Source organism: Acidovorax sp. CF316 (assembly GCF_000276605.1).
Lineage (GTDB): Bacteria > Pseudomonadota > Gammaproteobacteria > Burkholderiales > Burkholderiaceae_C > Acidovorax.
Map to the genome: position 1 here is coordinate 1 of NZ_AKJX01000019.1, position 55,538 is coordinate 55,538.

Consider the following 55,538-nt stretch of genomic DNA (forward strand, 5'->3'; position numbering starts at 1 on the left):
GCGGGGGGGAGGGGCATGGTGTGCGGGGCCTTGGTCTGTGGTGGGATCAGAAAGCAAAAAGCCGCCTGGAGGCCAAGGCGGCTTTGTCGGGGAGGGCGGTCGTTGCGGAATCCGGAAGCATTGGCCCCATTATGCCCATTCCCGGTGGCACATCGGCGCCCGGTGGGCGGGGCTGCTGCGGGCCGGCCCGCAGCCCGGCTTCAGGCGGCTTTTTTCAGGGCCTTGATGCCCTTGACGGCCTTGAGCACTTCGTCCACGTGGCCGGGGACCTTCAGGCCGCGCCATTCCTGCACCAGGAGGCCGTCGGGGCCGATCAGGAAGGTGCTGCGCTCGATGCCCTTGACCTTCTTGCCGTACATGATCTTGTTCTTGACCACGCCGAACATGTGGCACATCTTCTCTTCGGTGTCGGCGATCAGCTCGAACGGCAGTTCCAGCTTTTCCTTGAAGTCGTCGTGCGACTTCATGTTGTCGCGCGACACGCCGAACACGGCTGCGCCGGCCTTCACGAAATCCTTGTACTTGTCACGGAACTGCATGGCCTCCGTCGTGCAGCCCGGGGTGTTGTCCTTGGGATAGAAGTACAGAACCAGAATTTGGCCAAGGTGGGAGGTGTTGGAGACCTTCAGTCCACCAGTCGCGTTGGCTTCAAATTCAGGGAGGGGTTTGTTGACAACGATCGCCATATCACTTCAATCTCTCAGGATGTAGTCGTTGATAAGCCAGGGGAGTGGGGGTGTTATTGCTTTTGGAAGGCCCCTGACCGCAACCGGAGATTTTACCCTGAAACGGACTCTTTCGCGAATCGCATTCTGTAACCAAAGTACACAGGCTGGAACCTGTTCGGTACCTGGCGATGTCCTGTGCACCCGTTTTCAGGGCGCTGCCTCCAGCAGCAGGGCCACCACCACGTTGCGGCCTTCGCCTGCCAGGATGTTGTAGGTGCGGCAGGCGGCGGCTGTGTCCATGGTCTCCAGGCCCAGGCGGCGCGCCATCAGCGGCTGCAGCCATGCCGGTGGCGGAAACCGGTTGCGCTGGCCGCTGCCGAAGATGACCAGCTCGGTATCGAGTTTCGCGAGCTCGGCAAAATGCTCGGCCGTGAGGTCTTCGTAGCGCGCGCAGGGCCAGGCCTGGCGCAGCCCGTTCGAGCCGACGATCACGCTGTGGGTGATCTTTTCGCCATCCACCCCGATCCAGCCTGGGCCATAGCCCGTGACGGTTTGTACGTTGGCTTTGTCCGGCTGGAATTTCATGGTGTGCGTCGGGTGCGCGGCGCGGGCCCGGGGGTCCGCCTCGCTGGTGATCTGTGGTCAAATTATAGGTTTCGCCCATTGGCCGGCCCCGTTGGCTGACCCTGGTGCGAACCGCACTTTTTCTCCACCGCACCCTCCAGCGCATGAAAACCGTCCAGAAATCCGCCAAGCTTGCCAACGTCTGCTACGACATCCGGGGCCCGATCATGGACGCGGCCAAGAAGATGGAGGAGGACGGCCACAAGATCATCAAGCTCAACATCGGCAACCTGGCGGTGTTCGGCTTCGATGCGCCCGAAGAGATCCAGCAGGACATGATCCGCAACCTGCCCAACTCGGCCGGCTATTCGGACAGCAAGGGCATCTTCGCGGCCCGCAAGGCCGTGATGCACGAGACGCAAAAGCAGGGCATCAAGGGCGTGGTCCTCGATGACATCTACCTGGGCAACGGCGCCAGCGAGCTGATCGTGATGGCCACCAACGCCCTGCTGGACGACGGTGACGAACTGCTGCTGCCCTCGCCCGATTACCCGCTGTGGACGGCGGCGGCCAGCCTCTCGGGCGGCACGCCCGTGCACTACCTGTGTGAAGAGGCCAACGGCTGGATGCCCGACCTGGCTGACATCCGCGCCAAGATCACGCCGCGCACCAAGGGCATCGTGGTCATCAACCCGAACAACCCCACGGGCGCGCTGTACTCGGACGAGTTGCTCCGCGGCATCGTCGCCATCGCGCGCGAGCATGGCCTGGTGATCTTCGCCGACGAGGTCTACGACAAGGTGCTGTACGACGGTGCCACGCACACCGCCATCGGCTCGCTCAGCGAGGACGTGCTCACCCTGACCTTCAACTCGCTGTCCAAGAGCTACCGCTCCTGCGGCTACCGGGCGGGCTGGCTTGTGGTCTCGGGCGACAAGAAGCCGGCGCGCGACTACATCGAGGGCCTGAACATGCTCTCCAACATGCGCCTGTGCGCCAACGTGCCGGGGCAGTGGGCCATCCAGACCGCGCTGGGCGGCCACCAGAGCATCAACGAGCTGGTGTGCGAGGGCGGCCGCCTGCGCAAGCAGCGCGATCTGGCCTACGAATTGATCACCGCCATCCCGGGCGTCACCTGCGTGAAGCCGCGCGCCGCGCTGTACATGTTCCCGCGCCTGGACCCGGCCATCTACCCGATCAAGGACGACCAGCAGTTCTTCCTGGAGCTGCTGCAGGAGACCAAGGTCATGCTGGTGCAGGGCACCGGCTTCAACTGGGCGGCGCCCGACCATTTCCGCATCGTGTTCCTGCCCCACGAGGACGACCTGCGCGACGCCATCGGCCGAGTGGCCCGCTTCCTGGAGCAGTACCGCAAGCGCCAGCAGACCGCGGCTGCCTGAAGCGGCCCGGCCCGCTGACCGACAGGAGACCTGCCCCATGCGCAACCGCCTTGCTGCCCGAGCCCTGGCACTGCTCGCCGGCCTGACTGCGTTGGTGCTGGTGCCGCTGCAGGCCGCGGACAAGGATCTCGTGGGCTTCAGGCACAAGGACTGGGGCCTGCAGTGCGATAACACCCGGGCCTGCCGGGCCGTGGGCTACCAGGCCGACGCCGGTGATTCCGAACCCGTCTCCATCCGCCTGACCCGCGAGGCCGGGCCCGGCACGCCAGTGCTGGTGGACCTGCAGGTCTCGACCGAGCAGGCCACGCCGGCAGCGCTGAACCTCCAGGTGGGCAAGCTTTCGCTGCCCGGCCTCACGGGCGACATCCCGCGCATTCCTGCTGGCCAGGTGGCGGCACTGCTGCAGGCGCTGCAGAAGAACGAGGAGGCCATCGTCACCGCGGGCAAGGACCGGTGGGTGCTATCGCTCTCCGGTGCCTCCGCCGTGCTGCTCAAGATGGACGAGGCCCAGGGCCGCGTTGGCACGCCGGGCGCCCTGGTCAAGCGCGGCACCCAGGCCGAGTCCTCGGTGCTGGCCGCTGTGCCGGCGCCGGTGGTCCATGCCGTGCGCGCATTGCCCGAACGCAAGGGCGATGCCGCGCTGGCCAAGCCGCTGCTTGCCGCCATCGACGCCAAGGAGGTGGGCGAGCGCTGCAATGGCGATCACCCCAAGCCCGCCGACGTGCAGGTACATCGCCTTACCGACCGCAAGGTACTGCTGTCCATCCCCTGTGCCATGGGCGCCTACAATTTCGGTGGACTGAACTGGCTGGCCAACGACCGCCCGCCCTACCAGCCGCAGCAACTCGACGCCGAAGGCGAATTCGATGCGGCAGATGGCTCGATCCGCTCCTCCATGAAGGGACGCGGCATCGGTGACTGCTGGTCCCTCGTGGAATGGCATTTCGACGGCAAAGGCTTCGTGCTGACCGGCGAATCCGGCGACAGCATGTGCCGCGGCTTCGCCGGCGGCGCCTGGCAACTGCCTGTCCGAATCTCCAAGGTGGTCCTGCCCACCAACCCTGTTTCCAAGAAACCCTGATTTTTATGACCATGAAACCCATCCAAGTAGGCCTGCTGGGCATCGGCACCGTCGGCAGCGGCGTGTTCAACGTACTGCAGCGCAACCAGGAAGAAATCCGCCGCCGCGCGGGCCGCGGCATCGAGATCACCATGGTGGCCGACCTGGACGTGGAGCGCGCACGGGCTGCCGTGGGTGCAGGCATCCAGGTGGTCAACGACGCGCGCGCCATCATCGCCAACCCCGACATCGACATCGTCATCGAGCTCATCGGCGGCTACGGCATCGCGCGTGCGCTGGTGCTCGAGGCCATTGCCGCCGGCAAGCACGTGGTCACCGCCAACAAGGCGCTGCTGGCCGTGCACGGCACCGAGATCTTCGCGGCCGCATCGGCCAAGGGCGTGATGGTGGCCTTCGAGGCCGCCGTGGCCGGTGGCATCCCCATCATCAAGGCACTGCGCGAAGGCCTCACGGCCAACCGCATCCAGTGGATCGCCGGCATCATCAACGGCACCACCAACTTCATCCTGTCCGAGATGCGCAGCAAGGGCCTGGATTTCGACGTGGTGCTCAAGGAAGCGCAGCGCCTGGGCTATGCCGAAGCCGATCCCACCTTCGACATCGAAGGCGTGGACGCCGCCCACAAGGTCACGCTGATGAGCGCGATTGCCTTCGGCATCCCGGTGCAGTTCGACAAGGCCTATGTCGAGGGCATCACCAAGCTCGGCGCGGCCGACATCAAGTACGCCGAGCAGCTGGGCTACCGCATCAAGCTCCTGGGTATCACCAAGCGTGCGGACAAGGGCATCGAGCTGCGCGTGCACCCGAGCCTGGTGCCTTCCAAGCGCCTGATCGCCAACGTCGAGGGCGCCATGAACGCCGTCGTGGTGCAGGGCGACGCCGTGGGCACCACGCTGTACTACGGCAAGGGCGCGGGCAGCGAGCCCACCGCCAGCGCCGTGATCGCCGACCTGGTGGACATCGCCCGCCTGCACACGGCCGACCCCGAGCACCGCGTGCCGCACCTGGCCTTCCAGGCCAACACCTTGACCGATGCCATGGGCACGCTGCCGCTGCTGCCCATGAGCGAAGTGGTCACCAGCTACTACCTGCGCCTGCGCGTGGCCGACCAGGCCGGCGTGCTGGCCAAGGTCACGGGCCTGCTGGCCGAGGCCGGCATCAGCATCGACGCCATGCTGCAGCGCGAAGCCGACGAAGTCGGCGGAGAGGGTTCCACGCAAACGGACCTCATCATCCTCACGCACGAGACGCGCGAAGGCACCATGGACGCCGTGCTGGCCCAGATGCAGGCCCTGCCCACCGTGCTGGCCCCGATCACGCGCATCCGCAAGGAAGAGCTCAACTGACGCAGCCGGCACACGCGCCCTGAACGCAGACGGAACCCCCATGAAATACCTCAGCACCCGCGGCCATGCAGACCGCAAGCAGTTCTGCGACATCCTGCTCGAAGGCCTGGCGCCCGATGGCGGCCTGTACCTGCCCGAGCACTATCCGCAGGTCGACGACGCCATGCTCACGCGCCTGCGCAAGGCCTACCACGAGCAAGGCTACGCCGAGCTGGCCTTCCAGATCCTGTCGCTGTACATCGACGACATCCCGGCCGCCGACCTGAAGGCCCTGTGCGAGAAGACGTACACGGCCGAGGTCTTCGGCACCGGCGAGATCGTGCCCCTGCGCCACCTGGAAAACAGCCTGTGGCTCGAAGGCCTGTCCAACGGCCCCACGCTGGCCTTCAAGGACATGGCCATGCAGCTCCTGGGCAACCTGTTCGAGTACGAACTGGGCCGCCGCGGCGAGGAGCTCAACATCCTCGGCGCCACGAGTGGCGACACCGGCAGCGCGGCCGAATACGCCATGCGCGGCAAGAAGGGCGTGCGCGTCTTCATGACCAGCCCGCACGGCCGCATGAGCGCCTTCCAGCAGGCGCAGATGTTCAGCCTGCAGGACGAGAACATCCACAACATCGCCATCGAAGGCGTGTTCGACGACTGCCAGGACATCGTCAAGGCCGTGAGCAACGACCTGCCCTTCAAGCGCAAGTACAAGATCGGCACCGTCAACTCCATCAACTGGGCGCGCCTGCTGGCGCAGGTGGTCTACTACTTCGCCGGCTACGTGCAGGCCACCGAGACCAACGACCAGCAGGTCAGCTTCACGGTACCGAGCGGCAACTTCGGCAACATCTGCGCGGGCCATGTGGCGCGCTCCATGGGCCTGCCGATCGCGAAACTGGTGCTGGCCACCAACGAGAACGACGTGCTCGACGAGTTCTTCCGCACGGGCGTGTACCGCGTGCGCAGCAGTGCGGACACGCACGAAACATCGAGCCCCTCGATGGACATCAGCAAGGCCAGCAATTTCGAGCGATTCGTGTTCGACCTGCTGGGCCGCGATGGCGCGCGCACCAAGGCCCTGTTCGGCGATGCGCTGAACAAGGAGGGGAAGTTCGACCTGAGCGCTGACCCGCACTTTGCCGAGGCCGCCACCCGCTACGGCTTCGAGAGCGGCAAGAGCACCCATGCCGACCGCTTGGCTACCATCCGCGACAACTTCCAGCGCCATGGCGTGACCATCGATACCCACACCGCCGATGGCGTGAAGGTGGCGCTGGAGCACCACAGCAACCCGGCGGTGCCGATGATCGTGCTGGAGACGGCCCTGCCGATCAAGTTCGCCGAAACCATCGTCGAGGCCCTGGGCCAGGCACCGGACCGGCCTGCGAAGTTCGCCGGCATCGAAGACCTGCCCAAGCGCGTGCAGGTCATGCCGGCCGATGTGCGCCAGGTGCAGGCCTACATCGAGCGCCACTGCCAGTGAGGCACCCCCTTCCCGCCGCGCCCTGGGTGCGCCGGGCAATGGGTGCCTGTCGTTCGGGACGCCCTGGGGGGTCCCTGTCGCTCTGTGACGGAGCTTGGTGGACCATGGATGCCATGGCCTTGCGCAGGAGCATGGGATGAAGGTGGTAGGTTTTGCAGGATTTTCCGGCAGCGGCAAGACCACGCTGGTCGAGCAGCTCATTCCCGAGATGCGGTTGCGCGGTCTGCGGGTCTCGGTGGTCAAGCACGCGCACCACAGCTTCGACATCGACCATGTGGGCAAGGACACCTGGCGCCACCGCGAGGCCGGTGCCTTCGAGGTGGTGGCGGCCTCCGACCGCCGCCTGGCGCTGGTGCGCGAGTTCGAGCGCCCGGCCGAGCTCACCGTGCACCACCTGCTGGCCGAGCTGTACCAGGGCGTGGACTGGGTGCTGGTAGAAGGTTTCAAGGACAGCGACCTGCTCAAGGTCGAGGTCTGGCGTGCGCCCCAGGCCGGCCAGGCACCCAAGCCGGTGCGCTACGCCGAGGACGATTTCGTGGCCGCAGTGGCCACTGACGCGCCGGAGCAACTGCCCGTGCCCACCGGCCTGCCCCTGCTCGACCTGAACGACCCGGCCCAGGTCGTGGACTGGCTGCTGCACTATGCCGAGCGCTTCGAATACGACTGGGACCTGCACCAATGAGACCCCTCACCGCTTTCAAGCCCCTCAAGTCCCTGGCCGACGCACTGGCCGAGCTGCTGGAACGCGCAACGCCGCTGGCAGGCACCGATACGGTCACCACCTTCGATGCGGACGGCCGGGTGCTGGCCCAGGACGCCATCTCGTCCCTGCAGGTGCCTCCCAACGACAACAGCTCCATGGACGGCTACGCCGTGCGCCGCGCCGACGTGGCCGCTGCAGGCACGGTGCTGCCCGTGTCGCAGCGCATTGCCGCCGGCAGCGCGGGCGCCCCCCTGCAGCCGGGCACGGCCGCGCGCATCTTCACCGGGGCACCGATCCCCGAAGGCGCCGATGCGGTGCTGATGCAGGAAGACTGCGAAGCCCTGGACGATGGCAGCAGCGTGCGCATCAACGCCGTGCCAGCCGCCGGCCAGTGGATACGCCGGGCCGGTGAAGACATCACGCGCGGCGCCGTGGTGCTGTCCGCCGGCACCCGCCTGGCGCCCGCCGAACTGGGCCTGGCGGCGAGCATCGGCCTGCACCAGCTGCAGGTGGCGCGCCGCCCGCGCGTGGCGCTGTTCTCCACCGGCGACGAACTGGTCATGCCGGGAGATGTGCCGCCCGAGCAGATGCGCCCGGGCGCCATCTACAACAGCAACCGCTTCTTCCTGCGCGCCATGCTGCTGCGCCTGGGCTGCGAGGTGACCGACCTGGGCATCGTGCCCGACCGGCGCGATGCGACCGTGCAGGCCCTGCAGCAGGCGAGCGAGGCCCATGACCTGATCCTCACCAGCGGCGGTGTGTCCGTGGGGGAAGAGGACCACATCAAACCCGCCGTGGAGTCGCTCGGAACGCTGGACCTCTGGCAGATTGCCATGAAGCCGGGCAAGCCCTTCGCCTACGGGCGGGTCGGCAACGCCCACTTCATGGGACTGCCCGGCAACCCGGTGTCGAGCTTTCTGACCTTTGCCCTGCTGGTGCGGCCCTTTCTGTTGCGCCTGCAGGGCGTGCAGGCCGTGGCCCCGCGCGCGCTGCCCGCCACGGCGCATTTCGCCTGGCCCCGGGCCGACAAGCGCCGGGAGTTTCTGCGCGTGCGGCACAACGCAGCGGGCGGGCTGGACCTGTTTTCCAACCAGAGCTCGGGCGTGCTCACGTCTGCTGCCTGGGGCGACGGCGTGGTGGACAACCCTGCCGGCCAGACGATCGCACCGGGCGATACGGTGCAGTTCATTGCCTTTGCGGAGCTGCTGGGATGAAAGTCACTGTGCGCTATTTCGCCTCCATCCGCGAGGCCATCGGCGAAGGCAGCGAGGCGGTGGACACCGCTGCTGGCACCCTGGGCGGGCTGCGCGACGAATTGATTGCGCGCGGCGGCGCCCATGCCGCCAGCCTGGCCCGCGGGCGGGCCGTGCGCATGGCGCTCGGCCAGGTGATGAGCGGTGAGGCCGCCGCCCTGCACGAAGGCGCCGAAGTGGCGTTCTTCCCGCCGGTCACGGGCGGTTGATCCCTTCCTTGGCTACAGCGCCAGCAGGCGCTGCACCAGGGCTGGCGAGGCCACCATCATGGGTGCGCGCAGTTCATTGCGCATCTCTCCGGCGTGCGCCAGCATGGCCTTGAGCGGGGCGGGGTTGGGTTCGGCAAAGCAGGCCTCGATCCATGGTTGCAGGGCCTGCCATGCGCGGCGGGCCTGGGGCAGATCGCCCCCGCGCAGCAAGCCCACCAGTTCCACAAACTGCGCCGTCTGCCAGTGCGCGCAGGCAGAGATGGCGCCGGAGCCGCCCAGCGCCAGCGTGTTGAAGATTTGCGCGTCTTCACCGGTCATCACCTGGAGGCGGCCATCCGCGATCAGGGCCTGCGTCTTGGCAGAGCTGCCACCGCAGTCCTTGATGGCCTGGATGCGGGGGTGTGCCGCCAGTGCCAGCAGCGTCTCGGTGGTGAGCGTGGCGCCCGTGCGGTAGGGAATGTCGTAGAGGACCACAGGAACCGCGCTGGCGTCGGCGATGGCGCGGAACCAGTGCAGAAGGCCGTCTTGTGACGGGCGGATGTAGTGCGGTGCGGACACCAGCAGACCCGCCAGCGGGTAGCGCGCCAGGGCCTGCACCTGGTCGAGCACCTGGCCCTGGTGGTAGCCCGAGACACCCATCACCACGGGCAGGCCGCGAGCGGCTTCGAGCACGGTTTCCAGCACCTGCAACTGCTCCGCCTTGTCCAGGGCTGCGGCCTCGCCGGTGGAGCCGCAGGCGACGAAGCCGGAGACGCCTTCGGCGCGCAACCGGGCTGTCAGGGTGGCCAGGGCCGGGTGGTCCACCGCGCCGTCCTTGAGCGGCGTGACCAGGGCGATCCAAAGGCCGCTGAAGACAGGGTGGGCGGGGTGATTGGCTGCAGCAGGTACGGCAGCCGTGGCAATCGTCAGGGGGGACATGCGAAAACATCCTTTCAGGTTCGACCAAGGAAGAACCGCCAGGCTGCGCGCGCGGAATACCGGGAGAGAAAGGAGAGAGGGGAAGAGGGAGCTGTCTTTCTGCCAGGGGTTCCGTCGCTCATCCGGACGGAACCACAGCTCCGGTCAGATGAGCTCTGGTTTTTTGGCTTTGACCACGCAGTGCACGGCCACCGCATGTGCGGTGTTCAGTGCCAGGGTGCAGTGGGTGGTCATGGCGCGCAGTATAGCGGCAAGAGCCGGAGCCCGTGCAAGGGCCTGCGCGTCAGCCTGCTTGCGGGGCGGGCTCGGCAGGAGGCAGCAGCTCGGGGCATTGCCAGACCAGCAACTCGGCCAGGCGCGTCACGATCCAGGTCGCCTCGGGCACGGACACGCCCGATTCGCCCGTGCACAGCCCGGCATGGATGCGCCGCAGGATCTCGGTCTCGGAAGGCGCCTGCACGTGGTACAGCGTCTGCGCATGCTCCACCAGGTGCCCGGCCAGGTCTTCGCACAACTCGTAGCGCGTGCGCACCACGCTGGCCGGCTCGCGCAGGCGCTGGCGGGCGTCGCTGTACACGGCCATGAAAGAAGGGGGAACGTGGATCTGGTTGTCGTCGTCGTGCATGGCAGGGAGGCGGGAGAGAAGGGTCAGTTCGCCGTGGCGGCGGCAGTGCCGACACGCCGCGTGCTGCGAAAGCGCTTGCCGTACTCGATCATGGGCTGCTCCACGGTGTAGTACAGCACTGTGGCCAGCAGCAGGGCGGCCACCACGACCGCGAGGTGGGCACCCGCGCCCGACCATTGCAGGTTGACATAGACCACGAGCATCACCTTGGCATGGACGAGGTACAGCGAGTACGAAATCTTGCCGATGTAGCGCACCAGCACGTCCTTGATGGGCGGCAGCTTGAGCAGCAGGATGAACACGCAGGCCAGGCCCACGGCAGCCAGCGGCTGCGGCGCGAGGCCCACGACCACCTGCCACTGCGACCACAGCACGATCAGCAGCAGCGCCACGGGCCACAGGATGCTGCTGGGGATGCGCTTGAGCACCGCCTCGTACCGATAGATCACCGTGCCCATCACGAAGAAGTACAGGTAGCCCACGATGTTGGACTTGATCAGCGCATGCTGCAGCACGGGCGAGAACTCCAGGCCGAGGCGGCGTGCCTGGCCCAGGTACAGGAAGTCGAGCGCACCGGTGTTGGCCGTCTTGATCCAGACGACGGACAGCAGGGTGGACAGGGCCAGCACGCCCAGCCAGAAATGCCGCCAGCGCAGCCGGTGCGCCACCAGGGCCAGCACCGGCACGATGGCGTACCAGAACAGCTCCACCGTGAGCGTCCAGCCCACGTGCACGCGGTCGAAGTACAGGCTGCTGCGCACGGACAGCTGCTGCAGGTTCAGCAGGTTGAGCAGGAAATGCGGGTAGTCGCTGACCACCAGCTGCCGAAAGCCGGGGACCAGTGCCATCTCGACCAGCACGATGCCCACCAGGGCCACCCAGTACACCGGGAAGATGCGAAAGAACCGGGCCTTGGCATAGTCGCCCAGGGAGTTGCGCTCGGCGCTCTGGATGATGAGGTAGCCCGAGATCAGGAAGAACAGCTGCACGCCGATGCCGCCGCCATCGGGGCCGAACAGCGGCACCGGGATGCCGGAGTAGGCCGCAAAGTGGTGCAACGCCACCGAGAGGATGGCGCAGGCGCGCAGGACATCGATGTTGTTGTCGTGTTCTACCGATTGCAGGCGCTGCGTGATGTCTGAAAATTTCATGGAAAGGAGGTCGTTCCGCCCGTCCGGGACGGGTTGGCGACCCGGGGGAACGCCGTTGGAATCAAGGGTGGACGACAGGCCTGGCGGCTCAGTCGGGGGTGAACAGCCGCTCGAACTTCGCCCGGTCGGCGGCCAGCTCGAAGGTCACCACCTGGCCCATCTTCATGTCCGACAGCCGGCAGGCAGCGAACAGCGTGGTCTTGCCCGACAGGTCCATGCTGTCCAGGTCCACCAGGGCATAGGGGTAGGGCACGAACACCTCGTGCGTGAAGATATCCTTCGTGCGGTTGCGCGGCGAGGGGTAGAGCTTGTATTTTTCGGTGGTGATGGTTTGTGTGGCCATGGGGGGTACAGTTCTGCCGGATGCTACAGACAATCGACCTCTTTTTTCAGAAAAAACAGATCCATGGCAAAACCCAAGAGTGAATGGCCCACGAAGGTACTGGCGTTGATCCAGTCCGGCAACCACCCGGCGGCCATTGCGCAGGTGAAAGTGGCCCCGACGGTGACCGACGTCACGCGTTTGCAGGCCCTGGTGGCCAAGCTGCCGCGCACGCCCGCACTCGTACAACTGGAAAAAGTGCTGGAAGAGGAGCGCGCCCTGCTGGCCGCCCCCCGCCTGCACCGCTCGCCATGACGTCGCCCCAGGCATGCAGCGTCTCCATCCAGACGGAAGACTTCGATCTGTCCGCCGAGGTGGCTGCGCTGCGCCACGGAGACCGCCGCGTGGGCGCGGTGTGCGCCTTCGTGGGCACGGTGCGCGACCGCAACGATGGCGATGACGTGGCCTCCCTGGAACTGGAACATTACCCGGGCATGACCGAGAAGTCCATTGCCGCGATGGTCGATGCGGCCTTCGGGCGCTTCGAGCTCTTCGGCGTGCGCGTGATCCACCGGGTGGGGCTGCTGCAGCCGCTCGACCAGATCGTGCTGGTCGCGGTCACCAGCGCCCACCGGGGCCAGAGTTTCGAGGCCTGCGAGTTCCTGATGGACTACCTCAAGACCCAGGCGCCGTTCTGGAAGAAGGAGGTCACGCCGGCGGGCGCGCGCTGGGTCGATGCGCGCGTGAGCGACGACGCGGCCCTGGCCCGCTGGTGCATTGCTGCGGACAACGTGGATATGTAAATGTTGGTAATTTCGTGCGCTGTGCTGCGCTGCGCTGCAGAAGCGGGTGCGCAAGAGGGGGGAAAAGTGCCGCCGCAGGCCTGCCCATCCCCCGGGATGCTTGAAATGGCCCCCGAAAGTCCCCATGTGTGACGCAATTCGGAGGACATTTCATCCATGCGTCTCGACAAATTCACCACCAAGTTCCAGGAAGCCCTGAGCGACGCCCAGACGCTGGCGCTGGGCAACGACAACGCCTATATCGAGCCCGTGCACATGCTCGTGGCCATGTTGCGCCAGGAGGACGGGCCGCGTGCGCTGCTGCAGCGCGCAGGCGTCAATGTGCAGGGCCTGCTGGCCGCTGCGGAGAGCGCTGTCAAGCGCCTGCCGGCCGTGCATGGCCAGGAGCAGGTGCAGGGCGGGCCCGAGCTCGGCCGCGTGCTGCAGGCCACCGAGAAGGAGGCCATCAAGCGCGGCGACCAGTTCATCGCCAGTGAGCTGTTCCTGCTGGCCTTGATCGACAGCAAGGGCGAGGCCGCCACCCTGGCCAAGGACAACGGCCTCACGCGCAAGAGTCTGGAGGCCGCCATCGAGGCCGTGCGCGGCGGCCAGAAGATGGACAGCCCCGAGGCCGAAGGCCAGCGCGGGGCCCTGGCCAAGTACTGCCTGGACCTGACCGAGCGTGCGCGCATCGGCAAGCTCGACCCGGTGATCGGCCGCGACGACGAGATCCGCCGCGCCATCCAGGTGCTGCAGCGCCGCACCAAGAACAACCCCGTGCTCATCGGCGAGCCCGGCGTGGGCAAGACCGCCATCGTGGAAGGCCTGGCCCAGCGCATCGTGGCCGGCGAGGTTCCCGAGTCGCTCAAGGGCAAGCGCGTGCTCAGCCTGGACATGGCGGCCCTGCTGGCCGGTGCCAAGTACCGCGGCGAGTTCGAGGAGCGGCTGAAGGCCGTGCTCAACGAGCTGGCCAAGGACGAGGGCCAGACCATCGTCTTCATCGACGAGCTGCACACCATGGTCGGTGCCGGCAAGGGCGAGGGCGCCATGGACGCGGGCAACATGCTCAAGCCGGCCCTGGCGCGCGGCGAGCTGCACTGCGTGGGCGCCACCACGCTCGACGAATACCGCAAGTACATCGAGAAGGATGCCGCGCTCGAGCGCCGCTTCCAGAAGATCCTCGTGGGCGAGCCCACGGTGGAGGCGACCATCGCCATCCTGCGCGGCCTGCAGGAGAAGTACGAGGTGCACCACGGCGTGGACATCACCGACCCGGCCATCGTGGCCGCGGCGGAGCTCTCGCACCGCTACATCACCGACCGCTTCCTGCCCGACAAGGCCATCGACCTGATCGACGAGGCCGCGTCCAAGATCAAGATCGAGATGGACTCCAAACCGGAGGTGATGGACAAGCTCGACCGCCGGCTGATCCAGCTGCAGATCGAGCGCGAGGCCGTGCGCCGCGAGAAGGACGAATCCTCGGTCAAGCGCTTCGGCCTGATCGAGGAGGAGATCGTGCGCCTGCAGAAGGAGATCGCTGACTACGACGAGATCTGGCAGTCCGAGAAGGCCCAGGCCCAGGGCAGCGCGCATGTGCGCGAAGCCATCGACAAGCTCAAGTTCCAGATCGAGGAGTTCACCCGCAAGGGCGACTTCAACAAGGTGGCCGAGCTGCAGTACGGCAAGCTGCCGGACCTCGAGCGCCAGCTCAAGGAAGCACAGGCCAAGGAAGATGGCAAGGATGGCGTGGCCAGTGCGCCGCGCCTGCTGCGCACGCAGGTCGGCGCCGAGGAGATCGCCGAGGTGGTGAGCCGCGCCACGGGCATCCCCGTGGCCAAGATGATGCAGGGCGAGAAGGACAAGCTCTTGCAGATGGAAGGCAAGTTGCACGAGCGCGTGGTCGGCCAGGAGGAGGCCATTACCGCCGTGGCCAATGCCATCCGCCGCTCGCGCTCGGGCCTGTCCGACCCCAACCGCCCCACGGGCTCCTTCCTGTTCCTGGGCCCCACGGGCGTGGGCAAGACCGAGCTGTGCAAGGCGCTGGCGGGCTTCCTGTTCGACAGCGAAGACCACCTGATCCGCATCGACATGAGCGAGTTCATGGAAAAGCACTCCGTGGCCCGCCTGATCGGTGCGCCGCCCGGCTACGTGGGCTACGAGGAGGGCGGCTACCTGACGGAGGCCGTGCGCCGCAAGCCCTACAGCGTGCTGCTGCTCGACGAGGTGGAGAAAGCCCACCCCGACGTGTTCAACGTGCTGCTGCAGGTGCTCGACGATGGCCGCCTGACCGATGGCCAGGGCCGTACCGTGGACTTCAAGAACACGGTGATCGTGATGACCAGCAACATCGGCTCGCACCTGATCCAGGCCATGGTCGGGCAGGACGCGGATGACATCAAGGAAGCGGTCTGGGGGGAACTCAAGAACCATTTCCGACCCGAATTCCTCAACCGGATCGACGAGACGGTGGTGTTCCACGCGCTGGATGCGAAGAACATCGAGGCGATTGCACGCATCCAGCTGCAACTGCTCGAAGCGCGCCTGGCCAAGATGGACCTGCAGCTGCAGATCTCGGGCCCGGCGCTCGAAGAGCTGGCCAAAGTGGGTTTCGATCCGGTGTTCGGTGCCCGTCCACTCAAGAGGGCCATCCAGCAGCGGATAGAAAATCCGCTGTCCAAGCTGCTGCTGGAGGGCCGGTTCCCGCCCAAGAGCGTGATCCCGGTGACGGTGGATCCGGTGCTCGATCCCGGTGTTTTCCAGTTCGGCGGGGCTTCCGAGCCCGCTTGAGGGGAAAAGGGTGGCCCTTTGGCGGCCACCCGTTGAAAGGAAAGGTGTCGTTTGAACAATCTTGTTTCGGGTTTGCTGCGCTTGGCCGTGCGTGCCCTGGTGCTGGCCATGGGGCTGGTGGTGTTCCTGAGCCTGCTGGCCGCTGCGTTGGTACTGGGCCTGGTGTGGGCCGCGCGCGCGACCTGGGCACGGCTCACGGGCCGGCCCATGACCCCCTGGGTGATGCGGGTCGATCCGCGCACGGGATTCAGCGCTGCCATGCGCTCCCGGGCGCAATGGGGGGCTGCGCGCCAGCCCGATGCCGCCGCAGAACCGGCAGCGCCGTCGCGCCGTGGCGGGGTGCTGCCCAGCGCCGTGGAGGTGACCGACGTGGAGCCGCGCGAGCTGCGTTGAGGATGGGTCCCGGGGCGCCCGCAAGCGGTGGTCGGCAGCGCTCGGCATGCCCCTCTGGACGCGCCGGCATGGCCTGGAGGCAGGCGCAGGGGCCTCTATCATGCGCTCCATGACACCAGCCGACATCCACGCCCTTTTTGAAACCCAGCGGCAGGCCAGCCGCATCCAGGTCGAGGTGCCTCTGCTCGTGCGCCGCGAGCGCCTGCTGCGCATGCGCAAGCTGCTCGACGAAAACGGTGCCGTGCTGGCGGCGGCCGTGCAGGCCGATTTCGGCATGCGCTCGCCCCGCCTCACCGAGGTGGCGGATTTCTTCGTGCTGCGCACCCTGCTGTCGCACACCTTGAAGCACCTGGCGCGCTGGATGAAGCCGCGGAAGGTGCGCACGCCCATCTACCTTCAGCCTGCCTCCGCGCACATACAGCGCCAGCCGCTCGGGGTGGTGGGGGTGATCGCTCCGTGGAACTACCCCGTGCAATTGGCGCTTGCGCCGGCCATCACGGCGCTGGCTGCGGGCAACCGCGTGATGCTCAAGCCCAGCGAGCTCACACCCCACACGTCGGCCCAGCTGGCGCTGCTGGTGGCGCAGTTCTTTGCGCCCGAGGAGTTCTGTGTGGTGCAGGGCGATGCCAACCTGGCGGCGCTGTTTGCCTCGCTGCCGTTCGACCACCTGGTGTTCACCGGCTCGACGCCCGTGGGCCGCAAGGTGGCGCTGGCGGCCGCGCAGAACCTCACGCCCACCACGCTGGAGCTCGGTGGCAAGTCGCCGTGCATCATCGACGGCCATTGCGACATGCAGGATGCGGCGCTCAAGATCGCCCATGGCAAGTTGCTCAATGCCGGGCAGACCTGCATCGCACCCGACTATGTGCTGGTGCCGCGCGGACGCGAGACCGAGTTTGCCAATGCCTACCGGGCTGCCGTGGCGCGCCTGTTCCCCACCATCGAGGGCAACCCCGACTACGCTTCGATCATCACGCCGCGCCACCACGCGCGCTTGCGCACCATGCTGCAGCAGGCCCAGACGCAGGGGGCCGAGGTGCAGCCCATCGATCCCGCGGCGGGCAAGCCCGTGGTGAATACGGTCGGCACGCTGGGCGATGGCGTGAGCCGCCAGATGCTGCCCACGCTGGTGTTCGGCGTCACCTCGGACATGCAGATCATGCAGGAGGAGATCTTCGGGCCCGTCCTGCCGGTCATCTCCTACGAGCGCCTGGACGATGCCGTGGCGCACATCAATGCGGGCCCGCGGCCGCTGGCGCTGTACTGGTTCGGCCAGAGCGAGGCGGTGCGCGACGATGTGCTGCGCCGCACCGTGAGCGGTGGCGTGACCGTGAACGACACGCTGATGCACATCGCGCACGACAACCTGCCTTTTGGCGGCGTGGGGGACAGTGGCTGGGGGGCCTACCACGGGGAGCCGGGCTTCCTGCGCTTTTGCCACCAGAAGTCGGTGCTGGTGCAGTCGCGCTGGGCGATGGGCTCGCTGTTCTACCCGCCCTACGGCGCGCGCTTCGACCAGGTCATGGGGCTTCTTCGCCGCTGGCTGTAGCCAGGGCATCGGGCGGCGGGGACGCGGGCACGGCGCCGCTGATCAATTGCACGATGGCATCGCGCAGTTGCCCCGTGGACACCGGCTTGTGCAGCAGCAGGGCCGAAGTGGTCTGCGCATCGCGCAGGCGCTGCGGCGAGGTGTCGCCGGTCATGATGATGGCCGGCACCGCTACACCCAGGTAGGCGCGCAGGGCCTGCAGCACCTGCTTGCCGGTTTCTTCATGGCGCAGGCGGAAGTCGGTGATGATCAGGTCGGGCGTGCTGTCCTCGATGTGGTCGAGGGCATCGGCGCTGGATTCGGCCGTGGTGCAGTGGCAGCCCCAGCTTTGCAGCAGGGCCTGCATGCCCAGGCGCACCGATTCGTCGTCGTCGATGGCCAGCACATGCAGGCCCGTGAGATCGAAGTGGTTGAAGGAGGGCGGGGCCTCGTCCTCCAGGGCGCCCTGCCAGGCATCGAGCCAGAGCCGGAACACCGAGCCCCGCCCGGGGCGCGAGCTCAGCTCCACCGAGGTGCGCATTTCGCGCGCCAGGCGTTTCACGATGGCCAGGCCCAGGCCCAGGCCCTTGCGGCGGTCGCGCTCGGGGTTACCCAGCTGGTGGAATTCCTGGAAGATGTTGTCCCACTGGCTTTGCGGTATGCCGGCCCCGGTGTCCCACACCTCCAGCGCAATGCGCCGCCCCCGGCGGCGGCAGGCGATGAGCACGCCGCCGCGTGCGGTGTAGCGCAGCGCGTTGGAGATGAAGTTGTGCATGACCAGCATCACCAGCGAGCGGTCGGCATAGGCGGCGGTGGAGGTCTCGTGCGTGCGGTACACCAGCCCCGCGTTGTCGGCCTGCACGCCGAATTCCTGCTCCAGCGCGGTCAGCAGGGGCTGTACGGCAAAGGCGGTGGGCCGCATCTTGACGACACCGGCTTCCAGCCGCGAGTAGTCGAGCAGGGTGGTGAGCATTTCCACGGCCGCACTGGAAGCCGCCTGCGCATGGCCCAGCACGGTCAGCTGGTGCGGGCTCATGGGGCTGCGCTGCAGGGTTTCCAGGAACAGGCCCATGGCATGCAGCGGCTGGCGCAGGTCGTGGCTGGCGGCCGCGAGAAAGCGTGATTTATCCCGGTCGGCGCGCTCGGCTTCCTCCTGCGCGGCCAGCGCGCGCTGCGATTCGGCGCGCAGCTCGGCCACCAGCCGCTCGTTTTCGAGCTTGAGGGCGATGCTGCGGCGGGTGGCGGTGTCGCCGGTGCTGGCCTGCAGGCCGGTGAGTGCGTAGTACACCAGCACCAGGAACAGGGCGGGCCACATGGCCGGGCCGCCACTCATGGCCACGGCGGCGAAGATGCCTCCGACGGCGCAACTGAGGTAGGTGATGTAGGCGCGGTACAACGGAGCCCCCAGGCCCAGCGCGCCCGAGGAGACGGTGCTGACGATGCCGATGGCGTAGATCACGCTCTCGGAAGAGCCCCAGTAGAGCACCACGAAGCCCAGGCTGCCCCAGCTCAGGCCCATGGCGGCCATGCAGGCCATGAGTTTGCGTGCCGAGTGCAGTACCGGGTCGCGCTGCGGCGCCATGCCGCGCAGCGTGGCATACACCCCGATGACCACGAGTGCATGCGAGACCAGCCAGATGCTGACCACCTGGGTGTCGGCCACGCGCGCCATCACCCACAGGGTGCCCAGCGCCGTGGCCAGGGACGCCAGCAAGGTCATGGGAAAGTTCTGGCGCAGCAGCGTGACCTGCTCGCGCAGCACCTCGTCGCGCTCCCAGCGTCGGCGTGCCCAGGGCCAGCGGGGAATCAGCGGCAGGGCTTCAGACAACGTCATGGAGCGGCGGCATGGACAGGCCCAGGCGCTGCGCTGCCAGCAGTGCCGCGCTGCGGCTGTTGACGCCCAGTTGCGCAAAGATGGCAGCCACATGCACGCGCACGGTGTTCTCGCTCAGGCCCAGGTTGCGCGCGATGACCTTGTTGGGCTTGCCGGTGCACAGCAGCGACAGCACTTCGAGCTGGCGCGCGGTGAGGCTAGGCGCGGCGGGCGCGCGCAGGGTGGCGGCATTGCCGCTGTTCGCAGGAAAGCAGGGCTCGCCGGAGAGGGAGAGGCTTATCGCCTCCAGAATGTCCTCGCCGCTGGCCGATTTGGGTAGGAAGCCGTCGGCCCCGCGTGAGCGCGCTTCGTAGACCGCATCGGGGGCAATGCTGGCAGATACGAGCACGATGCGTGCGGTTGGGTGCGATTGGCGCAAAAGGCGCAGGCCGTCGAGCCCACTCATGCCCGGCAGCTGGATGTCCAGCAGCACCAGGTCCACCTGGGCCGGGGGCAGGGCGCAGGCTTCGGCGATGGAGCCGGCTTCGGCGATGGAGCCGACGGAGGGATGGTCTTGCACGATCAGGCGCAGCCCGGTACGGAACAAGGTGTGGTCGTCAATGAGCAACAGGCTGGCAGGCATGCCGTGAGTATTGCGCACAACACCGCACGAGGGAACCGGTGCGAACTAGTCCATTTGTGCGATGGACGCAAGGGCCAGCGGTTTTTAGACTTTCCTCCATGCAGTGACCCTGGTACCGTACGGGACCGGCGTACTGTGGCGGTTGGCAAAGACCAACCTTTTTCCAACCACCAGGGGAATACAACATGGCTGCCAGCGCTCTTTCGAACCCAATGCCTTCATCGCCCGAGCACAAGCCCTCTGCGGGTGTGGGGGTGGGCGGCAATTGCATCGCCCAGATCGTGCACGACAACTGCCCGGACCTGCTGGCATCGGCGGGCGTGATCATCGAGCACCTGGATGCACAGGCGGGCAACTGGCAGTTTTCCATCGACAACGGCCTGACCTGGCGCAGCGCCCGCACCGACCTCATCAACCGCCCGGGCTGCATGGGCCTGGCGCTGGACCGCGATGCCCGTCTGCGCGTGCTGCCTTTCAGTGGCCACCGGGTGAGTGGCGTGCGCATCGTGTTCCACACCGTACAACGCAGCCATGGCCAGGGCAGCGGCAGCTACCGCGCCTATGCCCCCGATGAGCGCGACGGGGGCTCGCGCAGCGTGACCCTGGTGGTGGGGCTGAATGCGGTCAACGGCATGCCACCCGAGGTGAAGGTGCCCCGCCCACGCAACAAGCGCGCACTGGCCCAGTCGGCCCGCGAGCGCGCAGGCGACGGCCTTGGAGGCTCGCTGGCCCTGGCCTGACAAGGCTTTCCGGCCGCTTCGGGGGTTGGCCTGCCAGGGGCGTGCAGGCCCGGGTACCCTACCGGCGAAGGGTGAAAAACCGTTTGCGGCGACAATGCCGGTCCTTTCGTTTTTTCACACCCAGTTTTCGTTCGGTTTTTTCATGTCCAGTATCCAGGTTCGTCCCGCTACGCTTCGCGATGCCAAAGCCATCGCCCAGATCCACACCGTCTCTGCCCAAGAGGCCTACAAAGGGCTGGTGCCAGACGAGCAATTGAAGTCCATGTCCTCCGTCGACAAGCGCCAGGCCTACTGGCGCGAAGCCATCGAGTATTGCGAGCCCCAGGTGCAGGTGGCCATCGATGGCGAAAAGATCGTCGGCTTTGTCGGCTACGACCGCTCGCGCGATGAGAAGTCCCGCCCCACCACAGGCGAAATCTGGGCCATCTACGCCGCCCCCACCCACTGGAACCAGGGCGTCGGCCTGGCCCTGTGGGATGCCGCGCGCGATGGCCTCCAGGAAGAAGGTTGCACCAACGTGACGGCCTGGGTGCCGCTGCGCAATGAGCGTGCCATCCGTTTCCACGAAATGGCCGGCTTCAAGCAAGAGCTCTCCACCGCCAAGACCAATGTGATCGGTGGCGTCAAGATCGAAGAAGTGCGCCTGAAGCGCCCCATCAACTAAGGCGTCGATGATCGAGTGGAACCACCTGGGCCAGGCCCACAGTGCCCAGTGGCGCTCCGAGAGCAGCGCCCCGGCCCCCCGCCGGGTGGTGACCGCCGACGACACCCTGTCTGCCGATACGGCCTACCGCCTCGCCTGCGAGGGCACGGGCCTGCTCTGGCAGGGTGACTTCCAGAACGCGCGCATGCTGCTGCAGGCGCTGATGCGCCGGGTGGACCGCAAGCCGCGCAAGGCAGCCGCCAAGGCCGCCGAGAAAGCGGCGACCGCCACCCCGGCACAGGCCTTTCACCTGCACCGCCAGGCACAGGCCCAGCGCGCGCGGGTGCTGTCGTCGCTGCTGATCCCTCTCTCGCCCGACTACGGCATCGACCTGCGCCGGGCACCGGACTGGCGCCAGGCCTGCACCGAGGCCTGGGGCCCGGCCAGTGGCGAAAGCTCGGTGGCCACGCTGCGCGAGCTGCTGGGCCTGGTGGGCGCCTTCGAATGGCGCAAGAAGGGCGTGGAAGTGCCCGCGCTGGGCGAAGGCGCGCACAACCGCATCCACCCCCACTACGGCGTGTTCTCGCCCGTGCGGGGCGAGTATGTGGACCTGGTGGCCAATACCTCGCTGCCTTCCTCTGCGCTGGCCTTCGACATCGGCGTGGGCACGGGCGTTCTGTCGGCCGTGCTGGTGCGCCGCGGCGTGCAGCGCGTGGTGGCCACCGACCAGGATCCGCGTGCCATGGCCTGTGCGCGCGACAACCTCAAGCGCCTGGGCGTGCTCGATCGGGTGGAGTTGCTGCAGGCGGACCTGTTCCCGCCGGGCAGGGCGCCCCTGGTCGTGTGCAACCCGCCCTGGGTGCCGGCACGCCCGAGCTCGCCCATCGAGCATGCCGTGTACGACGAGGGCAGCCGCATGCTGCGCAGTTTTCTGGCGGGCCTGGCGGCCCACCTGGAGCCGGGCGGCGAAGGCTGGCTGATCCTGTCGGACCTGGCCGAGCACCTGGAGCTGCGACCGCGCGAGCAATTGCTGGCCTGGATCGCCGAGGGTGGCCTGCGCATCCTGGGCCGCCATGACGTGCAACCCCGGCACGCCAAGGCGGTCGATGCGGGTGACGCCTTGCACGCCGCCCGTTCCGCCGAAGTGACCTCGCTCTGGCGGCTGGCGGCCATCGGCTGAACCCTGGCCCCGCGTGGCGGGGCCCAAGAACATGTCACGCCTCGGAGGTGCTGCCTTCGGGCTCCCGGGGCAGCAGCTGGTCCATGCGGTCGCGGATGGTCTGCGCGCGCTCGGCCCCGGCCATCTGTGCCACTTCCTCCAGCAGGGCCTCGCCCACGTCGAGCATGCTGGCGCGGTCGCGCGCACCGCGCAATGCCTCGTGGAATTGCTTGGCCAGGGCCGGATCCCGGCGCGCGAACATGCGCTCGCAGATGTCGAACAGGTACATGCGCGTGCCGGCGAGCGAACGCAGGGCATCGCTGGGGTCCTGGGGCTTGGCTGCAGCCATCGGCACCTGGGGCGCTGCCTTGGGCGCATCGGGCATGGCGGCCGGAGTTGCCGCAGCGCTGGGTGCGTCCGGCAGGGTGGCCGGGCCGGTGAGGTAGCCCTGGCGCATGAGGTTGTCCACGATCTGCGCGCCGATGCCGTTGTACATGGCCTGCAGGTCCGACAGGGATTTGCCGTCGGCCAGCAGCAGCAAGGACCGCTCCCGCAGGCTCAGCGTGCGGACGCCGGGCGAGAGTTCCAGGCGGGCTTTGTCGGTTTTTTGGAGCAGCATGATGGAGGCGCGGGCGGGTACGGAACGGGGTGCCTGCAATTGCAGCACCCTGGCATGACGCTGTGATGACCCGCCTGCCGCACAATGGCGGGTTGCCTGCCGCCCTGCGGGTGGTTTTTCTTGTGACTTTGCTTCTGCGATGACCCTGCTGCTGGCCCCGATGGAGGGGCTTCTCGATTTTGTGCTGCGTGACGTGCTCACTCGCGTGGGCGGCGTGGACCGCTGTGTGTCCGAATTCATCCGCATCACGGGCACGCTGCTGCCGGACAAGGTGTTCCTGCGCTACCTGCCCGAGCTGCGCAATGGCAGCCGCACGCTGGCCGGCGTGCCGGTGCGGGCCCAGTTGCTCGGCTCCGACCCGGTAAGCATGGCCGAGAATGCAGCGCGCCTGGCGGCGCTGGGGCCGGAGGGGATCGACCTGAACTTCGGCTGCCCGGCCAAGGTGGTGAACCGCCACGGCGGCGGGGCAGCCCTGCTGCAGGAGCCCGAGCGCATCGCCACGGTGGTGGCCGCGGTGCGGCGCGCGGTGCCGGCGCACCTGCCCGTATCGGCCAAGATGCGCCTGGGCTTCAACGATGCGGGCCTGATGCGCGAGTGCGCGCAGGCCATGGAGGCGGGTGGCGCCTGTGAGCTGGTGGTGCATGCCCGCACCAAGGTCGATGGCTACCGCCCCCCGGCCTACTGGGAGCAGATACCGGCCATCCGTGCTGCGGTGGCCCTGCCCGTGGTGGCCAATGGCGAGATCTGGACCGTGGCCGACGCATTGCGCTGCCGCGAGGTATCGGGCTGCGACGCCTTGATGCTCGGGCGGGGCATGGTGGCCGACCCGGGGCTGGCGCGCGCCATCCGTGCCACGGACAGAGGGCTGCCAGGCTCGGACACCGTGCAATGGGACGATCTGCTGCCGCACATCGCCGCGTTCTGGCAACTGGTCTGCGACGACCTGGAGCCGCGCCAGCGCGCGGGCCGGCTCAAGCAGTGGCTGAACCTGATGCGCCGGCGCTTCCCCGAGGGCGAGGCGGCGTACCAGCATGTGCGCACGATGACGGACCAGCGTGCCATCACGGCCTGGGTGGCCGCCTTGCAGGAGCGTGTGGCTGCCTGACGGCGCGTGTCCTTGCTTGCCCGGCGCCTACAGCAGGTGGTCCGGGGCGAGCGGGCCGAGCAAGCGCAGCAGCAGGCGCAGCGGCCCGCTGGCATCGGGTTCGGTGCGGCTGTCCTGCAGGCCGCTGCCCTGTGGCGCATGCCACAGCAGTTCGTTGCCGGGCTGCTGCAGCTCCACGCGCCAGGCCAGCTCCCCCAGGGCCGGCTCCAGCCGCGTGGTGATGCGCCGGGACAACTCGGTGCTGCGGATCAGCAGCGCGATCTCGGTGTTCTGCCTTTGCGAGCGCATGTCGAGGTTCATGGAGCCGATGGCGACCAGGCGGCCGTCCATCACCAGCACCTTGGAATGCAGCATGGCGCGCGAGCTGCCCACCGAACCGGTGGGCGAGGAGGCGCTGCCGCCCGAGGAGCCCCCCGGGCTGCCGAATGCGCTGCCCAGGCCGGAGAGCTCGCTGCGCATCTCGTACAGCTCCACGCCCATGGCCAGCAACTCGGGCCGGTGCCGGGCATAGCCGGCATGGGCAATCGGGGCGTCGTTGGAGGCCAGCGAGTTGGTGAGCACCCGCACACGCACGCCCCGTGCGCGGGCCTGGGCAAAGGCCTGCTTCATGTCCGGTCCGGGCACGAAATAGGGCGAAACGATGAGCAATTCGCGCCGGGCCTGGCCCATCAGGTGCAACAGGCCATCGACCACGGTATCGCCCTCGCCAGCATCCTCCAGGTCCGTGGACGGGAGTGCCGCAGCGCTGCCGCCAGCCACGAGGGCATTGCTCCCTGCGGGAGGGGCGATGCGCGCAGCCTGCCGGGCATTCGATGCGGTGGCCGGTGCCGTGGCGGGCGGCGAGGTGCTGGCCAGGCCTTCTGCAGGGATCTTGGCGGGCTGGTCGACCAGCACCACGGCCGGCGCCCAGACAAAGGCGGTGCTGCCCAGGTCCATGGGCTGGTAGTCCCAGATGCGGTTGCGCGGGGCTCCCGCGCCGGAGGGGTCGTCCTGGACCAGGGCTGGCGCACTGGCGGCTGGCTGTGAGGTGGGCAGGGCCACTTGGCGCTCCCGCTCGGCGGCATCGGCGGCTTCGTACTGGCTGCGCATGGTGTCCAGTTCCTCGCGCGTGACCAGGGACTGCACGGGGTAGGCGCGCTGATTGTTCCAGTAGTGGTCGAAGCTGCGCGAGAGGTCCTGCACGATGGGCCCGACGGCCAGCACGTCGAGGTCGACGAAGTTGCCGGCATCGGCCGTGCCGAAGTAGGCGTCGCCCAGGTTGCGCCCGCCGGTGACGCCCATGGCGTTGTCGGCAATGAAGAGCTTGTTGTGCATGCGCTGCTGGGCCCGCGAGAAATCGGTGACCGCACCGAACATGCGGCCCAGCGTGGAGCTGCGCGCCCCGGAGAGCGGGTTGAACATGCGCATCTCGATGTTCGGCACGAAGGCCAGGCGCATGACCTGTGCATCGCGCCCGGCACTGTGGAAGTCGTCGAGCAGGACCCGGACCCTCACGCCGCGCCCGGCGGCCGACACCACGCTCTGGAGCAGGCGTTCGGTGCTGGCATCGGCATGGATGGCGTAGTACTGCAGGTCCAGTGTCTTGGTTGCCGCGTCCACCAGCGCCAGGCGGCTGCTGTAAGCCGCCTGGGGCCCGCCCAGCAGCAGGAACCCCGAAAGGTGGCGCCCCCCTGCGGCCTGCCGGCGGGTCTCCACCAATTGCCCTAGGGGCGTGTCGGCGGGGGAGGCGAGGGCGGTGGATTCGGGGCGGACCACGTCCTGGGGCAAGCCCGCACAACCGGTGACCACCGCCACGGCGAGCGTGGCGACCAGGGCCATCCAGCCGCAGCGGGCGGCGGTGGCAAGGTCTTTGAACGTGGCGATGGGGGCGGGCATGGGGAGGAGGCCTTCTGGATACTACTGAAGGTATAGCCCGCGCCCCGCGCCCCCGTTGTCGGACGGCGCGCCGAAACGTAACGCCGTGTGAACGGCGCCACGCTTGGCAACTGCTTACCAACTGACTTCGCGGTCCGGCGTGGCGCTGATCTTGTGGATGGAAAGGTCGGCGCCGTCGAATTCCTCTTCCTGCGAGAGCCTGAGGCCCACGGTGGCCTTGAGGGCACCGTACACCACCAGCCCACCCAGAAGGGCCCAGACCACGCCCAGGGTGGTGCCGATCAACTGCGCGCTGAAGGCCACCCCGCCGAGGCCGCCCAGGGCCTTGCTGCCGAAGATGCCGGCCGCGAGGCCCCCCCAGGTGCCGCACAGGCCGTGCAGGGGCCAGACGCCGAGCACGTCGTCGATCTTCCACTTGTTCTGCGTCAGGGTGAACAGCAGCACGAAGATGGTGCCGGCGATGGCCCCTGTGACCAGCGCGCCCAGCGGATGCATGAGGTCGGAGCCCGCGCACACGGCCACCAGGCCCGCCAGCGGGCCGTTGTGCACGAAGCCCGGGTCGTTCTTGCCCAGCACCAGGGCGGCGAGCGTGCCGCCCACCATGGCCATCAGCGAGTTGACCGCGACCAGCCCAGAGAGCTTGTCCACGGTCTGCGCGCTCATCACGTTGAAGCCGAACCAGCCCACCACCAGGATCCAGGCACCGAGGGCCAGGAAGGGGATGTTCGATGGCGGGTGGGCGGAGATGGCGCCATCCTTGCGGTAGCGGTTGGCGCGCGAGCCGAGCAGCACCACGGCAGGCAGGGCGATCCATCCGCCCACGGCATGCACCACGACCGAGCCGGCGAAGTCATGGAACTCTTCGCCCGTGAGCGACTTGATCCAGGCCTGCACGCCGAAGTGCTGGTTCCAGGCGATGCCCTCGAAGAACGGGTAGACGAAGCCCACGATGATGGCCGTGGCCATGAGCTGCGGCCAGAACTTGGCGCGCTCGGCAATCCCGCCCGAGACGATGGCCGGAATGGCCGCCGCGAAGGTCAGGAGGAAGAAGAACTTGACCAGCGAATAACCGCTTTGCTGGACCAGGGTCTCGGCCCCCACGAAGAAATGGGTGCCATAGGCCACGCTGTACCCCACCGCAAAGTACACCACGGTGGACACGGAGAAGTCCACGAGGATCTTGACCAGGGCATTCACCTGGTTCTTCTTGCGGACCGTGCCCAGCTCCAGAAAGGCGAACCCGGCATGCATGGCCAGCACCATGATTGCCCCGAGCAGAATGAACAAGGCGTCCGTGCCCTGTTTGAGTGCTTCCATACCATCTCCACGCGATTGTTTGATCTGTTTTGGTGCATTTCACTGCGTCTTGCAATGAATGCACCAATTTCAAGCAAAAAATGCGCCAGCATGTGGCATGGTTCACCGCGGTGGTGCTGTGCTGTTTTGGTGCGGGTGAGGGAGGGTCAGAAGCGGTCGCGCCCCTGTACCCGGGCCACAAGGCGCAGATCGGGTCCGAGCCGGTCCACGGAGACGTACTCGAGCGCGGTGCCATCCGCCAGCGCCTGCAGGGGTGCAGCCTGGGCGATGCCCAGGCCCGGACCGAGCAGCCGGGGGGCTAGGTAGAGCAGCAACTCGTCCACCAGCCCTTCGCGCAAGAAGGAGCCGTTGAGCTTGTGGCCCGCCTCCACGTGCAATTCGTTGATGGCACGCCGGCCCAGGTCCTGGAGCATGGCGCCCAGGTCCACCTTGCCCTGGGGGTTGGGAAGGCAGATCACCGTAGCGCCGTGGTTCTCCAGGGCTGCTTTTTTCGCCGTATCGTCGCTTGCGGTGTAGATGAGGCAGGTGCGGCCCGGGATGGAGAACAGGCGCGCCTGCAGCGGGGTCTGCAACTGGCTGTCCACGATCACCAGGTGCGGCTGGCGCGGCGTGGCGACATCGCGCACATCGAGGCGCGGGTCGTCATCGAGCACGGTGCCGATGCCCGTGAGCACGGCGCAGGCGCGGGCGCGCCAGGCATGGCCATCGGCCCGGGCTGCGGGTGAGGTGATCCACTGGCTCTGCCCGTTGGCCAGCGCGGTGGTGCCGTCCAGGGAGGCGGCGGTCTTCAGGCGCACCCAGGGCGTGCCGCGCACCATGCGGCTGAAGAAGCCGATGTTGAGTTCGCGCGATTCCGTCGCGCCAGGGCCTGCGACCACCTCCACGCCGGCAGCGCGCAGGCGCGCAAAACCCTGGCCCGAGACCAGGGGGTTGGGGTCGGCCAGGGAGGCCACCACCTTGCCGATGCCGGCACCGATCAGTGCATCGCAGCAGGGCCCTGTGCGGCCCTGGTGCGAGCAGGGCTCCAGCGTGACGTAGGCGGTAGCTCCCTGCACGCCGTTGCCCCGTGCGGCCGCATCGCGCAGCGCCATGACCTCGGCATGCGGGCCGCCGGCCTGCTGGGTGAACCCCTGGCCGAGGACCTGGCCGTCGGGCGTGGTGATCACGCAGCCCACGCGCGGATTGGGGTTGGAAAGACAAAGCGCCTGAGTGGCTAGCTCAAGCGCTTTGGTGGTGTGTTGCTGTTCCGAAGAGGTCGCCATGGTGGCGTGCATGCTAGCGCATGCGGGGCCTGACGGATTGTGGCGGGGTCACGTCACTTGTTCCAGCACTCGGGGATGGTTGCCCCCGCTGAAAGGGGCGAGGCTCCGCGCACACCTGCCTGGGTAAGCGTCAATTCACCACACTTGTCGGTTGCCTGGGGTGTTCCTGTCTTGCGCGTGGCCGTCAGGGTGAAGGTGCTGGCTGTGCCCGCAACGGCAATGCCATAACGCTTGCTGGTGTCTCCCGTCCAGCTCAGTTGCGTTGGAAGGGTGAACGCTGCCACAGAAGTGGGGTACACACCGTTGGCCGTGGCTGCACGTTCCATGTACTGCGCCGCCTGCAACAACCCGGCCCGTGCATCGGCCCGATGCCCGCGCCGGATGTATTCGTTGTAGCTGGGCAGAGCGATGGCCGTGAGGACGCCGACAATGGCCACCACGGTCATCAGCTCGATCAATGTGAAACCCCTGTTGCTCTTGTGGCGCATGTGTGCGTACTCCTTGGTATCGGGCTTCATTATTGCAGTTGGCGCCAGCTCGGACGCATGGGTTGCTCGGGCATGCGGGCCCAGTCCGTGCCGGAGGCTATCTCCTTGCCTGTTGAATCCTTGCCTTTGATCTCGCCCTTGATCGAAATCGTCCTCTTTCCTGTCGTGGAGCTTGTCGCTCCCGGGGAGATCGTCATTCTGGACGTTTCTCCGTCGGCGGCCTTGTTGTAGATGCCATCTCCATTGGTGTCCATTACTTGCACGCTAGGCCGCTTCCCATCCATGATGTTAAGCAAGGTGACATAGGCTTTCTCAGGCGTGCCGGAGGGCTCGCAGGATTCGGCCCCTGTGGCATTGCCCCCGTATGCAGGGGTGGTCGACCAAACTACCAAGTTGTTGCTACCATCGAAGAACGTCAAGGGCCGGAGCACGCGCTCACTGCTGACCTGGAAGTCAAAATACCAACCTTGATTGACGGCGCCTTTCGTCTTGTCGTAATTGACGGCGTTGTCACTCATTTTCCAGAATTTCCAGTCTGAGTTGACGCCGCCACCCGAAATGCCGGCTGCTGATGTCACCATTTCTTGTTTGACTAAGGTGGTGCGGCCACTTACGGCAACGGGCGTTACGCCATTGTCGCTGGTCACGGTATTCACGACCAGGTTACCACTGGTGGTTTGCTTGTATTTGGTGTTGTCATGAATGGAGTAAACGCTTTGTACATCTGTGCTGATGCGATGGGCATCAGTGACATTGACCCCTGTGCCAAAAGAGACCATCACGCCGCCCACGCCCCGGTCATTGGCTTTGACAATAGGGGGGGCCGATATGGGTTGGCGCTTGCCATCAATATAGGTCGCCACGAACAGGGGCTTGGATGAGCCGCTGAATTCAGCAACTTTCCAACTGGATGCCGTTTGACTGGTCAGGTCGAATTTCCAGAGATTGCCTTTCAGATCGCCTGCGTAAGCCACATCCACCTTGCCGTCGCTGTTGAAGTCCAGCAACTTGGGGGCCGATAGCCCGTTTGCCAGCACATTCGTATCTGTCACAGCGTTGACGGGGGTGCTGACGACTTGGGTGCCGGTGGCAACGATCTTTTTGAGTTCCTTGGCGCCATCCAGATACTGGATAAGCAGAACAGGGCGCTCATTCTTGCTGTTGTAGCCATTGCCCATGACCACAGCCCAGCGATTGTCGTTCATCAGCGCAATCTGCGTGGTCCGGAACGGATTGGCGTCATCCATGACCGGCGGGGCGAAAATATGTCCAATGTCCTCATCGTCGCTGCCCGCTGTCAGCGCTGCGCTCGGGTGGAGCGTCTTGTCCATGACCACCGCGTTGGCCGCTTTGGCCGTAGTGAAATCAGACGGAACGGTCGCTCCCGTGCCAGGCTGCGTCACATTCATGACGAAATAGCCTTTGCCTCCGGCGCCCAAAGTGCCCACTAGGAGGGTTCGCCAATCCGGCGAATATCCCGAGACCGATTTGTCCGCGATATCCACATCCCCGGTAAACGGCGAACCATCCACATAGTAGCGGTGGGTGTAGCTGGGGTCGCTGAGCTTGTACAGTTCGGGAATGACGGCTTTAGGCACGTAGGCAATCTTTTCCTCGCCATCGGTTGCGGAAAAACCGTGCAGCATGCCGTCATTGCCGCCCACGTAGATCATGGGCAGGCGATTTCTCAGCGAGGCTGCAAATGCCTTGTAACCCTTGTGCGGGTAGTTGCTGGCTGGCGAAGCCACATACCAGACATTGGAGTTGATGATGTCGCCTTGCCGGGAGTCGCGCACGCGGAACGGCGCCGACGTGGTGCCGCCTTCTTTGGTCCGATCGCCTCGGAGGAATGCGATACGGTCTTGGCCCTTCGAGTCTGTGTTCAGCGTTGCCTTTTGAGTGGCGCTCAGTTTGGTGACCCCAGTCTCCCATTCGAACGATACGCCTCCGTTGGTCAGATCATTCGTCGTAAGGATCACGCGATTGGTGATGGAGGTCAGCGCATCCAATTTCTGAGCCGTGGATTTGCGGTCCTTGGGGACGGGCAGGCCTGTATTGGTGCCCCATCCAGGGTCCGGGCTGAAGGCTCCTGTAGGATCGATCTTGTCTGCATATACATATCCAGACCATCGTTTGGGATCGTAACCTGCTACGAAGCGGCTGATGTCCGTGCGGGAGTTTGTGCTCGCACTCGCGCCCATAGTGCCCACATCCGAAGAATTTTGCAGGTTGATGGTTTCCAGGATATTGCGAAAGGCTTCTTTCAAGTCGTATTTCCGGCCCGGACCCGTTGGATAAAATTTACCCCGACTGTTGATGGCCATATGCCACAGCTCTGCAGGGTTGTTCGCATTCAGGTCACCGAACGTCGTTGGCGACCACAGTGCAGTTCCCTGAACCAAACCTGAGTAGTCACCTCCATAGTTGTCATCGGTCGTGGAATCCCAAGTGGGATCACTGGGCCAGGAGTACGCATCTTTTCCGTAACCAATTGTGTACTGCACCACGTGTTGCCAGGTCGCGGGATTGTGTTTAGGGTTCCAGTACCTTTGCAGTGCCACGGCGCCAAATGTTTCTGTGGATGGCACCCCATCGGTTGTGCTGGGCTTGAGGTCGTTTGTAATGCCGGTCTGCAAATCCTCGGACCACATTTTCATAGCCCAGTCGGCGAGCAAATTCGAAAGCGCACCTCGATAGACGTTGGTCTGTGCCGACGTTGTGCTATAAGCGGTACCGTCCGGTAGTGTAAAATTGGTGTTGTCTGTATTGCCGGGGCGTACCGTCGCATCTTGGCCATTCCAAGCGCCATCGGTCATGAAGATCTGGTAGGAGCGACGGCAGCCCATATAAGGCTCTTCGGTAGTTCCGGGTTTGGAGGCCCAGGGGCTATTGATGCTTTTTGCCGTCTTCATGTAATCGTACGTCTGCTTCATCATTCTGTGCGATGGCGTACCATTGTTGGCCTTCAAATTCGAGGCAAAAGTAAGAAAATTCGTTCTGTGTGTATCATCCAGAATCTTCATCGAGTTGATGGCACCCGGGGTCAGGTTGCCTGCTCCAGGTGAGCCGCCGTTGTTCCACATCGCCTGCCACGCAAGTCGAATCTTCCCATCGGGCAGAAGCAATTTGTCATTGAAGACATCTGCCAGTGCGGCCTTCAGTGCTGTGATCTTGACTGGCGTGCCTGCGCCGTTAATGTTTTCACCCATACTGCCCGAATCATCAACAGTTACAACGACATTGGGCGTTGGTGGAATGGCCACAAGGCCTGGAGGAAGCTGGGAAAGGTCCAAGGGGGCGGCGACAACCACATAGGGCGCGAACATTGAACCAATCAGCGCGCAAACAACGCTTTTCTTGAAGATCTTGTGGGTTTTCATGAAAACTTCTCCAATTAGTTTTTCAGTTTTTGGCGTACAAAGGTGGACTGAAGAACAACCTGGGTGCTCGGTTTCAGTCCATGTGCGATCGCCGTAATTCGGTAGGCAATATTGGGTTTGAGGTTCAGGCCCAAATTGGAGTCTCCATTGGTGATCAAGCCTGAATTCCCTGCGTTGCTGTCATAGGGCATGATTTCAATCCAGTACCAGCCACCCTCGGTAGGGCTGGTGGTTGTCTGGTTGAGTTTGAGGATGGGATTGCTTGCATTGCCAGTCGTTGCCCCGGTGAATTGACCATATCTCGCCCCTACGCCGTTGGCCATCATGGAGGTCAAAGTGGTTTTGCTGTTCCAGAAATCCTGGTTGGTAATGCGCTTCAGGCAAAGGCCCTTCTCGCACTTTGTGGCCGCGTTGTCCAGTTGGGCCAAAATATCACCGGTTTCCTTGTCTTCGCTTGGAATCCAGACGGTATTTATGGCATTGGGGACGCGGCACACCTCCGGTTTTCCAGAAACCGGCACGCACGATGCGCCGTCGCTGCGTTCGCCCCGAATATCGAATTCAGCGTCCTGTATCAATGCCTGGGCTGCTTCAAAGGCGCGCTGGTAATCTGCGTCGTTGCCAACCACCATTTCGTTGAATATGGCCGTGCGCGATCCCCACAAGGCAATGAGAGACGATAGGAGGACCAAGACAATCACCACAAAAAGTGATATGCCTTGCTGTGAAGATTTTTGAGGCCTGCGTTGCATGATTTTTTTCTCGAATGTTTCAGCCTGCCAGACCTTGGCTGCGCAGTTGGTAGACCGAGCGGAAGGTCATGTGCATGCGATTTTTTCGCGTGCCAGTCAGCGTCGTCATATCCAGATCGGTGCCATCACATTGCTTGTAGCTGCTGCCTGCAGGCAATTCGATCGCTTCCGTACCATAGAGGGAGAGGCATACTTCGATGCCAAAAACACGGGTCCAATCGGCGCCAACGGTTGTGGCGTTCACGTATTGGATTTTTGGATCTCCTGTCACCGCATCCGTCTGGACCAGGTAGCGAACTTGAAAATCGGCTACGTTTTGAAGGATCGGTTGCCGGGTCCCATCAGAACCAGCACATACCAACTCGTTCGTCGTGGTGTTCAAGGCAAACTGGCTTTGCACCAGCGTGGGTTTGGCTGCATCCAGTAGACCCAGGCAATTGCGGAACTGAGAGGCCTCTGTGGCGGATGACGTCAGGGATTCCGTATAGTTTCGATAGCCCGTGGTCAACTTGAACTCGCTCGCCGCAGGGGCGTCTTTGCCGGAAAGGGTGTTGACCGTGGGGTCGAAATCCGTGGCCTTGGTCTCGAATGCGACCGGATCGGCGGTGTCAATGGCAGCAGCTGCCTGCTTTTGGGATGCCAGATTCAGTCGCAGCGAGCCAGCCTGCCGCAACTGCTGGCCAAACACGCGAAATCCATAGGCTGCTTGCTGCTGCAGTTGGCTGGCATCGCTGACCGTGCCGGAAACCCCGCGAGACACCATCAGCGCGCCCAGGGCCACAGTGATGGTCAACAAGCCGATGGTGATGCCGACCATCAGTTCAATGAGGGTGGCACCGCCTTGCGCGTTCGGCGAAATTTTGCGTGGAGTCGCTGGTTTGCGGTCAAGCGCGCGATCCATGCCGATGGGGTGATGGGGGGTCATGGGCGTATTCTTTGAGCGGAGCTTTTGGATGCGTATGCCGACAAGCTGAACGGGCATCAATTAGGTTTTCGACGTGGGGCAATAAAACCGTGGCGTGGAATCCAGTGTGTAAGCGGCGCAGCGCGTGTTGAGCGGGATGTACTGCAGATGGCAGCTGCTGTTCGCGGGACAGGTGATTCCAGAGCCCCCTATGGTGGTTGCAACCAGTGGCGTCTTGTAACCGGTGGCGCTTGTATCGGTGCTGCGTTCGTTCTCGCGCCAACTCACCATGACCCCGAGCTGCCTGCGGCTGCCATCGGTTTCGTCCGCCACCACGAAGATCTCGGCATCTGCTCCGGGTAAGTTGGTCTTCACCAACTGTTTCCACTGGGTAATGTCATAGACTGCGAGTTGGCTGTTGTCGCAGGCCGAAGTCTTGCAGTCGCCTCCGGTGGGCGTGGCTCCGAAGGCAGATTTGTAGCTGTTGATGTTGCCCAGTGCATTGGGGTTGACCTTCATGCGCTCGCTCAGGTCTTCGATCAGCCGGATGGCCTGCGCCCTGCGCACGCCGGTCTGGGTGTCCGACAGGGTGCGCATCTGTACGCCCAGAATTCCCAGGATGCCCAAGGACATGACGACAATGGCGACCAGCGATTCGATCAGGCTGACACCGTGTTGCGCGGACTTGTTGCCGCGAGGCAGGCTGGGCATGGCGCGCGCAGCAAATGTTGTACCGCCTCCCTTTGCGGCGAAGGTCGTGAATGTCAGCATGTCTCGGTGCCTTTCTTGCGAACGATGCGGCCACCCGAGCCTGCGCACAGGCGCGCCGCACTGATGTCGGTATTGGGTTTGCCCCCCGGTGTGATAGTGAAAGCCAGATTGGTTGGCGCGCCGGGGCCGGCCCCGCTCTTGTGTGCCATCATTCCCCAGCGATCCACTGTGATGCTGCCTGTGGATCCTGTCAGGGCAATATCCACGCGGGTGGGTTCGGTGCTGGCCTGCAGGTCTGTTGTGACGGCCCCATCGGTATGGCGGACTGTCCAGCCGCAGCCCCATCCCGTGCTAGATGTCGAATTGGCGCACGTGGGAGGGTTCATGTTGATGGTCACATTGCCGCCGCGCTTGATGGCTTCAGAGCGCGCCAGATACAAAGTGGCCGTCAAGCTCTCGGCGGTATCGCGCACGCGCCAGCGCTCAATTAGCGGTCGAAAGCTGGGGCCTGCCAGCGCAGTCAATGTCGCCACAATAGCCACGACGACCATGAGCTCAATGGCCGTGAATCCGTCATTGGGATGTATTGATCCGCCGGATGTGCGGATTTCTGACCAATGGTAAAAGCTTGGTGCTTGCATGATTTTCATATTAGGTGACCGGATGTGACGTGACCACGGTGTCCTGACCAGTGGCATGGAAGCCGGGACGAGCGGCCAAATGCGGTGTCCTGCAGGGGCGCCGTCGCTACATCGCCCGCATGCAATTGCTGGTGCATGCCTGGCGTTTCGCGCTTCCTGTTGCATTTGAGGTCATTTTGTCGCTTGCCTTTGGCGGGCTCCTGGAGTGGGGGTGCTCTTGGACGCATTCTGGGCATCCCCGTTGTCTTCGGCAAGCCAAAAAGACCCATTGCCCAGGGTGCAGGCTATAATCCGATGGTTTTGCATGGTGCAAGACGCACGCCACCGGCCTTTCCAGCGGGTGGCGCAAGTAAAAACCGGGGTCTTCGGCGTTCTGCTGCAGCCCCCATCCAAGGAAAAAACCAAATGATCGCATCCTCCATCAAGGCCGAAGTCGTCAAGGCCAACGCCCGTGCTGCCAACGATACTGGCAGCCCAGAAGTGCAAGTGGCCCTGCTGACGGCCCGCATCAACGAACTGACCCCCCACTTCAAGACGCATGCCAAGGACCACCACGGTCGCCGCGGCCTGCTGCGCATGGTGAGCCGTCGTCGCAAGCTGCTGGACTACCTCAAGGCCAAGGACGCTGAACGCTACACGGCCCTGATCGCCAAGTTGGGTCTGCGCAAGTAATCCCGATTGCATGCCAAAACGCCTGGGTTAGTCCGCTAGCTCAGGCGTTTTTTACTTCGGAGCCGCAAAACAGAGCGAAGCTGTGTCATTCCAACGGGCCTGCCGCCACCGCGCGCAGGGGCAGGTCCGCTGGAATGGCATCGTGTTCTGAATTGCCCTCCACGCCAGGCTGGCACTGTGCTGCCAGCTACAACATAAGGAGCTGAACATGAGCATTTTCAACAAAGTCACCAAGACCTTCCAATGGGGTGACAAGACCGTCATCATGGAAACGGGCGAAATCGCCCGCCAGGCCTCCGGTGCCGTGCTGGTGAACATCGACGACACCGTGGTGCTGGCCACCGTGGTGGCATCCAAGTCGGCCAAGCCCGGCCAGGACTTCTTCCCCCTGACGGTGGATTACATCGAGAAGACCTACGCCGCAGGCAAGATCCCCGGCAGCTTCTTCAAGCGCGAAGCCAAGCCCAGCGAACACGAAACCCTGACCAGCCGCCTGATCGACCGCCCGATCCGCCCGCTGTTCCCGGAGGGCTTCTTCAACGAAGTGCACGTGGTGATCCACACCGTGTCGCTGAACCCTGAAGTCGACGCCGACATCGCCGCCCTGATCGCCACCAGCGCCGCCCTGGCCATCTCCGGCATCCCGTTCACCGGCCCCATCGGCGCCGCGCGCGTGGGCTACATCAATGGCGAATACGTGCTGAACCCCGGCCAGACCGCGCGCAAGAGCTCGCAGATGGACCTGGTGGTGGCAGGTACCGAAGCCGCCGTGCTGATGGTGGAATCCGAAGCCCAGCAGCTGTCCGAAGAAATCATGCTCGGCGCCGTGGTGTTCGGCCACCAGCAGGGCAATGTGGCCATCAACGCCATCCATGACCTGGTGCGCGACGCTGGCAAGCCCGCATGGACCTGGCAAGCCCCCGCCAAGGACGAGGCCCTGATCGCCAAGGTTGGCGCCCTGGCCGATGACAAGCTCGCCGCCGCCTACCAGATCCGCAACAAGCAAAGCCGCACGCAAGCCTGCCGCGAAGCCTACGCTGCCGTGATGGCCGGCCTCAAGGCCGAAGGCGTGGAATTCGACGCCGTCAAGGTCGAAGGCATGCTGTTTGACATCGAAGCGCGCCTGGTGCGCAGCCAGATCCTGGCCGGTGAGCCGCGCATCGACGGCCGCGACACGCGCACCGTGCGCCCCATCGAGATCCGCAACAGCGTGCTGCCCCGTGCCCACGGCTCGGCCCTGTTCACGCGTGGTGAAACCCAGGCGCTGGTCGTGACCACGCTGGGTACCGAGCGCGATGCCCAGCGCATCGATGCCCTGGCTGGCGAGTACGAAGACCGCTTCATGATGCACTACAACATGCCTCCCTTCGCCACCGGCGAAGTGGGCCGCATGGGCTCGACCAAGCGCCGCGAAATCGGCCACGGCCGCCTGGCCAAGCGTGCCCTCGTGGCCGTGCTGCCGACCAAGGAAGAATTCCCCTACACCATGCGCGTGGTGTCGGAAATCACCGAATCCAATGGCTCCTCGTCCATGGCCTCGGTCTGCGGCGGCTGCCTGTCGATGATGGACGCCGGCGTGCCCATGAAGGCGCACGTGGCCGGTATCGCCATGGGCCTGATCAAGGATGCCAACCGCTTTGCCGTGCTGACCGACATCCTGGGTGATGAAGATCATCTGGGCGATATGGACTTCAAGGTCGCGGGTACCACCGCCGGTATCACCGCGCTGCAGATGGACATCAAGATCCAGGGCATCACCAAGGAAATCATGCAGGTCGCCCTGGCCCAGGCCAAGGAAGCGCGCATCCACATCCTGGGCAAGATGCAGGAAGCCATGGGCGAAGCCAAGACCGAGGTGTCCAACTTCGCGCCCAAGCTCTACACGATGAAGATCAACCCCGAGAAGATCCGTGACGTGATCGGCAAGGGTGGTTCCGTGATCCGTGCGCTGACCGAAGAAACCGGCTGCCAGATCAACATCGAGGAAGACGGCACCATCACCATCGCCGCCACCGACAACGCCAAGGCCGACGAAGCCAAGCGCCGCATCGAGCAGATCACGGCCGAAGTCGAAATCGGCAAGGTCTACGAAGGCCCTGTGACCAAGATCCTGGACTTCGGCGCCCTGATCAACCTGCTGCCCGGCAAGGACGGCCTGCTGCACATCAGCCAGATCGCGCACGAGCGCGTCGAGCGCGTCGGCGACTACCTGACCGAAGGCCAGATCGTCAAGGTCAAGGTCATGGAGACCGACGAAAAGGGCCGCGTCAAGCTGTCCATGAAGGCCCTGGCCGACCGCCCTGCGGGTGGTGGTTTCAGCGACCGCCCTGCGCCTGCAGAGCGTGGTGACCGCGAGCCCCGCCGCGACCATGGCCGCGATCGCCAGCCGGTCGACCAGCAACAGCAGCAGCAACAACAGCAGTCGCTGCCGTCGGACGACGCATCGGGCCAGGCGAACGGCTGATTGCCGCCTTGGCTGCCGCCGCCGGGTAGGTCGCTTGCAGCGGCCTGCCGCGGGCGGCGGTCAAGACCGGTGATATCCATGCCATCAACCACGGACCATCCTATGCAAGCGGTGGAGATTTCCTCGTTCGGCGCGCCCGAAGTGCTGCGCCTGGGCGAGCGCCCTGTGCCCGTACCGGCTGCGGGCGAGTTGCTGATCCGCGTGGGCGCCAGCGGCATCAACCGCCCTGACGTGCTGCAGCGCATGGGCCACTACGCGCCTCCGCCCGGTACCTCCGACCTTCCGGGGCTGGAAGTGGCGGGCGTGGTGCAGGCGGGGGATGCCGATGCCCTGGCCCGCTCGGGCCTGGCCATTGGCGACCGTGTCTGTGCGCTGGTTGCCGGTGGCGGCTATGCCCAGTGGTGTGTGGCGCCCGCCGAGCAGTGCCTGCCGGTGCCTGCCGGGTTCAGCGATGTCGAGGCGGCCTCGCTGCCCGAGACCTTCTTCACGGTGTGGAGCAATGTCTTCGATCGTGGCCGCCTGCAGGCGGGTGAAACCCTGCTGGTGCAGGGTGGTACCAGCGGCATCGGCGTCACGGCCATTCAGTTGGCCCGCGCCTTTGGCGCGACGGTGATCGCCACGGCGGGCAGCGACGAAAAGTGCCAGGCCTGCCTCGATCTGGGTGCGCACCATGCCATCAACTACAAGTCGCAGGACTTCGTGGTGGAGGCCAGGCGCATCACCGACGGCAAGGGCGTCGATGTGGTGCTGGACATGGTGGCTGGCGGCTACGTCGCGCGCGAGGTCGAGTGCCTCGCCGAGGATGGCCGCATCGTCATCATCGCCGTGCAGGGCGGGGTCAAGAGCGAGGTGAATGCCGGCCTGGTGCTGCGCCGCAGGCTCACCATCACCGGCTCCACCCTGCGTCCGCGCTCGGTGGCCTTCAAGGGGGCCGTTGCCCGCGCGCTGCGCGAGCAGGTGTGGCCCTTGTTGGCGGCGGGTACGGTGCGTCCGGTCATCCACAGCACCTTCGCTGCGGCCGATGCGGCCAAGGCGCATGCCCTGATGGAATCCAACCAGCATGTTGGCAAGATTGTTTTGACGTGGTGAACATGAAAAAGAAGCTCATCGCAGGCAACTGGAAAATGAACGGCGGCCTGGCCGCCAACGAGGCCTTGCTGCAGGCATTGCTGCAGGGTGTGGCCTCGGCCGCGCCGCAGTGCGATGTTGCCGTGGCCGTTCCGGCGCCTTATCTGGCGCAGGTGCAGGCCCTGGTGGCCGGCTCGGGCATCGCCCTGGCGGCCCAGGATGTGTCGGCGCACGAGCAGGGCGCCTACACCGGCGAGGTGTCGGCCGCCATGCTCAAGGAGTTCGGTGCCCGCTATGTGCTGGTGGGGCATTCCGAGCGCCGCCAGTACCATGGCGAAACCGATGCCGTCGTGGCCATCAAGGCGCAGCGCGCGCTGGCTCTGGGCGTCACGCCCATCGTCTGCGTGGGTGAAACCCTGGCCGAGCGCGATGCCGGCGAAACCGAAGCGGTCGTCAAGCGCCAGCTGGCTGCAGTGATCCACCTCAATGGCCACTGCATCAGCGAGATCGTGGTGGCGTACGAGCCGGTCTGGGCCATCGGCACCGGCCGCACGGCCACGCCCGAGCAGGCCCAGGCCGTGCATGCAGTGCTGCGCGCGCAGCTGGCCGCAGCCAGCGAGCACGCCGACCGCGTGCACCTGCTGTATGGCGGCAGCATGAATGCTGCGAATGCGGCCGAACTGCTGGCGCAAACCGACATCGATGGTGGTCTCGTGGGCGGTGCCTCGCTCAAGGCCGGCGATTTCTTGCAGATCATGGGTGCGGCCTCTGCGGGCCGCGCCTGAAGCTATTCAAATCAGGAGTAAACAGAGAATGAATGTGATCGTGAACGTGGTTCTGGCGGTGCAGATGCTCACCGCCCTGGGAATGATCGGGTTGATCCTGATCCAGCACGGCAAGGGTGCCGACATGGGTGCTGCCTTTGGCAGCGGCAGCTCGGGCAGCCTGTTTGGCGCCAGCGGCAGTGCCAACTTCCTGTCGCGCACCACGGCGGTGCTGGCGGCGGTGTTCTTTGCCGCTACGCTGGCTCTGGCATACTTCGGCAATGCGCGCCCCGCCAGCTCTGGCAGCGTGCTCGAAGCGCCAGCAGCGACTTCGCCCGCGCCAGCGTCTGCGGCATCGGGTGCAGCCCCTGCGGTGATTCCTGTGCCCGTGGTGCCGGCGTCCGGCGCGGCACAGATCCCGACCAAATAATCTGCACTAATTTGGGCCCTGAACTGCAGAGCAGGGTTTTTACGGAGTAGAATCCTGGATTGTCTGGAAAGCCAAAACCGCAAGGTTCCTCATGCCATCCAGGCACATACATCCAGCCGTCGTGGTGAAATTGGTAGACACGCTATCTTGAGGGGGTAGTGGCGAAAGCTGTGCGAGTTCGAGTCTCGCCGACGGCACCAAAACAAAGGCCTCCCCGACATGACCCAGCAAGGGTCATGTCGGGCCAGGCCACAGCGGTGAGCACATCCTCCAGATGAACCTCGATCAGTACCTCCCCGTCCTCTTGTTCATCCTGGTCGGCATCGCCGTTGGCGTGGTGCCCCTTGTCATCGGATATGTCCTCGGTCCCAACCGCCCGGACGACGCCAAGAATTCTCCCTACGAGTGTGGCTTTGAAGCCTTCGAGGATGCGCGCATGAAGTTCGACGTGCGCTACTACCTCGTCGCCATTCTCTTCATCCTGTTCGACCTCGAAATCGCGTTTCTCTTCCCGTGGGCGGTCACGCTCCATGAGGTGGGTGCCGCCGGTTTCGTTGCCGTGGTGATCTTCCTGACGATCCTCGTCGTGGGCTTTGCCTACGAGTGGAAAAAGGGCGCCCTCGATTGGGAATGACAGCGGGCTTCAACAAGGACTGATGCAATGATTGAAGGCGTGATGAAGGAAGGCTTCATCACCACGAGCTATGACTCCGTGGTGAATTGGGCCAAAACCGGCTCGCTGTGGCCCATGACGTTCGGTCTGGCCTGCTGCGCTGTCGAAATGATGCATGCGGCGGCTGCGCGCTACGACATCGGTCGCTTCGGTGCCGAGGTGTTCCGTGCCAGCCCCCGCCAGTCCGATCTGATGATCGTGGCCGGCACGCTGTGCAACAAGATGGCGCCTGCGCTGCGCAAGGTGTACGACCAGATGTCGGAGCCCCGCTGGGTGCTGTCGATGGGCTCGTGCGCCAATGGCGGCGGCTACTACCACTACAGCTACTCCGTGGTGCGCGGATGCGACCGCATCGTGCCCGTGGATGTCTACGTGCCGGGCTGCCCGCCCACGGCGGAAGCGCTGATCTACGGCATCATCCAGCTGCAGCAGAAGATCCGCCGCACCAACACCATTGCGCGTGTCTGAGGGTTGACGATGACATCTGTTGCCATTCGCCCTGAAAAAATCAAGGACACCGTCGCTGCCGTGCTGGGCGACAAGGTCCGCAAGATCCATGTGGCCCTCGAAGAGGTCACCGTCGAGGTCTCCGCCGCCGACTACCTGGCTGCCATGCAGCAGCTGCGCGATGCGCCCGGCTGCCAGTTCGAGCAGCTGATCGACCTGTGCGGTGTGGACTACTCGGCCTACGCCGACGAGGTCAACGAAGGCGCGCGCTACTGCGTGGTGTCGCACCTGCTGTCCGTCAGCCTGAACCAGCGCCTGCGCGTCAAGGTGTTCTGCGCCGACGACGATTTCCCGGTCGTGGCCTCGGTGGCCGACCTGTGGAATTCGGCCAACTGGTACGAGCGCGAAGCGTTCGACCTGTTCGGTATCGTGTTTGATGGCCACAACGACCTGCGCCGCATCCTGACCGACTATGGCTTCATCGGCCACCCCTTCCGCAAGGACTTCCCGCTGTCCGGCCATGTCGAGATGCGCTACGACGCCGAGCAGCGCCGGGTGGTCTACGAGCCGGTGTCGATCGAGCCGCGCGAGATCACGCCGCGCATCATCCGCGAAGACAAGTACGGAGGCCTGCACTAAGGCGCCCTGCGCCCCACGTGACCCACCATGGCTGAAATCAAGAACTACTCCCTGAACTTCGGACCGCAGCACCCTGCAGCGCACGGCGTGCTGCGCCTGGTGCTCGAGCTCGACGGCGAAGTCGTGCAACGCGCCGACCCCCACATCGGCCTGTTGCACCGCGCCACCGAAAAGCTGGCCGAGCACAAGACCTACATCCAGTCGCTGCCCTACATGGACCGCCTGGACTACGTGTCGATGATGTGCAACGAGCACGCCTACTGCCTGGCCATCGAGAAGCTGCTGGGCCTGGAAGTGCCCGAGCGCGCGCAGTACATCCGCGTGATGTTCTCCGAGATCACGCGCCTGCTGAACCACCTGATGTGGCTCGGTTCGCACGGCAATGACTGCGGCAGCTCCACCATCCTGATCTACACCTTCCGCGAGCGCGAAGACCTGTTCGACATGTACGAAGCCGTCTCCGGCGCGCGCATGCATGCGGCGTACTTCCGTCCTGGCGGCGTCTACCGCGACCTGCCGGACAGCATGCCGCAGTACAAGGTCAGCAAGATCAAGAACGCCAAGGCCCTGGAGGCCATGAACCAGAACCGCAAGGGTTCGCTGCTCGACTTCATCGACGACTTCACGAAGCGCTTCCCGGGCTGCGTGGACGAGTACGAGACCCTGCTCACCGACAACCGCATCTGGAAGCAGCGCACGGTGGGCATCGGCGTGGTGCCGCCCGAACGCGCGCTCAACCTGGGCATGACCGGCCCCATGATCCGCGGCTCCGGCATCGCCTGGGACCTGCGCAAGACCCAGCCCTACGATGTCTACGACCGCATGGACTTCGACATCCCGGTGGGCAAGACGGGCGACTGCTATGACCGCTACCTCGTGCGTGTGCAGGAGATGCGCGAGTCCAACCGCATCATCAAGCAGTGCGTGGACTGGCTGCGCGCCAATCCGGGTCCTGTCATTACCGACAACCACAAGGTGGCTGCGCCCGATCGTGAATCCATGAAGTCGAACATGGAGGAGTTGATCCACCATTTCAAGCTCTTCACCGAAGGTTTCCACGTGCCCGAAGGCGAAGCCTACGCCGCCGTGGAACACCCCAAGGGCGAGTTCGGCATCTACCTGGTGAGCGACGGTGCCAACAAGCCCTACCGCCTGAAGATCCGTGCGCCCGGCTTTGCGCACCTGGCCACGCTCGATGAAATGGCGCGCGGCCACATGATTGCCGACGCCGTGGCCATCATCGGCACCATGGATATCGTGTTCGGGGAGATTGACCGATGAGTAACACCGAAGCGAAGAACCAGACCGCTGGCGCCATCACCGAGGCGACGCTCGCCCGCTTTGCGCGCGAAGTCGCCAAGTACCCGCCCGAGCAGAAGCAGTCGGCCGTGATGGCCTGCCTGTCCATCGTGCAGCAGGAGCAGGGCTGGGTCAGCACCGCGAGCGAGGCCGTGATCGCCGACTACCTGGGCATGGCCCAGATCGCGGTGCACGAAGTCACCACGTTCTACAACATGTACAACCAGCAGCCGACGGGCAAGTACAAGCTCAACGTCTGCACCAACCTGCCTTGCCAGCTGCGCGACGGCCAGAAGGCGCTGCACCACCTCGAGAAGAAGCTCGGCGTGACCATGGGCGAGACCACGCCCGACGGCCTGTTCACGCTGCAGCAGTGCGAGTGCCTGGGCGCCTGCGCCGATGCGCCCGTGATGCTGGTCAACGACCGCACCATGTGCAGCTTCATGGACAATGACAAGCTCGACCAGCTGGTCGACGGCCTCAAGGCAGCGGAAGGACAAGCATGACCACCGCCGCACAGATCCTCTCGCAGTTCCAGGCCACCGGTGTCCAGACCTGCTTTCACGACCGCCACATCGAACCGCAGATCTACGCGGGCCTCGATGGCACGAACTGGAGCATCAAGGACTACGAGGCGCGCGGTGGCTACCAGGCCCTGCGCAAGATCCTGGCCCAGGGTGAAGGCGCAGGCCTCACCCAGGACCAGGTGATCGCCACCGTCAAGGAGTCGGGCCTGCGCGGCCGCGGCGGTGCGGGTTTCCCCACCGGCCTCAAGTGGAGCTTCATGCCCCGCTCGTTCCCTGGCCAGAAGTACCTGGTGTGCAACTCCGACGAAGGCGAGCCAGGCACCTGCAAGGACCGCGACATCCTGCAGTTCAACCCGCACATCGTCATCGAAGGCATGATCATCGCGGCCTACGCGATGGGCATCTCCGTGGGCTACAACTACATCCACGGCGAAATCTTCCAGACCTACGACCGCTTCGAAGAAGCGCTCGAAGAGGCGCGTGCCGCCGGCTACCTGGGCGACAAGATCCTGGGCAGCAACTTCAGCTTCCAGCTGCATGCCGCGCACGGCTTCGGCGCCTACATCTGCGGCGAAGAGACCGCACTGCTCGAATCGCTCGAAGGCAAGAAGGGCCAACCGCGCTTCAAGCCGCCGTTCCCCGCCAGCTTCGGCCTGTACGGCAAGCCCACCACCATCAACAACACCGAGACCTTCGCGGCGGTGCCATGGATCATCCGCAACGGTGGCCAGGCCTACCTCGAATGCGGCAAGCCGAACAACGGCGGCACCAAGATCTTCTCGGTCTCGGGTGACGTGGAAAAGCCCGGCAACTACGAAGTGCCCATGGGCACGCCGTTCGCCAAGCTGCTCGAACTCGCCGGTGGCGTGCGCAAGGGCCGCCAGCTCAAGGCCGTGATCCCTGGAGGCTCGTCCTCCCCGGTGTTGCCGGCTTCCATCATCATGGAATGCACGCTGGACTACGACTCCATCGCCAAGGCCGGCTCGATGCTGGGCTCGGGCGCCGTCATCGTGATGGACGACTCCCGCAGCATGGTCGAGAGCCTGCTGCGCCTGTCCTATTTTTACTCGCACGAGTCCTGCGGCCAGTGCACGCCGTGCCGCGAAGGCACGGGCTGGATGTGGCGCGTGATCGACCGGATCCAGCATGGCCAGGGGCGCGATGGCGACCTGAACCTGCTCAATTCGGTGGCAGACAACATCCAGGGCCGCACCATCTGCGCACTGGGTGACGCAGCGGCCATGCCGGTGCGCGCCATGATCAAGCACTTCCGTCCGGAATTCGAAGCGCTGATCCGCCAAGAGAAGACCCCCCAGGCTTCCACCTCCGCCTGATCGCGAGAAACGCATATGGTTGAAATCGAACTCGACGGGCAGAAGGTAGAAGTCGCTGAAGGCTGCATGGTGATGCATGCAGCCGAAAAGGCCGGCACCTACATTCCCCATTTCTGTTACCACAAGAAGCTGTCCATTGCCGCCAACTGCCGCATGTGCCTGGTGGATGTGGAAAAGGCCCCCAAGCCCATGCCTGCCTGCGCCACGCCGGTGACGCAGGGCATGATCGTGCGCACCAAGAGCGACAAGGCCATCAAGGCCCAGCAGTCGGTCATGGAATTCCTGCTGATCAACCACCCGCTGGACTGCCCCATCTGCGACCAGGGCGGCGAGTGCCAGCTGCAGGACCTGGCCGTGGGCTACGGCGGTTCCTCCTCGCGCTACGAGGAAGAAAAGCGCGTGGTCTTCCACAAGGACGTGGGCCCGCTGATCTCCATGGAAGAGATGAGCCGCTGCATCCACTGCACCCGCTGCGTGCGCTTCGGCCAGGAAGTGGCCGGCGTGATGGAGCTCGGGATGATCCACCGCGGCGAGCACTCCGAGATCACCACCGTGGTGGGCGATACCGTGGACTCCGAGCTGTCGGGCAACATGATCGACATCTGCCCCGTGGGCGCGCTCACGAGCAAGCCGTTCCGCTACAGCGCCCGCACCTGGGAACTGTCGCGCCGCCGCTCCGTCAGCCCGCACGACTCCACCGGTGCCAACCTCATCGTGCAGGTCAAGAACCACAAGGTCATGCGTGTCGTTCCGTTCGAGAACGAAGCCGTGAACGAATGCTGGATCGCCGACCGTGACCGCTTCTCGTACGAATCGCTCAACAGCGACGAGCGCCTGACCCAGCCCATGCTCAAGCAGGGCGGCGTCTGGAAGACCGTCGACTGGCAGACTGCGCTCGAGTACGTGGCCAACGGCTTGAAGAACATCAAGAACGACCACGGCGCCAACAGCATCGGCGCTCTGGTCAGCCCGCACAGCACGCTCGAAGAGCTGTACCTGGCCTCCGCCCTGGTGCGCGGCCTGGGCAGCGACAGCATCGACTACCGCCTGCGCAACGCCGAGTTCGCGGCGCCCGAAGGCATCCGCTGGCTCGGTACGTCCATCGCCTCCCTGTCCACGCTGCAACGCGTGCTGGTGGTGGGCTCCAACCTGCGCAAGGACCATCCGCTGTTCGCCCTGCGCGTGCGCCATGCCGTGCGCCACGGCGCCCAGCTGAGCGTGGTCGACTCCTCCGTCGGCGACTGGGCCATGCCCATCAAGCACCAGCTGCTGCAGGACGCCAGCCAGTGGGTGCAGGCCCTTGGTTCCGTGGCTTCGGCCATTGCCCAGGAAAAGAACGTGGCGGCGCCGGCTGGCGCAGCCCAGGCCACCGAGGCCAGCCTGGCCATCGCCCGCTCGCTGCTGGGTGGTGAGCGCAAGGCCGTGCTGCTGGGCAATGCCGCCGCGCACCATGGCCAGGCCGCAGCGCTGCTGGCCCTGGCCAACTGGATCGGCGAGCAGACCGGCGCCACCGTCGGCTACCTGACCGAAGCCGCCAACACCGTGGGTGCCCAGTTCGCGGGAGCCCATCCCGTGGGCAGCGGCCTGAACGCAGGCCAGATGCTGGCCGGCGGCCTCAAGGCCGTGCTGCTGCTCAACACCGAGCCCGCCTTCGACGCGGCCAACGGTGCGCAAGCCGCCGCGGCCATCGGCCAGGCGCAGATGGTCGTGACCCTGAGCCCCTTCAAGGCCAACATGGACATCAGCGATGTGCTGCTGCCCATCGCCCCGTTCACCGAGACCTCGGGCAGCTTCGTCAACGCCGAAGGGCGCCTGCAGAGCTTCCACGCCGTGGTGCGCCCGCTGGGCGACACGCGTCCCGCCTGGAAGGTGCTGCGCGTGCTGGCCAACGTGCTCGGCGTGCCCGGTTTCGACTTCGAGACCTCGCAGGACGTGCTGGCCCGTGCCACCAACGCACCTGCAGGCAAGCTGGCCATGCTGCCGGCCGAGCAACTGTCCAATGCCGTGGCCCAGGTTCCGCAAACTGCGGCACCCGTGGGTGAGCCGGCGGTGGCCTCCATCTACCAACTCGATGGCCTGGTGCGCCGCGCCACCTCGCTGCAATTGACAGCCGATGCCCGCATGGCGGCCGGTGAAGGAGTGGCGGCATGATCGACGCGCTGTACAACGGCGGGCTGAACCTCCTGCCATTCGCCTGGTGGACGGGCGCTGCCTGGCCCGTGCTCTGGATCCTGCTCAAGATCGTCGTGATCGTCGCGCCCCTGATGGGTGCGGTGGCCTACCTCACGCTGTGGGAGCGCAAGCTGCTCGGTTTCATGCAGGTGCGCCACGGCCCCAACCGGGTCGGCCCCATGGGCCTGCTGCAGCCGCTGGCCGACGGCCTGAAGCTGATGACCAAGGAAATCATCCAGCCTGCGGCCGCCAGCAAGGGCCTGTTCGTGCTGGGTCCGCTGATGGCCATCATGCCGGCGCTCGCCGCCTGGGTGGCGATCCCCTTCGGTCCCGACGTGGCGCTGGCCAACGTCAATGCCGGCCTGCTGCTGGTGATGGCGATTACCTCCATCGAAGTCTATGGCGTGATCATCGCCGGCTGGGCATCGAACTCCAAGTACGCCTTCCTGGGGGCACTGCGCGCCTCGGCGCAGATGGTGAGCTATGAAATCGCCATGGGCTTTTGCTTCCTGGTGGTGATCATGGTCTCGGGCAGCATGAACCTGACCGAAATCGTGATGTCCCAGTCCCGCGGCATGGCCGCCGACAAGGGCCTGGTGTTCCTGTCCTGGAACTGGCTGCCCCTGCTGCCGATCTTCCTGGTGTACCTGATCTCCGGCGTGGCCGAGACCAACCGCCACCCCTTCGACGTAGTCGAAGGCGAAGCCGAAATCGTGGCTGGCCACATGGTCGAGTACTCGGGCATGGGTTTCGCCGTGTTCTTCCTGGCCGAATACGCCAGCATGTGGCTGGTGTCCATCCTGGCGGCGCTGATGTTCCTGGGCGGCTGGCTGTCGCCCATCGACAGCGTGCTGTTCAACTGGATTCCGGGCTGGATCTGGCTCGGCATCAAGACCTTCGTCGTGGTCTCCATGTTCATCTGGATCCGCGCCACCTTCCCGCGCTTCCGCTATGACCAGATCATGCGTCTGGGCTGGAAGATCTTCATTCCGGTCACCCTGGTGTGGCTGCTCATCGTCGGCGGGTGGTTGCTCTCGCCGTGGAACATCTGGAAATAAGCGGGGACACACATGACTGCTGCTGTTGCTGCTGCACCTTTCTCGTTCAAGGATTTCTTCAAGAGCTTCATGCTCGTGGAGTTGCTCAAGGGCATGGCCCTGACGGGCCGCTACGCGTTTCGCCGCAAGGTGACCGTGCAGTTCCCTGAAGAGAAGACACCCCTGTCGCCACGCTTCCGTGGCCTGCACGCCTTGCGCCGTTACGACAACGGCGAAGAGCGCTGCATCGCCTGCAAGCTGTGCGAGGCCGTGTGCCCCGCCATGGCGATCACCATCGAATCCGACGTGCGTGACGACGGCTCGCGTCGCACCACGCGCTACGACATCGACCTGACCAAGTGCATCTTCTGCGGCTTCTGCGAAGAGAGCTGCCCGGTCGATTCGATCGTCGAGACGCACATCTTCGAATACCACGGCGAAAAGCGTGGCGACCTGTACTTCACCAAGGACATGCTTTTGGCCGTCGGTGACCGGTACGAGGGTGAGATTGCCGCAGCCAAGGCTGCGGACGCCAAGTACCGCTGAGCGGTCGCGATCCCATCCATCCCGTCGCCAGACTTTCTATAAAGACCTGATTCATGGACGCCAAGACTGGTTTCTTCTACCTCTTCTCGGTCGTGCTGCTGTTTGCAGCCTTCCGGGTGATCACCGCACGCAACCCCGTGCATGCGGTGCTGTACCTCATCCTGGCTTTCTCGCAGGCGGCGGCCGTGTGGCTGCTGCTCAAGGCCGAGTTCCTGGCCATCGCCCTGGTGCTGGTATACCTGGGCGCGGTGATGGTGCTGTTCCTGTTCGTGGTGATGATGCTGGACATCCACATCGACTCCGTGCGCAAGGGCTTCTGGAAGCATTTCCCGCTCGCCGCCTTCGTGGGCGCGCTGATCGCCCTGGAAATGGCCGCCGTGCTGATGGGGGGCTTCCGCGGCATGGAAGAGCCCAAGGCCGCCGCCGTGGTGCTCGACGCTGCCGGCAAGGTCGTGCAGTACTCCAACACCAAGGAACTGGGCAAGCTCTTGTACACCCAGTACCTGTACCCCGTTGAAATCGCCGCCGTGATCCTGCTGGTGGCCATGATCGCCGCCATCGCCCTGACCCTGCGCCAGCGCAAGGACAGCAAGGCCATCAACCCATCGCAGCAGATCCGCGTGCGCGCCGCCGACCGCCTGGAAGTGGTGAAGGTCGCCGCCACGCAAAAGCCCGCACCCGAAGTGCCGGCAGAGCCCGCCGCCGAGGAGAAGAAGCCATGACATTGACCCTGGGACATTTTCTTTCGCTGGGCGCGATGCTGTTCGCGCTGGCTGTGATCGGCATCTTCCTGAACCGCAAGAACCTGATCGTGCTGCTCATGGCCATCGAGCTGATGCTGCTGGCGGTCAACATGAACTTCGTGGCGTTCTCGCACTACCTGGGTGACATGCACGGACAGGTGTTCGTGTTCTTCATCCTGACGGTGGCCGCGGCCGAGTCGGCCATCGGCCTGGCCATTCTGGTGCTGCTGTTCCGCAACAAGTCCAGCATCAACGCGGAAGACCTCAACACCCTCAAGGGTTGATGAGCCACCCGTATTCCCAAGGTTCTCAAGAATGAGTCAAACCCTCTCTGCTTCAACGCTCCTGGCCGTGCCGCTGGCACCGCTGGCGGGCGCACTGCTGGCCGGCATCTTCGGCACGACCTTCGGCGGCAACTGGATCGGCCGCCGGCTGAGCCACACCCTGACCATCCTGGGCGTGCTGGTGGCGTTCATCCTGTCGGCCATGACGCTCAAGAGCGTGGCAGTCGACGGCGCACGCTTCAACGAGACGCTCTACACCTGGATGGTGGTGGGCGGCCTGAAGATGGAAGTGGGCTTCCTGATCGACAGCCTCACGGCCATGATGATGGTGGTGGTGACCTTCGTGTCGCTGATGGTGCACATCTACACCATCGGCTACATGGAAGAGGACGAGGGCTACAACCGCTTCTTCTCCTACATCTCGCTGTTCACGTTCTCCATGCTCATGCTGGTCATGAGCAACAACCTGCTGCAGCTGTTCTTCGGCTGGGAAGCCGTGGGCCTGGTGTCCTACCTGCTGATCGGCTTCTGGTTCAACAAGCCCACGGCGATCTTCGCCAACATGAAGGCCTTCTTGGTCAACCGCGTGGGCGACTTCGGCTTCATCCTGGGCATCGGCCTGATCGCTGCCTACACCGGCACGCTGAACTACAGCGAGATCTTCGCCAAGTCGGGTGAGCTCGGCGGCCTGGCCTTCCCCGGCACCGACTGGCTGCTGATCACGGTCATCTGCATCTGCCTGTTCATCGGCGCCATGGGCAAGTCCGCCCAGTTCCCGCTGCACGTCTGGCTGCCCGACTCGATGGAAGGCCCGACCCCCATCTCGGCACTGATCCACGCGGCCACTATGGTGACCGCCGGCATCTTCATGGTGTCGCGCATGTCGCCGCTGTTCGAGCTGTCGGACACCGCGCTCAACTTCATCCTGATCATCGGCTCCATCACGGCGCTGTTCATGGGTTTCCTGGGCATCATCCAGAACGACATCAAGCGCGTGGTGGCCTACTCCACGCTGTCCCAGCTCGGCTACATGACCGTGGCGCTGGGTGCCTCGGCCTACTCGGTGGCCGTGTTCCACCTGATGACCCACGCCTTCTTCAAGGCGCTGCTGTTCCTCGGTGCCGGCTCGGTCATCATGGGCATGCACCACAACCAGGACATCCGCTGGATGGGCGGCGTGCGCAAGTACATGCCCATCACCTGGATCACCTCGCTGCTGGGTTCGCTGGCGTTGATCGGCACGCCCCTGTTCGCGGGCTTCTACTCCAAGGACAGCATCATCGAGGCAGTGCACTTCAGCCACCTGCCGGCTGCGCACTTCGCCCATTTCGCGGTGCTGGCCGGTGTGTTCGTCACCGCGTTCTACTCGTTCCGCATGTACTTCCTGGTCTTCCATGGCAAGGAACGCTACGACCAGAACCCGGACGCGCACCACGATGCACACCATGACGACCATGGCCACGGCCATGACGACCACCACCACGATCCGCACGAGTCCCCGTGGGTGGTGACGGTGCCGCTGGTGCTGCTGGCGATTCCTTCGGTGGTGGTGGGCTTCCTGTTCATCCAGCCCATGCTGTTCGGCGACTTCTTCAAGGACGTGATCTTTGTCGACGCGGCCAAGCACCCCGCCATGGCAAAGCTGGCCGAGATCTTCCACGGCCCCGTGGCCATGGCCGTGCACGGCCTGCAGACCGCACCGTTCTGGCTGGCCGTGGCCGGTGTGGCCCTGTCCTACTACATGTACATGGTGAACCCGGCGCTGCCGGCGGCCATCAAGCGCATCTGCATGCCGATCTACACGCTGTTCGAGAACAAGTACTACCTCGACTGGATCAACGAGAACATCCTGGCGCGCGGTGCACGGGCCCTGGGTACCGGCCTGTGGAAGGGCGGCGACCAGGCCATCATCGACGGTGCGCTGGTCAACGGCTCCTGGAAGGTCGTGCGCAGCGTCTCCGGCGTGGTGCGCTGGGTGCAGACGGGCTTCATCTTCCACTATGCCCTGGTGATGATCCTGGGCGTGTTTGCCTTGATGACGTGGTTCGTCTGGGGCGATTTCTTCATGCAGCTCATCAAGAAATAAGGAAAAGAACAAAATGGGTCTGTTGAGTCTTGCAATCTGGGTGCCGATCGCCTTCGGCGCGCTGCTGCTCGCGGTCGGCCGCGACGAGCACGCTCCCGCCGTGCGCTGGTTGGCCCTGCTCGGGTCGGTGATCGGCTTCCTGGTCACCATTCCGCTCTACCAGGGCTTCAAGCTCGGTACGGCGGCGATGCAGTTCGTCGAAAAATCCGAGTGGATCGAGCGCTTCAACGTGCACTACCACCTGGGTGTGGACGGCATCTCGTTCTGGTTCGTGCCGCTCACGGCCTTCATCACGGTGATCGTGGTGATCGCCTCGTGGGAAGCCATCACCGAGCGCGTGAACCAGTACATGGGCGCGTTCCTGATCCTCTCGGGCCTGATGATCGGCGTGTTCAGTGCGCTCGACGGCATCCTGTTCTACGTGTTCTTCGAAGCCACGCTGATCCCGATGTACCTGATCATCGGTATCTGGGGCGGCCCCAACAAGATCTACGCGGCGTTCAAGTTCTTCCTGTACACGCTGCTCGGCTCGCTGCTGATGCTGATCGCGCTGATCTTCCTGTACAACCAGTCGGGCGGCAGCTTCGACATCGCCACCTGGCACAAGCTGCCCCTGAGCTCGACGGCCCAGACCCTGCTGTTCTTCGCCTTCTTCGCCGCCTTCGCGGTGAAGGTGCCGATGTTCCCGTTCCACACCTGGCTGCCCGACGTGCACGTGGAGGCGCCCACCGGTGGCTCCGCTGTGCTGGCCGCCATCATGCTCAAGCTCGGTGCCTACGGTTTCCTGCGCTTCTCGATGCCCATCGCCCCGGACGCCGCGCGCGAATGGGCCTGGCTCATGATCACGCTGTCGCTGATCGCCGTGATCTACGTCGGCCTGGTGGCCATGGTCCAGAAGGACATGAAGAAGCTGGTGGCCTACTCGTCCGTGGCGCACATGGGCTTCGTGACCCTGGGCTTCTTCATCTTCAACGACCTGGGTGTCTCCGGCGGCCTGGTGCAGATGATCGCCCACGGCTTCGTGTCGGGCGCGATGTTCCTGTCCATCGGCGTGCTGTACGACCGCGTGCACTCCCGCGAGATCGCGGCCTACGGCGGGGTGGTCAACACCATGCCCAACTTCACGGCCTTCGCTCTGCTGTTCGCCATGGCCAACTGCGGCCTGCCGGGCACGGCCGGTTTCGTGGGCGAGTGGATGGTGATCCTGGGTGCCGTCAAGGCCAACTTCTGGATCGGCCTGGCCTCGGCCACGGCGCTGATCTTCGGCGCCGCCTACACCCTGTGGATGTTCAAGCGCGTGTACCTGGGCCCCGTGGCCAACGACCACGTCAAGGAACTCACCGACATCAACAGCCGCGAGTTCCTCGTGATGGCGCTGCTGGCGATTGCCGTGCTGGCCATGGGCCTGTACCCACGCCCCTTCACGGACGTGATGGACACCTCGGTCGCGGAACTGCTCAAGCATGTCGCACTGACCAAGCTGAACTGACCAGACTGAACTGAGAGACTCGAGATGATTGACAACATCAGCTGGCTAGCGATTTACCCCGAGATCGTTCTTTTGGTCATGGGCTGCGTGATCGCGCTGGTCGACCTGGGCGTGCACAGCCCTCGCCGCACGGCCACCTATGTGCTGACCATGCTCTCGCTGGCCCTGGTGGCTGGCCTGCAGGCCATGTATGCCAGCACCGGCAGCACCTTCTACGGCTTCGGCAACATGGTGGTCAGCGACTCCATGGGCAACTGGCTCAAGTGCTTTGCCACGGTGGCCGTGATGGTCACCCTGGTCTATGGCCGCCCCTACGCGGCAGACCGCGGCATGCTGCGCGGCGGCGAGATCTTCACGCTGTCGGTGTTCGCGCTCCTGGGCATGTTCATCATGATCTCGGGCAACAACTTCCTGATGCTCTACCTGGGCCTGGAGCTCTTGACCCTGTCGAGCTACGCCCTGGTGGCCCTGCGCCGCGACAACGCCACCGCGACCGAAGCCGCGATGAAGTACTTCGTGCTCGGCGCCATGGCCAGCGGCTTCCTGCTGTACGGCCTGTCCATGGTCTACGGCGCCACGGGCTCGCTCGACATCGGCCAGGTGTTCAAGGCCGTCAATTCCGGCCAGATCCGTCACCAGGTGCTGGTGTTCGGCCTGGTGTTCGTGGTGGCCGGCCTGGCCTTCAAGCTCGGCGTCGTGCCCTTCCACATGTGGATCCCCGACGTCTACCAGGGTGCTCCCACGGCCATCACGCTGATGATCGGTGGCGCGCCCAAGCTGGCTGCCTTCGCCATCACCATCCGCCTGCTGGTGGACGGCCTGCTGCCCCTGGCGATCGACTGGCAGCAGATGCTCGCGGTGCTGGCCATCGGCTCGCTGCTGGTGGGTAACCTCGCGGCCATCGCCCAGACCAACCTCAAGCGCATGCTGGCCTACTCGACCATCTCGCAGATGGGCTTCGTGCTGCTCGGCCTGATGTCGGGCGTGGTCAACGGCAACGTCGAGGCCGCCGCCGTCGAGAACGCCTACAGCGCCTCCATGTTCTACGTGGTGAGCTATGTGCTGACCACGCTGGCCGCCTTCGGTGTGATCCTGCTGCTGGCCCGTGAAGGCTTCGAGAGCGAAGAGATCGCCGACTTCGCCGGCCTGAACCAGCGCAGCCCGCTGTATGCCGCCGTGATGGCCGTGTGCCTGTTCTCCATGGCCGGCATCCCGCCCATGGTCGGCTTCTACGCCAAGCTGTCGGTGCTGCAGGCCCTGGTGGCCTCGGGCCAGGCAGCCTACATCGCCCTGGCCGTGTTCGCGGTCATCATGTCGCTGATCGGCGCCTTCTACTACCTGCGCGTCGTCAAGGTCATGTACTTCGATGCGCCGCTCACGGCCACCAGCGTCTCCGCCCCCGTGGACGTGCGCGTGGTGCTCACCATCAACGGCGCCCTGGTGCTGGTGCTCGGCCTGCTGCCTGGCGGCCTGATGGCGCTGTGCGCCGAGGCCGTCGTGCGCGCCCTGGCCACCTGACCGAACGGCCGGAGCGAACCCGTGTCCCTGACCGGTTCCGTCTGGCTGGTGATCGTGGCGGCCTTCATCGCTGCCAACCTGCCCTTTGCCAAC

The 55,538-nt window shown here is 65.0% G+C and carries 54 protein-coding genes and 1 tRNA gene (1 of these 55 running past the window's edge); 37 read left to right on the forward strand and 18 right to left on the reverse strand.

Annotated elements, in window-relative coordinates; translation table 11 throughout:
- Window positions 1–200: 200 nt before the first annotated feature.
- Window positions 201–686, reverse strand: a complete 486-nt coding sequence (locus PMI14_RS02365) for a peroxiredoxin (RefSeq protein ID WP_007849039.1) — start codon at window positions 684–686, stop codon at window positions 201–203.
- A gap of 189 nt (window positions 687–875) precedes the next feature.
- The gene (locus PMI14_RS02370; protein WP_007849042.1) at window positions 876–1,253 is read right to left on the reverse strand and encodes an Mth938-like domain-containing protein; all 378 of its coding nucleotides are present in this window, start codon (window positions 1,251–1,253) and stop codon (window positions 876–878) included.
- A 143-nt stretch (window positions 1,254–1,396) separates the two neighbouring features.
- On the opposite strand from PMI14_RS02370, the gene PMI14_RS02375 reads away from it, so the two are divergent.
- The 7 genes from PMI14_RS02375 (at window position 1,397) to PMI14_RS02405 (ending at window position 8,695) form a co-directional block, all read left to right on the forward strand.
- Complete coding sequence (locus tag PMI14_RS02375; RefSeq protein WP_007849044.1) at window positions 1,397–2,632, forward strand: pyridoxal phosphate-dependent aminotransferase; 1,236 nt, start codon at window positions 1,397–1,399, stop codon at window positions 2,630–2,632.
- 37 nt (window positions 2,633–2,669) lie between these two features.
- The gene (locus PMI14_RS02380) at window positions 2,670–3,713 is read left to right on the forward strand and encodes a DUF1176 domain-containing protein (RefSeq protein WP_007849046.1); all 1,044 of its coding nucleotides are present in this window, start codon (window positions 2,670–2,672) and stop codon (window positions 3,711–3,713) included.
- Window positions 3,714–3,724: 11 nt separating this feature from the next.
- The gene (locus tag PMI14_RS02385; protein WP_007849047.1) at window positions 3,725–5,059 is read left to right on the forward strand and encodes a homoserine dehydrogenase; all 1,335 of its coding nucleotides are present in this window, start codon (window positions 3,725–3,727) and stop codon (window positions 5,057–5,059) included.
- A gap of 40 nt (window positions 5,060–5,099) precedes the next feature.
- Window positions 5,100–6,530, forward strand: a complete 1,431-nt coding sequence (gene thrC / locus PMI14_RS02390) for a threonine synthase (RefSeq protein WP_007849050.1) — start codon at window positions 5,100–5,102, stop codon at window positions 6,528–6,530.
- A gap of 136 nt (window positions 6,531–6,666) precedes the next feature.
- Window positions 6,667–7,212 (forward strand): molybdopterin-guanine dinucleotide biosynthesis protein B, encoded by a 546-nt coding sequence (mobB, locus tag PMI14_RS02395; protein ID WP_007849053.1) that lies wholly within the window; start codon window positions 6,667–6,669, stop codon window positions 7,210–7,212.
- Window positions 7,209–8,447: a gephyrin-like molybdotransferase Glp gene (gene glp / locus PMI14_RS02400; RefSeq protein WP_007849055.1), complete on the forward strand. Its 1,239-nt coding sequence runs from the start codon at window positions 7,209–7,211 to the stop codon at window positions 8,445–8,447. The genes mobB and glp overlap by 4 nt, the downstream gene beginning before the upstream one ends.
- Window positions 8,444–8,695: a MoaD/ThiS family protein gene (locus PMI14_RS02405; RefSeq protein WP_007849057.1), complete on the forward strand. Its 252-nt coding sequence runs from the start codon at window positions 8,444–8,446 to the stop codon at window positions 8,693–8,695. Before glp ends, PMI14_RS02405 begins: the two co-directional genes overlap by 4 nt.
- 12 nt (window positions 8,696–8,707) lie before the next feature.
- Here PMI14_RS02405 and dapA read toward each other — a convergent pair whose 3' ends face one another.
- The 4 genes from dapA to PMI14_RS02425 form a co-directional block, all read right to left on the reverse strand.
- Window positions 8,708–9,613 carry a 4-hydroxy-tetrahydrodipicolinate synthase gene (dapA, locus tag PMI14_RS02410; protein ID WP_007849059.1) on the reverse strand — a complete coding sequence of 302 codons (906 nt, stop codon included), beginning with the start codon at window positions 9,611–9,613 and terminating at the stop codon, window positions 8,708–8,710.
- A gap of 283 nt (window positions 9,614–9,896) precedes the next feature.
- On the reverse strand, window positions 9,897–10,238 hold the full coding sequence (locus PMI14_RS02415) for a hypothetical protein (protein WP_007849063.1): 342 nt from the start codon (window positions 10,236–10,238) through the stop codon (window positions 9,897–9,899).
- 23 nt (window positions 10,239–10,261) lie between these two features.
- A complete protein-coding gene (locus PMI14_RS02420) occupies window positions 10,262–11,389 on the reverse strand; it encodes an acyltransferase (protein WP_007849065.1) in 1,128 nt (375 codons plus the stop codon).
- A gap of 88 nt (window positions 11,390–11,477) precedes the next feature.
- A complete protein-coding gene (locus PMI14_RS02425) occupies window positions 11,478–11,732 on the reverse strand; it encodes a hypothetical protein (RefSeq protein ID WP_007849066.1) in 255 nt (84 codons plus the stop codon).
- Between the two features lie 63 nt (window positions 11,733–11,795).
- Here PMI14_RS02425 and PMI14_RS02430 point away from each other — a divergent pair, with 63 nt between their 5' ends.
- From PMI14_RS02430 to PMI14_RS02450, 5 genes are all read left to right on the forward strand, one after another.
- Window positions 11,796–12,026 (forward strand): hypothetical protein, encoded by a 231-nt coding sequence (locus tag PMI14_RS02430; RefSeq protein ID WP_007849068.1) that lies wholly within the window; start codon window positions 11,796–11,798, stop codon window positions 12,024–12,026.
- On the forward strand, window positions 12,023–12,514 hold the full coding sequence (locus PMI14_RS02435) for a molybdenum cofactor biosynthesis protein MoaE (RefSeq protein WP_007849071.1): 492 nt from the start codon (window positions 12,023–12,025) through the stop codon (window positions 12,512–12,514). Before PMI14_RS02430 ends, PMI14_RS02435 begins: the two co-directional genes overlap by 4 nt.
- 156 nt (window positions 12,515–12,670) lie before the next feature.
- Window positions 12,671–15,280, forward strand: coding sequence for an ATP-dependent chaperone ClpB (gene clpB / locus PMI14_RS02440; protein WP_007849079.1), 2,610 nt, complete (start codon window positions 12,671–12,673; stop codon window positions 15,278–15,280).
- A gap of 51 nt (window positions 15,281–15,331) precedes the next feature.
- Complete coding sequence (locus PMI14_RS02445) at window positions 15,332–15,673, forward strand: hypothetical protein (protein WP_007849081.1); 342 nt, start codon at window positions 15,332–15,334, stop codon at window positions 15,671–15,673.
- Between the two features lie 109 nt (window positions 15,674–15,782).
- Entirely contained in the window at window positions 15,783–17,222 is a 1,440-nt protein-coding gene (locus tag PMI14_RS02450; RefSeq protein ID WP_035202085.1) for a coniferyl aldehyde dehydrogenase, read from the forward strand.
- Here PMI14_RS02450 and PMI14_RS02455 read toward each other — a convergent pair.
- Both PMI14_RS02455 and PMI14_RS02460 read right to left on the reverse strand, forming a co-directional pair.
- On the reverse strand, window positions 17,194–19,035 hold the full coding sequence (locus tag PMI14_RS02455) for a hybrid sensor histidine kinase/response regulator (protein ID WP_007849086.1): 1,842 nt from the start codon (window positions 19,033–19,035) through the stop codon (window positions 17,194–17,196). The genes PMI14_RS02450 and PMI14_RS02455 overlap by 29 nt on opposite strands.
- The gene (locus PMI14_RS02460; RefSeq protein ID WP_007849089.1) at window positions 19,022–19,657 is read right to left on the reverse strand and encodes a response regulator transcription factor; all 636 of its coding nucleotides are present in this window, start codon (window positions 19,655–19,657) and stop codon (window positions 19,022–19,024) included. Before PMI14_RS02460 ends, PMI14_RS02455 begins: the two co-directional genes overlap by 14 nt.
- Before the next feature lie 185 nt (window positions 19,658–19,842).
- On the opposite strand from PMI14_RS02460, the gene PMI14_RS02465 reads away from it, so the two are divergent.
- The 3 genes from PMI14_RS02465 to PMI14_RS02475 all read left to right on the forward strand — a co-directional run bounded on the left by PMI14_RS02465 (window position 19,843) and on the right by PMI14_RS02475 (window position 22,220).
- Window positions 19,843–20,397: a hypothetical protein gene (locus tag PMI14_RS02465; protein ID WP_007849092.1), complete on the forward strand. Its 555-nt coding sequence runs from the start codon at window positions 19,843–19,845 to the stop codon at window positions 20,395–20,397.
- 142 nt (window positions 20,398–20,539) lie between these two features.
- Window positions 20,540–21,061 carry a GNAT family N-acetyltransferase gene (locus PMI14_RS02470; RefSeq protein ID WP_035202087.1) on the forward strand — a complete coding sequence of 174 codons (522 nt, stop codon included), beginning with the start codon at window positions 20,540–20,542 and terminating at the stop codon, window positions 21,059–21,061.
- 7 nt (window positions 21,062–21,068) lie between these two features.
- Window positions 21,069–22,220 (forward strand): class I SAM-dependent methyltransferase, encoded by a 1,152-nt coding sequence (locus tag PMI14_RS02475; RefSeq protein ID WP_007849097.1) that lies wholly within the window; start codon window positions 21,069–21,071, stop codon window positions 22,218–22,220.
- A 34-nt stretch (window positions 22,221–22,254) separates the two neighbouring features.
- Here PMI14_RS02475 and PMI14_RS02480 read toward each other — a convergent pair whose 3' ends face one another.
- Window positions 22,255–22,818, reverse strand: coding sequence for a hypothetical protein (locus PMI14_RS02480; RefSeq protein ID WP_007849099.1), 564 nt, complete (start codon window positions 22,816–22,818; stop codon window positions 22,255–22,257).
- Between the two features lie 139 nt (window positions 22,819–22,957).
- On the opposite strand from PMI14_RS02480, the gene PMI14_RS02485 reads away from it, so the two are divergent.
- A complete protein-coding gene (locus PMI14_RS02485; protein ID WP_007849101.1) occupies window positions 22,958–23,923 on the forward strand; it encodes a tRNA-dihydrouridine synthase in 966 nt (321 codons plus the stop codon).
- A gap of 27 nt (window positions 23,924–23,950) precedes the next feature.
- Here PMI14_RS02485 and PMI14_RS02490 read toward each other — a convergent pair whose 3' ends face one another.
- The 9 genes from PMI14_RS02490 to PMI14_RS33985 form a co-directional block, all read right to left on the reverse strand.
- Window positions 23,951–25,798: a phospholipase D family protein gene (locus PMI14_RS02490; protein WP_007849103.1), complete on the reverse strand. Its 1,848-nt coding sequence runs from the start codon at window positions 25,796–25,798 to the stop codon at window positions 23,951–23,953.
- Between the two features lie 114 nt (window positions 25,799–25,912).
- Window positions 25,913–27,115, reverse strand: coding sequence for an ammonium transporter (locus PMI14_RS02495; protein ID WP_007849112.1), 1,203 nt, complete (start codon window positions 27,113–27,115; stop codon window positions 25,913–25,915).
- A 146-nt stretch (window positions 27,116–27,261) separates the two neighbouring features.
- The gene (gene ribD, locus PMI14_RS02500; protein WP_007849114.1) at window positions 27,262–28,389 is read right to left on the reverse strand and encodes a bifunctional diaminohydroxyphosphoribosylaminopyrimidine deaminase/5-amino-6-(5-phosphoribosylamino)uracil reductase RibD; all 1,128 of its coding nucleotides are present in this window, start codon (window positions 28,387–28,389) and stop codon (window positions 27,262–27,264) included.
- 41 nt (window positions 28,390–28,430) lie between these two features.
- On the reverse strand, window positions 28,431–28,865 hold the full coding sequence (locus PMI14_RS02505; protein WP_007849115.1) for a type IV pilin protein: 435 nt from the start codon (window positions 28,863–28,865) through the stop codon (window positions 28,431–28,433).
- Between the two features lie 29 nt (window positions 28,866–28,894).
- On the reverse strand, window positions 28,895–32,245 hold the full coding sequence (locus PMI14_RS33975; protein WP_007849118.1) for a pilus assembly protein: 3,351 nt from the start codon (window positions 32,243–32,245) through the stop codon (window positions 28,895–28,897).
- 14 nt (window positions 32,246–32,259) lie between these two features.
- The gene (locus PMI14_RS33980; protein WP_007849119.1) at window positions 32,260–32,997 is read right to left on the reverse strand and encodes a PilX N-terminal domain-containing pilus assembly protein; all 738 of its coding nucleotides are present in this window, start codon (window positions 32,995–32,997) and stop codon (window positions 32,260–32,262) included.
- A gap of 19 nt (window positions 32,998–33,016) precedes the next feature.
- Window positions 33,017–33,898, reverse strand: a complete 882-nt coding sequence (locus PMI14_RS02515) for a PilW family protein (RefSeq protein ID WP_052024309.1) — start codon at window positions 33,896–33,898, stop codon at window positions 33,017–33,019.
- An 84-nt stretch (window positions 33,899–33,982) separates the two neighbouring features.
- A complete protein-coding gene (gene pilV, locus PMI14_RS02520; protein ID WP_007849121.1) occupies window positions 33,983–34,672 on the reverse strand; it encodes a type IV pilus modification protein PilV in 690 nt (229 codons plus the stop codon).
- A complete protein-coding gene (locus PMI14_RS33985) occupies window positions 34,666–35,262 on the reverse strand; it encodes a GspH/FimT family pseudopilin (RefSeq protein ID WP_238541788.1) in 597 nt (198 codons plus the stop codon). Before PMI14_RS33985 ends, pilV begins: the two co-directional genes overlap by 7 nt.
- Window positions 35,263–35,658: 396 nt before the next feature.
- Between PMI14_RS33985 and rpsO the strand changes: the two genes are divergently transcribed.
- The 21 genes from rpsO to PMI14_RS02625 form a co-directional block, all read left to right on the forward strand.
- On the forward strand, window positions 35,659–35,925 hold the full coding sequence (gene rpsO / locus PMI14_RS02525) for a 30S ribosomal protein S15 (RefSeq protein WP_007849123.1): 267 nt from the start codon (window positions 35,659–35,661) through the stop codon (window positions 35,923–35,925).
- A 208-nt stretch (window positions 35,926–36,133) separates the two neighbouring features.
- Window positions 36,134–38,389 carry a polyribonucleotide nucleotidyltransferase gene (gene pnp, locus PMI14_RS02530; protein ID WP_007849124.1) on the forward strand — a complete coding sequence of 752 codons (2,256 nt, stop codon included), beginning with the start codon at window positions 36,134–36,136 and terminating at the stop codon, window positions 38,387–38,389.
- Window positions 38,390–38,491: 102 nt separating this feature from the next.
- Complete coding sequence (locus tag PMI14_RS02535) at window positions 38,492–39,478, forward strand: NAD(P)H-quinone oxidoreductase (protein WP_007849125.1); 987 nt, start codon at window positions 38,492–38,494, stop codon at window positions 39,476–39,478.
- 2 nt (window positions 39,479–39,480) lie between these two features.
- On the forward strand, window positions 39,481–40,242 hold the full coding sequence (gene tpiA / locus PMI14_RS02540) for a triose-phosphate isomerase (protein ID WP_007849126.1): 762 nt from the start codon (window positions 39,481–39,483) through the stop codon (window positions 40,240–40,242).
- Window positions 40,243–40,270: 28 nt separating this feature from the next.
- On the forward strand, window positions 40,271–40,651 hold the full coding sequence (secG, locus tag PMI14_RS02545) for a preprotein translocase subunit SecG (RefSeq protein WP_007849127.1): 381 nt from the start codon (window positions 40,271–40,273) through the stop codon (window positions 40,649–40,651).
- A gap of 115 nt (window positions 40,652–40,766) precedes the next feature.
- A tRNA-Leu gene (locus PMI14_RS02550) sits at window positions 40,767–40,851 on the forward strand.
- A 74-nt stretch (window positions 40,852–40,925) separates the two neighbouring features.
- Entirely contained in the window at window positions 40,926–41,285 is a 360-nt protein-coding gene (locus PMI14_RS02555) for an NADH-quinone oxidoreductase subunit A (protein ID WP_007849128.1), read from the forward strand.
- Window positions 41,286–41,312: 27 nt separating this feature from the next.
- Window positions 41,313–41,792, forward strand: a complete 480-nt coding sequence (locus tag PMI14_RS02560; protein ID WP_007849129.1) for an NADH-quinone oxidoreductase subunit B family protein — start codon at window positions 41,313–41,315, stop codon at window positions 41,790–41,792.
- Window positions 41,793–41,801: 9 nt separating this feature from the next.
- Window positions 41,802–42,410 (forward strand): NADH-quinone oxidoreductase subunit C, encoded by a 609-nt coding sequence (locus tag PMI14_RS02565; protein WP_007849130.1) that lies wholly within the window; start codon window positions 41,802–41,804, stop codon window positions 42,408–42,410.
- A gap of 27 nt (window positions 42,411–42,437) precedes the next feature.
- A complete protein-coding gene (locus PMI14_RS02570; protein WP_007849131.1) occupies window positions 42,438–43,691 on the forward strand; it encodes an NADH-quinone oxidoreductase subunit D in 1,254 nt (417 codons plus the stop codon).
- Complete coding sequence (gene nuoE / locus PMI14_RS02575) at window positions 43,688–44,215, forward strand: NADH-quinone oxidoreductase subunit NuoE (protein ID WP_007849132.1); 528 nt, start codon at window positions 43,688–43,690, stop codon at window positions 44,213–44,215. The genes PMI14_RS02570 and nuoE overlap by 4 nt, the downstream gene beginning before the upstream one ends.
- Entirely contained in the window at window positions 44,212–45,570 is a 1,359-nt protein-coding gene (nuoF, locus tag PMI14_RS02580) for an NADH-quinone oxidoreductase subunit NuoF (protein ID WP_007849133.1), read from the forward strand. Before nuoE ends, nuoF begins: the two co-directional genes overlap by 4 nt.
- 15 nt (window positions 45,571–45,585) lie before the next feature.
- Window positions 45,586–47,721, forward strand: a complete 2,136-nt coding sequence (gene nuoG / locus PMI14_RS02585; protein WP_007849134.1) for an NADH-quinone oxidoreductase subunit NuoG — start codon at window positions 45,586–45,588, stop codon at window positions 47,719–47,721.
- On the forward strand, window positions 47,718–48,800 hold the full coding sequence (nuoH, locus tag PMI14_RS02590) for an NADH-quinone oxidoreductase subunit NuoH (protein ID WP_007849135.1): 1,083 nt from the start codon (window positions 47,718–47,720) through the stop codon (window positions 48,798–48,800). Before nuoG ends, nuoH begins: the two co-directional genes overlap by 4 nt.
- Before the next feature lie 12 nt (window positions 48,801–48,812).
- Window positions 48,813–49,325 (forward strand): NADH-quinone oxidoreductase subunit NuoI, encoded by a 513-nt coding sequence (gene nuoI / locus PMI14_RS02595; protein WP_007849136.1) that lies wholly within the window; start codon window positions 48,813–48,815, stop codon window positions 49,323–49,325.
- 53 nt (window positions 49,326–49,378) lie between these two features.
- Window positions 49,379–50,047 carry an NADH-quinone oxidoreductase subunit J gene (locus PMI14_RS02600; RefSeq protein ID WP_007849139.1) on the forward strand — a complete coding sequence of 223 codons (669 nt, stop codon included), beginning with the start codon at window positions 49,379–49,381 and terminating at the stop codon, window positions 50,045–50,047.
- Window positions 50,044–50,352, forward strand: coding sequence for an NADH-quinone oxidoreductase subunit NuoK (gene nuoK, locus PMI14_RS02605; RefSeq protein WP_005793248.1), 309 nt, complete (start codon window positions 50,044–50,046; stop codon window positions 50,350–50,352). The genes PMI14_RS02600 and nuoK overlap by 4 nt, the downstream gene beginning before the upstream one ends.
- Window positions 50,353–50,383: 31 nt before the next feature.
- Window positions 50,384–52,438: an NADH-quinone oxidoreductase subunit L gene (gene nuoL / locus PMI14_RS02610; RefSeq protein ID WP_007849146.1), complete on the forward strand. Its 2,055-nt coding sequence runs from the start codon at window positions 50,384–50,386 to the stop codon at window positions 52,436–52,438.
- Window positions 52,439–52,451: 13 nt separating this feature from the next.
- A complete protein-coding gene (locus PMI14_RS02615; protein ID WP_007849148.1) occupies window positions 52,452–53,927 on the forward strand; it encodes an NADH-quinone oxidoreductase subunit M in 1,476 nt (491 codons plus the stop codon).
- 24 nt (window positions 53,928–53,951) lie between these two features.
- Entirely contained in the window at window positions 53,952–55,445 is a 1,494-nt protein-coding gene (gene nuoN / locus PMI14_RS02620; protein WP_007849150.1) for an NADH-quinone oxidoreductase subunit NuoN, read from the forward strand.
- A 21-nt stretch (window positions 55,446–55,466) separates the two neighbouring features.
- Window positions 55,467–55,538: the beginning of a DUF2818 family protein gene (locus tag PMI14_RS02625; protein ID WP_007849152.1), read on the forward strand. The gene runs 234 nt beyond the window's last position; 72 of the gene's 306 nt are visible here — the first part of the coding sequence; its start codon is at window positions 55,467–55,469; its stop codon lies off the right edge, out of view.

What these genes read in the sequence shown, in the direction of transcription:
- PMI14_RS02560 (WP_007849129.1), top strand. Translation starts at nt 41,313, where the DNA reads ATGATTGAAGGCGTGATGAAGGAAGGCTTCATCACCACGAGCTATGAC.
- PMI14_RS02370 (WP_007849042.1), bottom strand. Translation starts at nt 1,253, where the DNA reads ATGAAATTCCAGCCGGACAAAGCCAACGTACAAACCGTCACGGGCTAT.
- PMI14_RS02490 (WP_007849103.1), bottom strand. Translation starts at nt 25,798, where the DNA reads ATGCCCGCCCCCATCGCCACGTTCAAAGACCTTGCCACCGCCGCCCGC.
- PMI14_RS02505 (WP_007849115.1), bottom strand. Translation starts at nt 28,865, where the DNA reads ATGCGCCACAAGAGCAACAGGGGTTTCACATTGATCGAGCTGATGACC.
- PMI14_RS02385 (WP_007849047.1), top strand. Translation starts at nt 3,725, where the DNA reads ATGAAACCCATCCAAGTAGGCCTGCTGGGCATCGGCACCGTCGGCAGC.
- PMI14_RS02475 (WP_007849097.1), top strand. Translation starts at nt 21,069, where the DNA reads ATGATCGAGTGGAACCACCTGGGCCAGGCCCACAGTGCCCAGTGGCGC.
- PMI14_RS02380 (WP_007849046.1), top strand. Translation starts at nt 2,670, where the DNA reads ATGCGCAACCGCCTTGCTGCCCGAGCCCTGGCACTGCTCGCCGGCCTG.
- PMI14_RS02435 (WP_007849071.1), top strand. Translation starts at nt 12,023, where the DNA reads ATGACGTCGCCCCAGGCATGCAGCGTCTCCATCCAGACGGAAGACTTC.
- PMI14_RS02495 (WP_007849112.1), bottom strand. Translation starts at nt 27,115, where the DNA reads ATGGAAGCACTCAAACAGGGCACGGACGCCTTGTTCATTCTGCTCGGG.
- PMI14_RS02600 (WP_007849139.1), top strand. Translation starts at nt 49,379, where the DNA reads ATGGACGCCAAGACTGGTTTCTTCTACCTCTTCTCGGTCGTGCTGCTG.
- thrC (WP_007849050.1), top strand. Translation starts at nt 5,100, where the DNA reads ATGAAATACCTCAGCACCCGCGGCCATGCAGACCGCAAGCAGTTCTGC.
- rpsO (WP_007849123.1), top strand. Translation starts at nt 35,659, where the DNA reads ATGATCGCATCCTCCATCAAGGCCGAAGTCGTCAAGGCCAACGCCCGT.
- PMI14_RS02465 (WP_007849092.1), top strand. Translation starts at nt 19,843, where the DNA reads ATGGCTGCCAGCGCTCTTTCGAACCCAATGCCTTCATCGCCCGAGCAC.
- PMI14_RS02460 (WP_007849089.1), bottom strand. Translation starts at nt 19,657, where the DNA reads ATGCCTGCCAGCCTGTTGCTCATTGACGACCACACCTTGTTCCGTACC.
- mobB (WP_007849053.1), top strand. Translation starts at nt 6,667, where the DNA reads ATGAAGGTGGTAGGTTTTGCAGGATTTTCCGGCAGCGGCAAGACCACG.
- PMI14_RS02450 (WP_035202085.1), top strand. Translation starts at nt 15,783, where the DNA reads ATGACACCAGCCGACATCCACGCCCTTTTTGAAACCCAGCGGCAGGCC.
- PMI14_RS02480 (WP_007849099.1), bottom strand. Translation starts at nt 22,818, where the DNA reads ATGCTGCTCCAAAAAACCGACAAAGCCCGCCTGGAACTCTCGCCCGGC.
- pnp (WP_007849124.1), top strand. Translation starts at nt 36,134, where the DNA reads ATGAGCATTTTCAACAAAGTCACCAAGACCTTCCAATGGGGTGACAAG.
- nuoG (WP_007849134.1), top strand. Translation starts at nt 45,586, where the DNA reads ATGGTTGAAATCGAACTCGACGGGCAGAAGGTAGAAGTCGCTGAAGGC.
- PMI14_RS33975 (WP_007849118.1), bottom strand. Translation starts at nt 32,245, where the DNA reads ATGAAAACCCACAAGATCTTCAAGAAAAGCGTTGTTTGCGCGCTGATT.
- PMI14_RS02615 (WP_007849148.1), top strand. Translation starts at nt 52,452, where the DNA reads ATGGGTCTGTTGAGTCTTGCAATCTGGGTGCCGATCGCCTTCGGCGCG.
- tpiA (WP_007849126.1), top strand. Translation starts at nt 39,481, where the DNA reads ATGAAAAAGAAGCTCATCGCAGGCAACTGGAAAATGAACGGCGGCCTG.
- PMI14_RS02485 (WP_007849101.1), top strand. Translation starts at nt 22,958, where the DNA reads ATGACCCTGCTGCTGGCCCCGATGGAGGGGCTTCTCGATTTTGTGCTG.
- glp (WP_007849055.1), top strand. Translation starts at nt 7,209, where the DNA reads ATGAGACCCCTCACCGCTTTCAAGCCCCTCAAGTCCCTGGCCGACGCA.
- PMI14_RS02425 (WP_007849066.1), bottom strand. Translation starts at nt 11,732, where the DNA reads ATGGCCACACAAACCATCACCACCGAAAAATACAAGCTCTACCCCTCG.
- PMI14_RS02470 (WP_035202087.1), top strand. Translation starts at nt 20,540, where the DNA reads ATGTCCAGTATCCAGGTTCGTCCCGCTACGCTTCGCGATGCCAAAGCC.
- secG (WP_007849127.1), top strand. Translation starts at nt 40,271, where the DNA reads ATGAATGTGATCGTGAACGTGGTTCTGGCGGTGCAGATGCTCACCGCC.
- PMI14_RS02415 (WP_007849063.1), bottom strand. Translation starts at nt 10,238, where the DNA reads ATGCACGACGACGACAACCAGATCCACGTTCCCCCTTCTTTCATGGCC.
- PMI14_RS02565 (WP_007849130.1), top strand. Translation starts at nt 41,802, where the DNA reads ATGACATCTGTTGCCATTCGCCCTGAAAAAATCAAGGACACCGTCGCT.
- clpB (WP_007849079.1), top strand. Translation starts at nt 12,671, where the DNA reads ATGCGTCTCGACAAATTCACCACCAAGTTCCAGGAAGCCCTGAGCGAC.
- nuoH (WP_007849135.1), top strand. Translation starts at nt 47,718, where the DNA reads ATGATCGACGCGCTGTACAACGGCGGGCTGAACCTCCTGCCATTCGCC.
- dapA (WP_007849059.1), bottom strand. Translation starts at nt 9,613, where the DNA reads ATGTCCCCCCTGACGATTGCCACGGCTGCCGTACCTGCTGCAGCCAAT.
- PMI14_RS02430 (WP_007849068.1), top strand. Translation starts at nt 11,796, where the DNA reads ATGGCAAAACCCAAGAGTGAATGGCCCACGAAGGTACTGGCGTTGATC.
- nuoI (WP_007849136.1), top strand. Translation starts at nt 48,813, where the DNA reads ATGACTGCTGCTGTTGCTGCTGCACCTTTCTCGTTCAAGGATTTCTTC.
- PMI14_RS33985 (WP_238541788.1), bottom strand. Translation starts at nt 35,262, where the DNA reads ATGAAAATCATGCAAGCACCAAGCTTTTACCATTGGTCAGAAATCCGC.
- PMI14_RS02455 (WP_007849086.1), bottom strand. Translation starts at nt 19,035, where the DNA reads ATGACGTTGTCTGAAGCCCTGCCGCTGATTCCCCGCTGGCCCTGGGCA.
- PMI14_RS02405 (WP_007849057.1), top strand. Translation starts at nt 8,444, where the DNA reads ATGAAAGTCACTGTGCGCTATTTCGCCTCCATCCGCGAGGCCATCGGC.
- ribD (WP_007849114.1), bottom strand. Translation starts at nt 28,389, where the DNA reads ATGCACGCCACCATGGCGACCTCTTCGGAACAGCAACACACCACCAAA.
- PMI14_RS02535 (WP_007849125.1), top strand. Translation starts at nt 38,492, where the DNA reads ATGCAAGCGGTGGAGATTTCCTCGTTCGGCGCGCCCGAAGTGCTGCGC.
- nuoK (WP_005793248.1), top strand. Translation starts at nt 50,044, where the DNA reads ATGACATTGACCCTGGGACATTTTCTTTCGCTGGGCGCGATGCTGTTC.
- PMI14_RS02420 (WP_007849065.1), bottom strand. Translation starts at nt 11,389, where the DNA reads ATGAAATTTTCAGACATCACGCAGCGCCTGCAATCGGTAGAACACGAC.
- PMI14_RS02365 (WP_007849039.1), bottom strand. Translation starts at nt 686, where the DNA reads ATGGCGATCGTTGTCAACAAACCCCTCCCTGAATTTGAAGCCAACGCG.
- nuoF (WP_007849133.1), top strand. Translation starts at nt 44,212, where the DNA reads ATGACCACCGCCGCACAGATCCTCTCGCAGTTCCAGGCCACCGGTGTC.
- PMI14_RS33980 (WP_007849119.1), bottom strand. Translation starts at nt 32,997, where the DNA reads ATGCAACGCAGGCCTCAAAAATCTTCACAGCAAGGCATATCACTTTTT.
- PMI14_RS02375 (WP_007849044.1), top strand. Translation starts at nt 1,397, where the DNA reads ATGAAAACCGTCCAGAAATCCGCCAAGCTTGCCAACGTCTGCTACGAC.
- nuoE (WP_007849132.1), top strand. Translation starts at nt 43,688, where the DNA reads ATGAGTAACACCGAAGCGAAGAACCAGACCGCTGGCGCCATCACCGAG.
- nuoL (WP_007849146.1), top strand. Translation starts at nt 50,384, where the DNA reads ATGAGTCAAACCCTCTCTGCTTCAACGCTCCTGGCCGTGCCGCTGGCA.
- PMI14_RS02515 (WP_052024309.1), bottom strand. Translation starts at nt 33,898, where the DNA reads ATGGATCGCGCGCTTGACCGCAAACCAGCGACTCCACGCAAAATTTCG.
- PMI14_RS02555 (WP_007849128.1), top strand. Translation starts at nt 40,926, where the DNA reads ATGAACCTCGATCAGTACCTCCCCGTCCTCTTGTTCATCCTGGTCGGC.
- PMI14_RS02570 (WP_007849131.1), top strand. Translation starts at nt 42,438, where the DNA reads ATGGCTGAAATCAAGAACTACTCCCTGAACTTCGGACCGCAGCACCCT.
- pilV (WP_007849121.1), bottom strand. Translation starts at nt 34,672, where the DNA reads ATGCTGACATTCACGACCTTCGCCGCAAAGGGAGGCGGTACAACATTT.
- nuoN (WP_007849150.1), top strand. Translation starts at nt 53,952, where the DNA reads ATGATTGACAACATCAGCTGGCTAGCGATTTACCCCGAGATCGTTCTT.